The organism is Alteromonas sp. MMG017, from assembly GCF_018100795.1.
Classification (GTDB): Bacteria; Pseudomonadota; Gammaproteobacteria; order Enterobacterales; family Alteromonadaceae; genus Alteromonas.
In genome coordinates, this window is the sequence record NZ_JAGJDY010000005.1 from 57,672 (window position 1) to 115,342 (window position 57,671).

Consider the following 57,671-nt stretch of genomic DNA (forward strand, 5'->3'; position numbering starts at 1 on the left):
CGCTTTAGCACGGCCTTTAGCATCATCTATTTGCCCGTGAAGGGCCAAGCTTCTTAATGCATAGTCTAGTGCAAGCACTAAATTCCCTAGGTATCGCTCTGCTTCGGCCAGTGTATTGAGCGTACGCGCCATAGACTTTACTTCATTTAAATCAGTAAATACGGCTAAGGCTATTCCGTAATGTTCGGCGGTTTTTTCTCGGTTCTCTAATCGCTTGTAGGCCTCTGCAATTCTTACGTGGGTTCTTGCGTTTAGCTTTTGAATGTGACTTTCGTTGGCGGTCAGGTATTCAATGGCCATCAAGTATTGTACAACCGCAATAGAGTATTGAGTTTTTGCAAAATGGTAATCGCCCTTGGCCCTTAATGTGATGGCGATAGGAAAAGCTTCACCATATTGAAAAGCCAAAGGTACCAGCGTTGCAATAGCGTTTTCTGCTTTGGTTAACTGTTTATCTTTCACCAATACATCGATATAGCCCGCATACGACAATATGTAATTTTCCGTATCGTTGAGCTTTTCGAATATGGCTGAAGCTGCAAAAAAATGGTGCTGTGACGTTTTGTTTTGACCGGTTCGAATCGATAATTTTCCAAGTAGAAAATGCGCTTGTGCAGTAGTGCTGAAGTCGTCTATTTCTTGTGAAAGTTCCAAGGCTTGATTAGCCCATATAGTACTGCGTTTTGGTGAGGAATCTTGTGCTAATTGTGCTTTTGAAAGGAGTGCATCAGCGCGCTGAAATGAAGCTTTATCCGCAGAAGGCAAGGGGCTAGCCTGCTGCGCATGGGCAGAAGTAAGCACAATTAATAACAGAGTGAAAACGAAAAAGCGCATTTGCTATGGGTTCGGGTTAAAACAACTGAATGAACAGAGTATAAATGCTCAAGCTTTCTACTAACAGAGTGAATATAGTGCTATCAAAGGTCAAATAGTCTAAGTGGTTGTACAATAAATCATCTGTTACTGCTTTTATTGTTGTCTATTGCTTTGATTGCCCCCACTTAAACTACAAATGAAGCCACTTGGCCACTTAACTATAAGGATACTATTTCAATGAGCCGACACTTTGATAACGCTCAAGGGTTATGTGAAGACAAAGATAAAGCCACCGAAGGCTTTGTTTTCAACCAAACGATGTTGCGTATTGCCGACCCTGCACGCTCACTCGATTTTTACACGCGAGTAATGGGCATGACATTGTTGAAACGCCTTGATTTTGAAGAGATGAAATTTAGCCTTTATTTCTTAGCGGCGGGTGATGATTTTTCTGATATCAGCGAAGACGATAGTGAGCGCACCGCCCAAACTTTTGGAAGGCCTGCCATGCTAGAGCTCACTCACAATTGGGGGGATACCGCAGATAGTGTTGACTATCATAATGGCAATAGTGAACCAAAAGGCTTTGGTCATATTGGCTTTCACGTACCGAATCTAGATGCTGCATGTGAAAGATTTGAAGCGCTAGATGTCCCTTTTCAAAAACGCCCTAATGATGGTTCGATGAAAGGTATCGCATTTATTAGAGATCCAGATGATTACTGGATTGAAATTTTTGATGCTAAACAAACGGCTAAGGTATGCGCCCCACACCTGAGCAAGTAATGCAAGGCGCCACATTCTTGTAAACCAAACTTAGTCAGCGTAGCCCCATGGTGCTGCCGGTACGGGTATTGATTGGGTTAAATCAAAATCTACCCGGAACTCTCTGCCTTCTCTAATCAATCGGTAGGTAAAGGTTTCCGGGTAAATAAACATTTGCCAAATATTGGAGCTTGATTGGGGAATGCCACTTTTTGCAAACAAGGCTTTAGAGTAGGCGTCGGCGGGGAAAGATTGGACCTGGGGCCAACCAGCATCGAGGGTATGACCGCCGTACATGGTCGATTCCGAATAGCTACCATCTTCATGTCGATGATCATGCTTAAGCGATAATCCAGAGCCCGTTTTAGTGATTATCCACGTTCTAGACGCATTGTCGCCTATGTGGAAGGGAATATGTAACACGGTGTCTGTACAGCGGCGAACATGCATGACCAAAGGTTGATCTGCCATGCTGCTAGTAGGCTGGTTATCAACCGTTATTTTTCCAGCAAACGCTTTTCCGCATAGCGCGCGTATACTGTCAAAAAAGCTATCGTGGCTGGCAATCGACACTAACGGAGCTGGCTGAACAATAGGTTCAGCGTTAGAAGTCTGTGCGGCCATCAGCACTGGCACTGGTGTAGATACAAGCGCTAAGGTGCCTATAGCCACTAATCGGGGGGCTATTTGAAGCAGTGTTGAGCTAATCTTCATGCGTTATCTTCTTCTTATTATTATCATTATTGATTAGTTGTTCCAGTTTCTTGGTACCAATTGAACAGCACCTTCAACAACTTTCATGTCTAGCGGTACTTTACTCAATAGTGCCACTTTGGGGTTATTCATATCTAGTTTATAAACAGGGTTAGCAGCCAGAAAAGCGTTGAGTAAGTTCATCACTTCGTTGTTTAAAGGCTTTAAGTTCCCTTTGTAGCTACCCGCTTCTACACTTGAATCTAACAAATTAAGATTGCGCAGGAATACGGCTTTTTGCTCACTGTCATAGTAAGGGCTGCCTTCAATCTTAAAGGTTAAGCGAACAGGGTATTTGAACGCGAAAGCATTAATTTCTGCACCTGTGTCTAAACCAAGGGATATAACATCGCGATTATCAGGGCCGATATTCACATTTATATCGTTCACATTTAGCTGTACGGGCAAGCCCATAAGATTAACGTTTTCAGTCAAATTCGGCATTTGCTTATTAAGCAATGATTGGACTTCAGCATTTGTAAAAGAGAAAACGGCTATGCCATTCGTACTTGCACATCCGGTAAGAAAAAGGGTGATAGCAAAGAGTATAACTTTCATAAAAAACCTTCTGTTTAGAGTTCATAGCCTGCAATGAATACAAGAAAAATCTCATAACAAGCAAGCTAATTACTCCCATTATGCCATTTGCTTCATATAAATGACGTTTATTTTGCTGGAAAGGCTTCAAGTAAACTGACCACTAACTCGCTTAGTTTATTTTGGATAGTGACGGCATCGGTAGACTCTACCTCTACACTGCCCACTGCACTGTAAATAAACGTATCGCCACGTACCACATCAATTTGAAGGTTTTGATATTGGGTCACGCGCTCACCAATAGGTACACTGAAAATACTGCCAAGGGAAATACCGCCAGAACGGCCAAATACACCCGTGCCTAAGCCTAGGTTTAGTCGTGTGTCATTTTCTTCACTGGCAGTTGAAGGAAGGAAACCTACCAGTACATCTGCACCTTCTTCAGGCGAAGGCTTGAGCCCCTTGGCGATAAGTGCTCGGCTAATAGCCGATGTGAGTTGGCTTTCTATTTCGGGGTTCAAGCTATTAAGTGGCGGTCGAACAAAAAACGTATCTATTTCGGCAAAGTTCTGGCTTTCATCAATATTAATTTGCGGGCCCTTGTTGGCACAGCCTGCTAAGAAGCTTAATGCCACTAAGGCAAAAAGCATGTAAAAGGGTTTTCTTGCTCTATGTTTACTTCTATTTGTTGGTGTCATAAGTACGCCCAATAAAGAACTGCTGTAGTGGTTTAAAGATGAAAACCACCATTTAGGATCGATTTATTATCGTAAATAGCGCAAATTGAACGTCAAGCCTCATCAATTCACGTAAACCAGTGGTTTTAATTCGCGGTCTATTAGCCATTGCGATAAACTACGCCATAATAAATGAGCCACTTCTAGATTAAGACGAAAAACCATGATCCACAATGATGTTCTACGACGCCTACGCTTTGCTTTGGCAATTAACGATACCGCTGCTATTGGTATTTTCAAGTTAGTAGACTACGACATGGATGTAGATTACCTTCATTCAATTATGAAAAAAGAAGGTGAAGAGGGCTATTTGCCTTGCAGAGATAAAATCATCTCTTTGTTCTTAGATGGCTTAATCATTAAAAGACGTGGCAAGCAAGAAGGTGTTGAGCCTGTTATTTTAAAATCCGGTGAGCGTTTAAGTAACAATGAAGTGCTTCGAAAAATTCGTATTGCTATGAGCTACAAAGACGAAGATATGATTAACGCGCTTCAAATGGCTGATTTTAGATTAAGCAAAAACGAGCTTTCAGCTTTTTTCAGAAAACCAGATCACAGAAACTATAAAGTGGCTGGCGACCAAGTCGTGCGTAACTTATTACAGGGCATGGTGAAGAAGTATCGCCCTGATGCGAAAAAAACAGCGCATACAAAAGAGCAAGTACGCGAGAACGTAAAAGCGGATATTCAGGCCAAAAAAGCCAAAGAGAAAACTAATAAGCCAAGTTCTGTGTGGGGCAAAACCTCTTAACCGTGAACTCATAACTATTGGGCGTTACGCTTTGCACCGTGTTAAGTGTGCAAAAGCATGAAGATTTAAACTGTGCGTAACGCTATCTTCCTCGGCAAGACACCATATTAAACCTGTATGCTACATTCCTCGCCGCTTACCAAATATCAAGCACTAGTCGATTCGGGAAAGCTTCAAAAAGATCCCTCTCAACAACACGCCATTGCATTGCTACAGCAGCTGTACCTTTCATTACAGCAGGTTCACGAAAACGCTTCTCACAAAAGTACGCAACTACAGAGTAAAGGTATATATCTGTGGGGCAAAGTAGGGCGGGGCAAAACCTTTTTGATGGACTTGCTAGACGCGAGTTTGACAAGCTCCCTGTGCAAACGGCAACACTTCCATCATTTCATGCAGGATGTGCATAAGCGGCTCACCGAGCTGTCCGGTAAGTCAGAGCCTTTGCGCCATATTGCGAAGCAGCTAAGTAAGCAGTACAAGGTGTTGTGTTTCGATGAGTTCTTTGTGTCTGATATTGGCGATGCCATGTTACTTGGTAACTTACTGCAATATATGTTTGAACTTAACATGGTGGTGGTGTGTACCAGCAATTGTGCGCCAAACGAGCTTTATCGAAATGGTTTGCAGCGTGCACGCTTTTTGCCGGCTATTGCGGCAATCGAAGCTCATTTAAACATACTGCACTTAGATGGCAAACAAGACCATAGAAAGCGTGCGCTTACATACATTCAACGTTATTTCGAATTACCTAAGCCATTGCAAGCGCAGGCGGCATTGCATCAAACCCTACTTCGTCAGTTCGAATTAACATTTAATAGCACGCCTTCAAGTATAACCGTGTTAGGGCGAACTATTGATATCATCGCTCGAAGTGACGCGGATAAAAATAACTTAGGTATAAGTCATAAGGCAGTTTGTTTCAATTTTTCGGCATTGTGTGAAGGGCCGCGAAGCCACTTTGATTATGTAGAATTAGCCAAGTTGTACAAAACCATATTAGTGTTCAACGTGCCACCTATGAGTGGCCAGGCGTACGAGCGAATTAAAGCGCGGGGCACTGAAGATAACGGTTCGAATATTAACATCGCCTCTGCTGAAACCGGAGAGCGGGAAGTGGTTTTAGCACCTATGGATGATGCATTACGCCGGTTTATTGCATTGGTAGATGAATGTTACGACAGTAAAACTAACTTGGTAATAACGTCTTACGTTCCTCAAGATGAAATTTATACCAGTGGCTCGCTTATGTTTGAATTTAAGCGCACGAAAAGCCGATTGGTAGAAATGGCGTCAGAAGAATTTATGGCGAGTGTGAAGGAAAGATAGGCACGCTAACTTATCTTATGTATTAAAAATAAATCTATGAATGCCTACCTATTCCACCAATTTCCTACAGAACGCTTCACTTTACCTTTATCGATAAATTGAAAGCAGAAAAAGTTTTCAAACTAGCGTGAATTTATCTTAAGACCGATTATCTTAAGCGCATTTAGCTAGGAACGGGAGCGTTCTGCGCGATAAGGTTTTTAGACTTCAACTCACGCCAAAACTCAGTTGGAATTTTCACTTTCATCGCCTTAATGTTCGCGGTGACTTGCTCCATGGTGCGAGCACCAGGAATAATGGCAGAGACAGTATCTGGGGCTTCAGCAAACTGAAGTGCAGCTGTTTTCATATCAATACCGTGTTTTATGGCAACAGTGTTAATAGCAGCAAACTTCTGTGACATGGTATTCGGAATTTTGCTCGAATAGTTAAATCGGTTTCTACCAGCTAAGAAACCGCCATTTAATGGGGCGCCTACTACTACAGACATATCGCGCTTATCCAGCAACGGAAAGGTTTTCTTTAAGGCTTCATCATGATCCAATATGGAATACTGTAAGGCTAACAAAAATATATCGGGGTCTGATATTTCAAGGGCTTTGTATGCCGCATGGGGAGTATTAATGCCAAATCCCCATCCTTTAATAATACCCTCGTCGCGCATCTTCGCTAATTCAGGAATTGCCCCTTTAGCGGCTTGATCAAAGTAATGCACCCAATCTTCACCCATGTCACTGTTTTGAGGCGATAAGTCGTGAATGTATACTATATCAAGTGATGAAACGCCGATGCGCTGCAATGAATCTTCAATAGAGCGACGAGTGCCTGATGCTGTGTAATCATAGCGGTAATGAAACGGTGAGTGATCAGCCCAGTGCCAACTGTTTTCTAATGGCTTCGATGACGCGGTCAATAGCCTACCTACTTTCGACGAAAGCACGTATTCATCCCGCTCTTTATTGCGCAGTAAATCGCCGTAGCGCCTTTCACTTAAACTTAAGCCATAGAAAGGTGATGTATCGTAGTGCCTAATTCCCGAATCCCATGCCGTATTAAGCATTTGCAGAATTTCTTCATCGCTTGAAATGGTATTGAAGCCATTTCCCGCAGCAAGCCCACCTAATCCCATTCGGTATTTGGGGCGATAATGTTTACTGCTTGTCATCGAATTGATGGGTAAGCTCGCGCCTTTTTCGATTTCCCCAAGGGTGGGCATTAACGGCCCTGTAGAAGTCTTGAGCTTAAGTTCCTGTGCCGCAGCTGTTGAACTCATAATAGAACCAAGACCTAGCACCGCTCCTGCTCCAGCACCAGCTTTTATGAAATTCCTTCGTGTTAACATGTCATTAATCTCCGTAAGTGATTTTCAATGCGGTTAATTCCCCTTTAAAAATACTAATCAAATAACTAATGAGATCATGATTGATTGTTGTATAAAAATTTAAATTTTTACGCTTTACTATTCACCTTTAAATTATAATTAATTCTTATTTTAATAAGGGTTATTAATAGCCGAGATTTCTGATTAATTTAAGTTAGTTCAGTCGCCATATTTTTTTGATTTACTATTTTATGAAAATTTCTTAAAGATATAAGTGAAGGGGGTTTCATTATGGCTAATTTTTGGTCAAAAAAACTAATTTTAAGTCATTTGAATATCGAGCGCGAAGCAGTAGGAGTGTTGTTTGTTTGTTAAGTTTTTGATTTTATTTATTTTTGTTTTGTTGGCATTTAGGTTGCAAAATTAACTTCGACTTAACCTAAAGGATGACAATGATGAACACTTTCACTAAAACACTAGCTACAATTACACTTTCTTTATCTACTATTGGCATGGCAAGCGCAGCAGATTCATTATTTGCAGCAGACGATTCAGTGTCTTCTAAATTATGTGTTGTTGCAGCACAAGGCAGTAAAATTCAACTGCACAAATCAATTAAAGATTCTGGTTTGAGTAAAAGCTATATTGCTGAAAATATTACTTGTAATGATCAAAATATCTTAGCCTTTGTGCAAGATTATGCGGAAGACCCAGATAAAATGAACAACGTGCTAACTAACGGTAAATTTAATACCAACGTTGAAATTATCGATTTGGCTGCAGCAAATACAAAAAAGTAATAAGTTGGTAAATTGAAGCCTGAGCATGAAGTTTTCGTTTACATTGTTGTTGCTCAGCACATAATCTAAAAAAGGTGGCCATGGCCACCTTTTTGCTGTTTTACATTTAGCTTCCAATACCAAGTATCTTACTTACTAGACTGCAGGCCAAATTGGCTTACATACTTTTAAGTGCATCAATAATATCTTGCGGCTCTGAACGAGTTCTATAATCAACATCTACATAACGCCAGGTTACGTCGCCACTTTGATTGAGCACAAAGGTGGCTGGAATAGGCAGAATGTTACCATTACCGTTGTTGATGGTTTCTAGATCGAGTTGCCTATCGTTTTTCATGTGCTCAATGAGAAATTCAGGCACTTCCCATGCTACGCCGTACTTACCTGCAACTTTGGCACTTTGATCTGACAATACGATAAAATCCATCTTGCTAATTTCATCTTCACTAAGCGAATCATCTGGCACCTGCGGGCTTATAGCCACTAGGGTTGCCCCTAGCTGTTTTATATCGGCTAATCGAGACTGAAGAGCTCTAAGCTGTAAATTACAATAAGGGCACCAACTTCCGCGATAAAAAGTGACTACAACAGGCCCTTGGTTTAAAAGGGTGGAGAGTGAAACAGTATTCGCTTTTGCATCTGGTAGCGTGAATTCAGGTGCTTTAGCACCAATTGCTAACGCATCACTGCCTTGCTGAAATGACTTAGCTTTAGCTATTTCTGCGTCTACCCCTTTCATGAAATCTGGGTTGCCTTTACGGCCAGCTTCAACCTTCGCTTCAGTTTGTTCTTTTAACGTTGCCATATAAGCCTCATGGTGTGATACATCATAATGACGTATCGAAATAATGGGTATCGAAATGATATTAACGCAGTAACGTTAACGGCTTCTTTGTAGTAATGAAACTTATTTGCACTGCATTTACGACTACCTTCGCCATAAATGCGATATGACGCAAAATCCCGTCTACTCTCGTAATATATTGGATATTATTCTGGACACTCACACTTATTTAGTTATTAACTAGCAATGTATTTACCTAGCCCTACCACTTTCTAAAACTAAGGACTAACTATGAGCCTTCAGCGGGAAAACAGCCCTCAACAGGAAAACAAAACCATTCCACAAGAAGCTTTCGATTGGTACGACGCTTATGCTCACGGCGGCATGGACAGACGCACATTCATGACCAAGCTAACAGGACTAGTTGCCCTTGGTTATTCCATGTCTTTCCTAACCTCTGCATTATTGCCTAACTACGCGATGGCTGAACAAATATCTTTTAATGACCCTGATATTACCGCAACTTACGAAACCTTTGCTTCACCCAAAGGGCACGGAGAAGGTAAAGGGTATTTAGTGATACCAAACGCTTTAACACAAGATGAAACCACACAAAAGAAAGCACCGGTGGTATTGGTAATACACGAAAACCGAGGGCTAAATCCTTACGTTAAAGATGTGGCCAGAAGGCTGGCGAAGGCAGGTTTTATTGCGTTTGCTCCCGATGCCTTGTTTCCACTAGGAGGCTACCCTGGCAATGATGATGAAGGGCGTGCTATGCAGCGAACCCTCGAGCGTTCAAAAATAGAATATGATTTTGTAGCCGCCGCTGAATTTATCAAAGCGCATGAATTATCTAGCGGAAAACTAGGCGCCGTGGGCTTTTGTTTCGGTGGTTATATGGTGAACTATCTAGCTGCCGTCGATAGCAGTCTTATAGATGCAGGTGTACCTTTTTACGGTACCCCAGCAGCTAAGGAATTGCGTAAAAATATTGAGGCCCCTTTACTTATTCAACTCGGTGAATTAGACGAGCGAGTAAACGCCACCTGGCCAGAATACGAAGAAGATTTAAAAGCCAATGATGTTGCGTACGAAATGCATATGTATAAAAACGCGAACCATGGTTTTCATAATGATTCCACGGGGCGGTTTGATAAAGACAATGCTGAGTTAGCATGGTCTAGAACTATTGCATTTTTTAATGCTAAATTGGCTTAAGCTAGCTGCCTTTAAATAGGCTTTTTTAACGTTTCAACGCTTTATTGAAAAGCGTATTACTAATGCAAGGTCTTCAACATAAGCCCGCTTCATTTCAAGGGCTAAAGTGGGGGCCTTGCCTAAGCATTTACTTTCTCTGATTTCATGTTGTGCTTTTTCCTTGCAATAGTTTTCAAACTAAAACCAATACCGCTGCAGCGCACTATATCTTCGCCTTTAAAAAATTAAGAGTGCTTTAAGTTTTCAAGTCAAGAGATCACTGTTGTGGTGCACCTCTCATTGTCACTAGCGATCTCTTGGTGCATTGCCAAAGAGGAAATAACGCCATTGTGAAAAGATATTTTCAAAAACGATTAAGATGAAACTCATCAGATGAGTTTGTCAGGCCAGACAAATACTAGGCTGATTAAAATAACCCTTGAATTTATACTAAAGTCTAACGTTGTTGGTATGTTTATTGTGACGTGTTGATTGAACTCCCACTTGGTTTTCCTCCGAGTTGGTACGTAGTTGCAGTCACAGCAGGAAACACTCATGATAAAAACAAATACACCGTTCCGTCCCACACTATTAAGTGTATCTATTGCGGCAATGTTTGCCGTCAGCCCTGCGTATGCACAGGAAAGTGAAACCGCCAGTGCTGAAACTGAAGAAGAAAAGATTCAAGTAGTAGGTCGTCGTATCTCTACTACCGAGGTAGCAATTGGTACTGGTGAAGTAACCAATACGCTAGCCGTTACGCGAGAAGCGTTGTTGTCGGCCCCAGGTGGTATATCTGGGCTCAAAATGTTAGAAAGTTTACCTGGTTTTAATGTGCAAACGGACGGTGCATTAGGATTATATGAGTTTGGAAACTCTGTGAATGTGCGCGCATTCAACTTAAGCCAAATGGGCTTTGTATTGAACGGCGTACCCATGGGGCGTTCAGATGCTTTCGGCGGAAGCCCTATTTTCAGATACGTAGATAACGAGAACTTAGCGTCTGTTGTGGCATCTCCAGGTGCCGGTGATGTTTCCGCACCAAGTTATTCTACCTTAGGGCCTATAGCTTCTTACTATTCGGTTGACCCGTCTGACGAAGCTGGTGGCATGGTCTCTTACACCATTGGCGATGATGATTTAAATCGCTCTTTTGTTAAGCTGGAAACCGGCGACATAAATGGTTTCAAAGCCTATGTGAGTCGCTCGAAAACCGACAGTGATTTATGGCGCGGGCCCGGTACCATCGACAGAGAGCACATTGAAGGTAAAGCAATTTATGCCTTTAGTGACGAAACGAAATTTACCGTTAGTTATGTAGCAAACGACTTTTTTGATTACGATTCGCCATCAGGTACCGAAGCGACTTTTGATGATAACTATTATTACAGCTACCTAGATGCCATTCCTGAAGGCTGTATTGCCCCATTAACGGGTGTTTACGATTTCAACCAAGATGGGGTAGCGGATGAAAGCGATTTTACCCCTGTGTTTACCGGTAGTAATTGTACAAGTTACTACGAAGATCGCGTAAACGTTCGTGACGATAAACTCTATTCTGCCCAGCTTGAAACCTACCTGCTAGATAACTTGTTGTTTACCGGTACTTATTATTTTGAAGACAAAGATGGTTATGGTGTTTCTCCCGATTCTTATAGTAACACCTTAAGTATTTACGAAGATCAGGCAGCCGCAGGGCTAGATGTGGTGCACCCACGGGGTGTGCAATATGGTTTATCGTCAGTAGGGGGCGATAGAAAAGGCTTCGTTGCTGATTTCAGCTTAGAACTCGATGCCCACGATATTCAATTTGGTGGCTGGCAAGAAAAAGACACTTACCACCGTACGCAACAGCGGTTAAATAAAACCGGCGGTAGTGCTGATGGTGACGTGATTTGGGACGAGGTGGCATATTATCGCCGAGACTACACCTCGGTCCGTGAAACTACGCAGTTGTACGTGAAAGATACCATTAGCTTAATGGACGACAACTTGAAGCTTGAATTGGGTATTAAATCTTTAAGTGTTGATTATTCCCTAGATGGGTATCGTGATTATGACGACTACGAAATTGATGGTGAAGCAGGTTATGGCCCCCAGTCTGTGGGCGGCAAGTTTAGCAACCATTTCTTACCTTCAATAGGCGCGGTATATACCCTAAACGACACCGACCAAGTTTTTGCGTCTTACTCGAAAAACTACGCGCTACCTAATGGTACAGACGATATTTATGACAATGCGGTTAGCTTTGAACCCGATACTCCTGAAGGTGAAGAAGCCGATAACCTTGAATTAGGTTACCGTACCAACAAAGAAAACTTTAACGCGGCATTAGCGTTATTCTATACCCGCTTTGATAATCGTCTGTTTGCTAGTAACGTGTTAAACCCCGCGACTGGTCAGCCTGAGAGCTTTTATATTAATGGCGGCGCTTCAGAAGCCTACGGATTTGAATTGTCAGGTGTTTATCAGCCTGAAGTGTTCAAAAAACAGTTATATATGAACGCTAATATCTCGTACAAAAATGCCAGCTTAGTAGACGGTTTTGGCAGTAACCCCGAAGGCAGCGCCTTAGCTGATAGCCCAGATTGGGTGATGACAGGTGGCATTACCTATGAGCCAACAGAATGGATAGTAGCAAATGTGTCGGCGAAATATACCAGCAGTCGTTTTACCGACTATGCTGAGACCTACGAAATGGACAGCTACACCACAGTAAGTGCCTATGTGGATTTAGGTGGTGTGAACCCCTTCGGTATGCCTGAAAATGTGAGCTTACGGTTAAACGTAGATAACCTTTTCGACAAAGAAGTGTTGTCGTTTGCGTTTGTAGGATCGGCTTTCTATCGCCCTTTGAGCCCTCGTAACGTGCAGGCATCATTAACGGTGGCTTTCTAACATGACAACGAAAACAAAACTAAATCAGTTAAACAAAACAATGGTTGGGGTAGTGGTCGCCTTAGGGCTTGGAACCGCTATGACGAGTTCCATAACACAGGCAGCCGATGCTGTGACACTAGAAGAAGCTGAGGCTATTCAGCGAAAGCTAGTGACCTTGGACACCCACCTTGATACGCCTGCGCATTTGGTCAGGCCTGGGTTTGATATTATGGAAAGGCATACTTATGGCCACGACTTTTCGCAAGTTGATGTACCGCGTATGCAAGAAGGGGCTCTAGATGGCGGTTTTTGGGTACTTTACACACCGCAAGGACCGCTAACTACTGAAGGCTATCAGCAAAGCCGAGATACCGCTTTACTGCGTGCCCTTGCAGTACGCACTATGGTTACCAAGCACCCAGAAACGTTTGCGTTAGCCTTAGATCCGGAAGATGCGAGTGAAATAAAGAAAACCGGTAAACATATAGTTTATATGAGCATGGAAAATTCGTATCCCTTAGGCACAGATATGAGCCTCCTTGAAACTTTCTATAAGTTTGGGCTACGAATGGCAGGGCCGGTACATTTCAAAAACAATCAGCTTGGCGATAGTTCTACCGATCCCCAAGGGGGGAAGTGGGGTGGGCTTTCGCCGCTAGGTGAAACCTTTGTTAGCGAAGCCAATAGATTGGGTATTGTGCTAGACGGCTCACACGCTCATGATGAAACGGTTAAAGACATGATTAAGCTGTCTAAAACTCCCATCATTTTGTCCCACACTGGTGTGAAAGCCATTTACGATCACCCGCGAAACATTGACGACGACTTACTGAAGCAACTTGCGGAATCTGGCGGTGTCATTCAAATGAATGCTTACAGCGACTACCTTACTGCACTGCCTGAAAACCCCGAACGAAAAGAAGCTTACAAGGGGTTAATGGCCATGGTTAAACAAGGTGCTGATCACACGGATTTGTTAGAAAAGCGCAGGGAAATTGAGCATGAGCATCCCGCGGTTAAAGCGTCTTTTGATGTTTACATGAAACACTTTTTACATGCGTTAGCGGTGGTAGGGCCTAAGCATGTAGGAATTGGCGCTGACTGGGATGGTGGCGGCGGTGTAGACGATATGATGGATGTGGTTAATTTACCCATGATCACACAGCGATTGTTGGAAGAAGGCTATACCGAAGAAGACTTAGCAGACATATGGAGCGGCAATGCATTAAGGGTGCTTCAGCAGGCACAAGACTATGCAGCAAGTTTGAAAACAGCGAGTAAATAGATACACTGAATTGAAGAAGCGCCCTATTCATTTGGTGAGTAGGGCGCTTTTTTATCTTAAAATAAAAATGTGGAGTATGCATGAAATCATTACCTCTATTAGCCTCAACATTTGTTGTAGTATCTGCTTTATCGACGCCATTATCTGCCCATGCGGGTAGTGATGATTTTGCAGCAGGTCCTGTATTCAATAACTATGGCAAGCATGCACCTGTGCCAGGCGTGAGTGTGTCGCCTCAGCAACAATTTAAAGTCGCCTTCGATGTGGCTAAAGGGGCTGATGCAGGCAAGGTAAACCGCAAATTTGATTCACTAGCTCGTTTTATTAATATGCATGTCGCCAATGGCGCTAAGCTTGAAAATATTCAACTCGCGTTAGTGGTTCACGGCTCAGCAACGCTTGATGTGATTAATAACGCAGCCTATCAAAAGAAAAAAGGTGAAGATAACGGCAACTTAGGTTTATTGCGTGCACTTATGGGTAAAGGTGTGCGTGTAATCGTGTGCGGCCAATCATCTGCAGCGAATGATGTGCAAAGAGATATGTTAATAGAGGGCGTTGAGATGGACTTATCTGCAATGACAGCCCATGCCCGCTTAAGTGAACAGGGTTTCAGTACTAACCCGTTTTAATCTTTGCTACTGCTAAGCATTCCTTTTTTAATAATATCTAAAAAAGGTGTGTTAGCAGGCAGTGTTCCATACGCTAAGCCTTGCTGTTTGCCTAACCTTGCTTCGCAAAAAGTGTTCGCCATTACGCTATCGCTTCCATTTAGAAGCAAGGCACCTTGCATGGCAATAGCAGTATGCTCTGTAATTAAACGGCTGCGAATTTCTAGGGTGGCGGTATCTTCGAAAGCGTCTAATAGACTTTGCAGGTGGTTATCGTAGCAGGCATTTTTCCCTTTTGCGCTATGCAATAAATCAAAAAGCGCCGCTTTAGATTCTGGCTCTTTGTGCAATGCGCGAAGGACATCTAAGCATTGTACGTTACCACTGCCTTCCCAAATTGAATTAAGCGGAGCTTGGCGATAAAGCCTAGGCAAAATATTCTCTTCCACATAGCCAATGCCCCCCAAGCACTCCTGGGCTTCGTTAATAAATGCTGGGGTTCGCTTACATATCCAGTATTTACCAATCGCCGTTGCGATACGAGCCAGTGCAGCTTCTTTCGGATTGGTTTTACTGGCATCAACGGCGCGAGCGACCCGCATGGTCAGAGCCAGTGAGGCCGAACATTCAAGCGTAAGGTCGGCGATGACATTTTGCATTAAAGGCTGATTGATAAGCGTGTCACCGAAAGCCTCACGGTTGCTGACATGGTGAAGGGCTTGCACTAACGCTTGTCTCATAGAAGCCGACGAGCCAATCATACAATCAAGGCGAGTAAGAGACACCATGTCGATAATCACCCGTACGCCTCGACCTTCTTCACCTATTAAATACGCAGTAGCGCCTTGAAACTCCACTTCTGATGAGGCATTACTCCAGTCTCCCAATTTGTCTTTCAACCGTTGAATGCGTACTTCGTTTAAGGTGCCATCAGGCATAACTCTTGGTAATAAAAAGCACCCTAGGCCAGCGCCAGTTTGCGCAAGAATTAAGTGCCCGTCACACATGGGAGCAGAAAAGAAGAACTTGTGCCCTACAATACGGTAACTACCATCTTCTTGTTTTGTAGCAGTGGTTGTGTTGCGGCGAACGTCGGAGCCACCTTGTTTTTCGGTCATTCCCATACCAATGGACAGGCCATGCTTGTGTTCTGCTGGCAAGGTGCGGTCATCGTACTGCCCATGAACGACTTTATTCACCCAATAATCTGGTAAGCCTTTGGCTTGTCGTAGTGCCGGAATGGCGGCGTGGGTCATGGTAAGAGGGCAAGTTGTGCCCGCGTCAGCTTGATATTGCATGAAAATTAACGCGGCTCTTATGACATGCGCGCCTTGCTGACTTTCATGCTGCCAAGAATAATTGTGTACATTACCCTTCATGGCTGCACTCATCAGCGCGTGGTAGCTAGGATGAAACGCTACATCATCAATTCTGCGACCATACCGATCGAAAGGATGAAACTCTGGCTTGTTTTTATTGGCAAGTTCACCGTGTTCCATTAATTCAAAGCCAGCGACTTGCCCAAATACATCTAGCTGTAATGCTACGTCAGCGTGTGGCGACGTTACATTAGCCATTACAGCGCACTTAAGTAGTGGGTCGTCCTGCCACAAGTTATAAGCGGGTAAGGGAAGAGGCTGATTCTCAACAACATGGGTATCGAACAACGTAGGTGCAGACATAATAAACTCGCCTTGAAAATTTATTAAACATTACTAGTTGTGTCTTTTTGTGTCAAATGTTGTAATTTTTGGTTTTATGACTTTCCAATTTCGATAGCTGATTGAGTGTTTGTTTTTAAGAGCTTTTTTCAAGCGCTTATTATCAAGTGCTTATTTTCAAAAGCTTATGCCCAGTAAGAAAGCGGAAAAAGGATATACTTTGTAAATGCATGACATTTAGGTAAAGTGCTCACTCGATGTCGTTTTAATTACTAATAGATTGGTAAAGCAATATGTTACCCGAAAAACCTACCGGTAAACCCGTAGCCCGCCACTTGTTGATGAAGCTACTTGGTTCACGCCCCGGTATAAAAATGGATGCAGCTAGCGCGGTTAGGGTAGGCGCCTTGTTTGGCATGTCGGAAAATAACATTCGCGTTACCCTTACTCGCTTACAATCGGCAAAACTGCTTAAGCTGGTGGAACGTGGTTATTACCAATTAGGTAAAGAGGGCGAGCAATTTGCTGGCGAGATCAGTAGCTGGCATACCGCAGAATCTAGATTATGTGAATGGCGTGGTGATTGGCTTACCGTGCTAACCACCGCATTAGCAAAAAGTGATCGTAAGGCCACACGGGCACAAGACAGGGCGCTTAAATTAATGGGCTTAAAAAAGCTCTCTGCAGACTTTTATGTTAGGCCTAACAACCTTAATGATACGGTAGGAACAACGCGAGAGCGCTTGTTCCGACTGGGATTAGATAAGAGCGCTGTGGTGTTCAACGCATCTGACTTTGCTGACGCGACGGAAAAAAAGGCAGCAGGGTTGTGGCAGACCAAAAATCTTGAAGCTAGTTACGAAGAAGGGTTAATTGAACTCGCTCGGTCGCGCAAGCGTATAGAAGGCCTGTCATTAGATGATGCAGCAAAGGAATATTATATCGTCGGCGATAACGCCCTAAAACGATTAGTGTTCGACCCGCTGCTGCCAGCGCCTTTGGTTAATGTTGACCTTCGCAAAGCTTTTCGCACAAAAGTAGAAGAGTACGATAAGGCTGGCGCTGAAGTCTGGTATGAATTTTTAAATATAAATAAGTGAGGAAAGAGGTACGAGCACGGAGGTGCTTGCCTGATGCTATCTTTGTGGCACACTGTCATTTGAATTACCGATAAACGGTTGCATAGATACGCACAGATTTTCCAACTTAAATACGTGACATGGAATAAGTAGTATGACGTCAAACCGCCCCCTGTTTAAACACATTCGGAACCACACCGCGCTTTTCAGTGAATTGTCGCGTTATCGTAACATCGCGGTGCAGGGCCTAGGCCTTTCTCAGTACGAATTTCACAAGACCCCAAAGTTCGTTGCAGAGGATGGACGTCGGCTTACCATTGAGCCGGAGCGAAGTATTGTTTTGCCTAATGTAGAGCAACTCAAAGGCGTAAAGAGTAAGCTTGAAAAAGCCATACCTACACTCACAATGGTTGAGCACAGCGAGATTGGTTATCGCTATCCCACCGCCGCGCTGGCGGGGTTAGATGCCCCTTTTATCAAGCGAATGCGCTCTGAGTACTTTCATAAAGTTGATGAAGATCGCAGTATTTGCAGGCCTGTTAATTTGTCTTACGGCATTAAAAGCCGCGGAAAAGCAGATAATCGTCAAGAGTATGAAGTATGGATGCCTGACGAGGCACCAGAGCAAAACCCCTTGCCACTGTTAATCGATCTTTATGGCGAAGACCTACCTAACGATGTACGTCATTTTGTAGAGCAACCTTCGAAAGTGCACGGCTGGATGGGCGTTAAGCGAGCGGCATTTGAAGCTTTGTACCAAAACAAAGAAATATGTGGCGATTTGGTGATTTGTGTTGCCATGAGTGTAGATGCCTACAATATTGGCGCGCGGCCTGATTTGTCGTTCTCGCCAGAAGCTGAAAGCAGTATTGCGGCCAGCAATGCAGAGCTAGAGTGGGAAATAGAAGGCTATTACGCGCCACGTGACTGGGAGTTTGACCACGACATGGTGTGGTCGGCAATCAATCACACACTGGCAGCGATTAATGCGCCTTTAACTGATTTATACGGCAGTACCATTTTGCCAGTGGTAGAAAGCAAAACAGAACGTATTTTGTCAACGCTTAAAAGCTTAGGTGTTCAACAGGACGAAATTGATGATATGAACCTACAACCTTGGGAGTTTATGCTTAATGAAAGTTCCCATAGGGTTAAATCTCACGATCCATCCAGACCGGTTAACCTTTTAGGTAGGTTAAATCGTTTGTTCTACCAGCAAGACCGAAAACTTCCTTCATTAAACTGGATGCACGATTTAATCACGTAGTCGTGAAAGTGCAAAACCAGTTGCAGCTATTAACTTAATTAATGATGCCTGCCGCACTAAGTCGGTGGGCATTTTTGTATCTAGTGCCTCATTGCCTTTCTAATAACGTTTTATAAATACCTACCATCACTCTCGTACTATTTCGATTAGTTCGTAAAACAGTTTAAGCACGTCGGTTACTTCAAATAGGCACCTTCAGGCTACTGAATATAGCCGTATCCAATATTAGATAACAATAATATAGGTTACATATATTCGCATTTTGTAACAACGATTGTTAAAAAGGTTAAAATTTGTAAAAAAATTACAGGCTTGGTGTGAAAAGCACAGTTTTTGTCATTTTCTGTAATTTAATTACGAAATAAGCTTTCTTTTACGTAATTTTTGGTCATAATGTACTCGTTGCTTAAGAAAACTCTAATTTTGTTACACAATAGGAATTACATTATGAAACTGTCAACTTTAGCCATTGCTCTTATCTCTTCAGTAGCGTCTTTAAATGCTTTTGCTCAAGACGTTCGTTTAAACCCAGTTAATCAAAACATTGAAACGCAAGCTTGCTACACAGCCGCTACAGAAGGCTACAGAGCAGCAAAACGTTTAATTCGTGACAACGGATTAAATGTTGAGTCTTTCAGTGCATCATTGCTTTGTAACGATGTAAGCTTGAGAAAGTTTGCTGATTTATACAGCAAAAAAACGCCTAGTGAAGCTAAAGGCATCGCCCTTGTTGCTAAGAACGAAGATATCGCTTCAAAAGCATGTCTAGATGCAGTTTCAATTGGTGCAGAAGAAGCACTTGCTAAGCACGGCTTAGAAGGCGAAACCATTATTTGTAACCACAAAGAAATGTCAGTATTTGCCCGTGCATACAGCACAGAATCAGTTGTTGTACGTCCATTCTCTGAATAGTACAGTCTCACTGATTTAACGTTTGTTTACAGTTTCATGGCCCACTCGGCAACTGGGTGGGCCAGTAACTTATTTTAATCACCACGCTTGCTGGTGTTAGAAAATATCCCTCGAAAAAATTCCCTTGAAAAAACTCCCAGCGATAATCTTCACTCGAACAATATTCCCTCTTTTAAATATAAACAATCCAACCCATTATCTTAGCCTAAAAATAATTAATACCACTTACCCTTAACACCGCGTTATTCGTTTTGACACCTGTACTTTTGTATCCAGATACCTATCCGTCCTCCCATCAATAATCTCCACTGAATATGCACATTGTGCACGTAAGCACTGTGCTAATTTACTGACTATTCACGAGCCTTACGTTTGTTTGCACCGTGTATAAACCTATGAATATTGCTGCAGTAAATACCAATAGAGAGAATCACTATGTCGAAAAGTCACTACGCACTACGTGCATTATTTTGTGTAAGCCTTCTGTCGGTATTAGCAGCATGCGGCGGGGGCTCATCTACTGACGAAACCGTAAGCAGCGATACCAGTGTAGATACCGGTACCGGAGTAGATACAGGTAACGACAGTGATTCGAGTACCACAACGTGTGACTCACCTATGACCGAGCTTTCAAGTGCTTATCTTGAATTTGTTGCGGCACCTAATGTCACTATTGTGTTGTCTGAAGATGGATGCACAGTGTCACTAGAGTCCGCAGGCAAACCCGATCACACATCGTCATACTGGGATTCAGGCAATGCTAGCGGCTTATACGTTGAACCTGAAGATGAAACCTTATTTAACCAACAACGTTCCCCTGGCGACATTGAAGATTACATTAACGATTACGACTTAACTGTGCCTGTATCACCAGAAATAGCTGCCACTTCATCTGCTACGCCGTTAGGTGCGATAGGCATTGCCTTAAGCGGCGCGCCCATTTTCAACGACTCAGAAGGTACGGGAGATGTATCGTTAGGTGTAATACAAGGGTTTGATCGCAATGGTGCCCACACGGGGCCGCAAACTTATCACTACCATTTAGAGCCACAAGCTATCTCTTACGATGATGATTCGCTGGTTGGTATTATGGCAGATGGTTTTTTCATATTCGGAAGACGTTGCTATTCAACCGTAGGCTACCCGACTGATTTGGATGAGTCGAACGGGCATACATCAATAACTCTTTATACCGGTGGTTCAGAAGAAGATGCTGAATATCACTATCACATTTCTTCCGAACAATACCTAAATGGCGATTATTACCTTATTTTCCCAGGTAACTTTCAAGGTACGCCGAGTGACATTAACTAATCCATCAACCTACAAGGTATTGGTGTTCTGTGCGCTCTGGCTTACAGCAACCCATGCGTCGATAGCGTTTAACGATAGACCGCAAGTGGTGGTGTATGAAAGCGATATATCGCTAAATAAGCAAGGCGTTAGGATTTACAAAAAAAGGCCCTTTACTGGGAAAGTGGTGAGCTATCACTCAACCGGTGCGCTTGCTACAGAAGATGAATTTGTTGCCGGGCGCCGTGCAGGCATGGCTAGAAAGTGGTTTTCGAACGGTACCTTAGGTTACGAGGCTTACTATGTGTCAGGAGCACGAGAAGGCAGTGCAAAAACCTGGTGGGTTAACGGTAACCTTCGCTCGGCATTTGTGTATGAAAACGGCAAAGTCGAGGGTGAGGGCTGGCGTTGGTATAGAAGTGGTGCCAAGTTCAAGAAATTTAACTACCACGCAGGCCAGCCAACGGGCTTACAGCAAGCGTGGCGTAAAAACGGCACCTTATATTCAAATTTCGAATACAAAAATGGGCGGATTTATGGGCTTAGAAAAGCAAACAACTGTGTGGGGCTTGAAGATGAAGTTATCTCTGTTGATTACTACCAAAATCAAGCAAGTCTTAGTTTCTAGTGCACTGGTGTTGCTAGGCAGTACCAGTGTAATAACGGCAACTACAGCCTACGGCGCGGATGATTTACCCTACCAATTACCTTATTACAACAGTAAAGAATTTACCCCGCACTGGATTGAAAGCGGTAGTGAAGCGCTTGATGGTTTTCACCAAATACCCCCTTTTAGTTTTACCAATCAAGATGGTGAAGAGGTCAGCGAAAAAGACTTCGATAATAAAGTTTACGTGGCTGGCTTTTTCTTTAGCACGTGTCCGGGAATCTGCCCCATGATCCGCTCTAAGTTAGCAAAGGTGCAAGAAGCGTTTATTGACGACGATAACGTAAAAATTCTTCAGCACTCGATTAGGCCGCATACCGATACGGTTGAATTGCTAAAAGCCTATGCGGATAAAAACGGTATTGTGAGCGAAAAGTGGTATTTGGCGACAGGCGAGCGTGATGCTATTTATTCACTGGCAAAAAGCGCGTACTTCGCCAGCGACGACTTGGGTAACTTGCAAAATACAGAAGATTTTTTGCATACCGAAAGCCTATTGTTGATAGATCAGAATCGTCATATTCGAGGCATATACAATGGGCTCAATAGCGCTTCTGTCGATTATTTGATAGCGGATATTAAAGCGCTAGAAACGCAAGGAGCAGGCTCAACCTCTAAAGAGGTCTCAGAATAAGAAAAGTAAACAGGGTTACGTTGGATATTAGAGCGCAAACCGGCCTTTAAATAAGCTGGTTTGTCTTCGTGACACTTCCACTTTAGCGCCGCTTTCCATTGTTAACTCTAACGCACCAGAGCTACATGGTTGAACCGCAGTTATTTTATCTAACTGTACGACGAAGCTTCTACTTATGCGGAAAAAGTGGTTTTCGGGAAGGCGCTTTTCAATTTGGGCTAACGTTCTGTTAAGCATTGGGTGCTTATCTTCAAAGTGTACTTGAGTGTAATTGCCCATAGCTTCGAACCGCTCTACATTGGATAATGGAATTAGCCAACATTGAGTGCCGTCTTTAACAAAAAAACGCTCCTCCATTGTCATAGGTGAAGTAGCCGAGGTCTTAGTTTCTTCCAATGCTAAGCTTAGGGATAATTTTTCACATGCTTGCGCAAGTCTGGTTTGTGTAATTGGTTTTAGTAAATAATCTACTGCGTTATTTTCAAATGCATCTAAAGCGTATTGTTCAAAAGCAGTGGTGAAAATTACCTTTGGAGCGGGCAGCAATTCAGTCAGTAAATCAAACCCATTTCCGTCGGGTAAATTTATATCTAGAAAAATAACGTCTATTTGATGGTGGGCTAAAGCATCCCTAGCTTGGGCTAAATTTTCTGCTTCAGCCACCAGCGTAATATTGGGTATTTGCGTAAGTTGAGATTTTAGCTCGACACGACCCAATCGAGAATCTTCTACAATCATCGCACTATAACTTCTGGTTTGCGTTACTGATGTCATTGACCTTCCTTGATAACAATTTTTGCAGACACTTGATGTTGGTTTTCAGTTAGAGAGAAATGTGCGCTGTCGGCGTAAAGTAAATTCAAACGCTGCTTAATGTTAGTGATACCTAAGCTTGTAGAGCCTTTTGTAGGCGTTAAATTTCCTGGATTAACAACCTCAATTGATAAATTGTTATCGGCAATAATATTAATGCTAACTGTGCCCCCAGATACTAGTGCCCCAATGCCATGCTTTATGGCGTTTTCAACCAGCAATTGAAGTGCTAAACAAGGCACTTGCCACTTTTCAGTATTGCCAGACACGTTCCAAACTACCCGTAAACGATTTTCAAATTGAAGCTTATTTAATTGAATAAAGCTTATAGTAAGCTCAATCTCTTGGGGTAATGACCATACTTTGTCTTGCTTAGTTTGCAGTGTAGTTCTAAGTACTTCCGACAGTTGCGCTAAGCTGTCTCTGGCCTTATTAGTGTCTTCTAAAATAAGTGCTCGAATATTGTTAATGACGTTGAACATAAAGTGGGGATTAAGCTGATTAATCAACAAGTCCATCTGGCTTGACGCTAACGCTTGGCGTAATTCGGCTTCACGTCGATAGGCTAGTTTCAACGATTTTTGACGTTTTAGAAGTAAGTAAACAGCTGACCAACACAACAAAAAAATGAAGATGGTAGGGAAGGAAGCTACCAATTGGAGAAGCGGTAAGCTGCCCACTTCACCAAATAAATACTGTTTATTGGGAAGTAACACTAAGCCAACGATAAATATAGCGATACACGCCGCCGCAGCACTGCCTAATATTGCTTGCCCAACCCCTTTGGGTATGGAAGCTGAAACTTGATCTCGATAAAACGTTTTAAGAAAACCACTGGCTGCAAGAAGCGCAACAAATAAGCTCAGGGAGTTTACCAGCTCACCCAATTTGTAATGGGTAAAGTAACCACGTGCTAATAAGTTGAACAAGGTTAAGCTGCCCCAAATACTAATTTGGAACAGCCAAAAGGTTAAGTTTTGCTTCATTGTTGTGCTAGCCAAAGGCTTATATCCTCAACGACTTCGGGAGACAGAGTGGTGCTAATCCCTGCATACTCTTCTGGTAAGCCTTTGTCTGCGGGTTGTAATAGGTGGTTTAGGTTAGGGTAAATTTTATAAGTTAGCCATTGTTTATCAATAGATTGTATAAAGCCATCAAGGTTTTGACGAACAGGAACTTGTAAGTCTTTCGCACCATGCACTGCGAATACCGGAAGGGATAACTTTCTAAGGTAATCCTTAGGGTCGGTTTTAATGAAATATTGCATCCACTCAGATGTTAGCTGAGACAGTTGTGCTTCTTGCTGAGACGCGGGAACACCCGAAGCTGACATCAGTGCTCTAATATCTTCTTTTGAATCATCTTGTGATATCGCACTTATCAGCTTACGTTGCAGTTTATCGTCTTTTTCAAGTTCACTACTGGCCATTCCTCGCATCTTTTGGATTAAGTAAGATTGATCAATTAATATCTCCCCCCCTGTAGTGCTCGGTCCAGCAAGTGAGATGTAAAAGTCGGCAGAGGCGTTCTTGTTATTTGCCAATGCGATAGCGGCAATGAGGCTGCCTTCGCTATGGCCGATATAACCTACTTTACTTGAAGCTACCGAGTCATGATGCTTCAAAAAGCGTAACGCGGCATTGGCATCATTCGCAAAGTCTTTGCTGGTGGCGGTAGCATACTCCCCGCCTGATTCACCAACGCCTCTGTCGTCGAATCTTAGCACTGCAATACCTTTTTTAGTGAGTAAATCAGCTAGCACGGCGTATAGCTTGTGGCCAACAATATCACCGTCTTGTTGGGTTGGCCCTGAGCCCGACAAAATAATAGCGGTATGAGTAAAAGGCTGGTCGGGTACAAACAATGTGCCGGCCAAAGTATGGCCATCACTGTCATTTAAAAAGTTAACCTCTTCTACCGTATACTGAGGTGTTAGACTGGGATCTTGCGGTTTGGCTTGGCGAGTAACCTTGACTTGGGTTTTGACCAAGTCAACGGGTGCGTTAAAGCTACCTTGCTGGTAAACACCTTTTATTGTGTTTTTTTCCAATGTACCTTCGTAGCGTATACCTGCGGCATTTAATACTAACGTAATTCCATTTCCTATCTGCGAAACACTGTCAAATTGAAGGCCAAACTGGTTTTGAGCTGGAACATCTAAAGTGGCTACCAAGTCATTTTCTGATTTCTCGATGTTAAACACAAATTCAATGCTTTGGTTTTCGCTAACGCTCAGTTGCCCTTGCCAATGGCCTACAAATTTTTCGCGACTAATGCCTTCATTGTTTAGGGAAACGGTTGAAGAAGATGCGTCTGAATTAACGGCGCTACTCATGCTTTTTGGCTTAGCCTCATTATTAAGTGATTGATGATTAGCTGCATAGCAATTAAAGAAAAGGCTGCTGGCAAGCACGGTTGCGATGGTTACATGTAAATATGATTTCATTTTTATTTCCTCTTAAGTAAGTAGAGCCAGCTTACGTATAAGAAAATGGCGTATGAGCTTTTTTATATAAGCGGTAAATAAATCATGTGAGCGGTGCTAAAGTGAGGACGGAACAATCAAAACACTTTCGAAATTTTTTGGTTAGCAGTGTGCGCGCTTAAAATACATTAATAAGCGCGCGATAGTCTGTGTATTAAAGTTTTGAGGAAGAAATGAGATGGAGTACTTTTTGCCTGCCGTCGAGGTACTCTACTTTTTCACCATCGAAAAACGCATCTTCCTCTAACATAATGCGAATATCTTTACCCCATTCAGGAATGTGAGTGGCAGCATTGAGTTCAATGGAATATACGGTGTTTGGGTACATGGGGTAGTCGCCCTGTACAGGAACGCCTTCTTGGGCATCCCACATACCAATGGTTGGCCCAGCAGCGTGACCATGAAACCCAAGGGGGTGAGTATAAATAGCGGGTGTTAGACCTTCTTCTATGGCTTGTTCTCGAGACATTTTTAAAATCTCATTGCCGGTGCGTCCCACCTTAAAATTGTTGGTAAGGATATCTTGCAAACGGTTACCTGCCGCGAACGCTTTTACAATGCTCTCGGGCGGCGCGGTTTCACCAGGTTTTAACACGTATGCATGCTGTTGTTGGTCGGTGTTTAAGCGCAGGTAAGTAATGCCAAAATCAACATGGATAAGGTCTCCTGGCTGAATAGTATTTTCACCGGCGCGCTTACTAAACGCTTTTATTTGATCAAATTTTTCATTGTCGGCACGTTGAATAGACACTGAAGGATGAAACCAGTTTTCTAACCCTAATGCCTTGCTTTGATCACGCAGCCACCATATAACATCGTCAGTGGTGGTGATTCCTGGGGTTATAACTTCATTTGAAAAAGCCGTTGCAATAAGTTTGTGGCCAATTTGAGTCAGGGTAGGGTAGTGTTGCATTTCAAGCTTACTACGAGTTTCTAGCCAAGCAATGGCAAGTTTTTCACCTGATACCACACGGTCTTTGAAGGTAGGGGAAAGGGCGGCCATAAACTTGCGGTTTTCAGTGCTGCTCATGCCATCTGCCAGAGCGAACGCATCTGAAACATTTACTGCAATCTGTTTGGGGTTGCGCGCTTCGATAACTTCAGCAAGTGCTTTCCACTGATTTGGCTGGGCTTCTTTATCCCATGCTTTTTCAAATAAGTCGGCAACGGCATAGCGAGCTACCGCTAAACGCTCTAGAGGTTTTCCTTCCCCAGGGTTATAAATGACTAACATGGTATGCCTGCGGGCAGATAGCCACGTTGATGGCAGCATGGTCTTAATGACGGGGTCTTCATTGTATTCCCGCGACATGATCACCCACATTTCAATATTAGTACGCTGCATAAGACCGGGTAAAACCTGCTCGAAACGTTGCGTTAGTATTTCATCGACCAACTCGCTCCTTGCCTGCATATTCATGACATCCTTGGCCATACACTGCAAACTCACCAATACTAAAACAAGCGTACAAACTGCTCTCATTCCCTTTCCTTATTTGTTTGAATTATAAGCATGTAATGATTAAAACTAGCACAAGCTGTTTAGCTTAAGCAATGGTGACTACAATTAAGAAGAAGGGGAGTTGGTTTGTTTCATTCAAGCCAATACACGCTAAATGAAAGCCAGATAGATGCCAGATGAAAATGCGATATAGCCTGGCGTTATAATGAGTATAAGCCTTCATAGACGCGCATCGTCAATCGTATTGATGCGGATCAATACGCTAAACGAAAATTCCTTGTTTACTTAGCCTTAACGCGAAAGGCATGTTGTAGAATTTTTTTGAATTCAATGTCGGCAATTTTCCTTCAATAGATAAATTAAATTGTGATTGCAGTTTAATCATCATCGATTTAGGTATTACCCTAGCCGGAGCCAGTTATGAATGCAGAGATTGATTTACAGCAAATAATAGAAAGTACGATGGTGTTAGTGCTAGCGGGTGGGCAGGGCTCACGGTTAAAAGCACTGACTGAAACCCGGGCTAAACCTGTACTAGAGTTTGGCAGTCATTGTCGAATCATCGATTTTCCCCTTTCAAACTGTGTCAACTCCGGCCTTAACCGAATTGCAGTACTCACCCAATATAAGTCTCAGTGTTTAATTCGGCATTTAATGCAGCATTGGGGCACGTTGAATAACAGTTTTGGGGGGCGACTAGATATTCTTCCCGCTTCCCAGCAACAGTCAGAAAGCTGGTATCAAGGCACTGCCGACGCCTGCTTTCAGAATATTGAATACATTAAAGCCCGAGCGCCTAAATATGTGATGATCTTATCGGGTGATCACGTCTATCAAATGGATTACCGAAAACTGCTTGCTGAACATGTGAAAAACGGCGCTGAAATGACAGTATCTTGTATAGAAGTACCTACTAAGAATGCTGCAAACCAGTTAGGCGTATTAAGTGCTGATAGTAAAGGACAAGTAACCGCTTTCGATGAAAAACCAAGTAAACCACACCCATTATTAGATGCTCCAGAATATTGTTTAGCTTCAATGGGCAATTATGTAGTGAATGCTGAAGTGCTATATCGGCTACTTAAAGCAGACGCTAAAGCGTTAGAATCAGACCATGACTTTGGCAAAAACGTTATTCCCAACATTATTGAACAACACAAAGTGTTTGCACATCGCTTTAGAGGTGCTGATGGTTGCCAAATTCCTTATTGGCGCGATGTAGGCACTATCGATAGCTATTGGCGTGCTCATATGGATTTGCTAAACAACAGCGACATGTTGAATTTAGCCGATCCGGCTTGGCCTATCTGGGGAAGTGCCTTGTCTAGCGCGCCAACCCAAATACGGGGCGGAGCTCAAAAAGGCCAGTGCGATCTAAACCAGATACTCATTGGCACGGGTTGCCAATTGAACAATTGCCGAATACACCACACTGTTTTGTCATCCAATTGCACAGTTGGTGATGGCGCCTCACTTCAAGGCTGTGTATTGCTGCCTGATGTGACTATCGAATCTGGCGCTAAATTAAAAAATGTTATCGTAGATAAAGGCGTGACTATTCCCGCTAACTTAGCGATTGACGACGTTAATATTGCCAAACACTTCGGATTTTCAGTGAGCGAAAAAGGGGTGGTACTCATTACTCAGAAAGTTATCGATAGCTTTACTGACGTAGAGCTACATTTTGATGTACCTCATAAACCTTCGAGCGTAAGGTCAATTAGGCCTTTGCCCTCAGAGGTTACGGCTAGAAAAATTGCTCGCTCAATGGTACCAACGGCGTTGAACGAGCGTTAAGGTAAACCTAGTTAATGAGCAAAAAAATAGGCGCTAAATGCGCCTATTTTTATTTTTACAGTCTACTAACTATAGCGATTAAAGCGTTTACTATGCATAGCGTGGGCTACAAACAGAAACGATAAGATTAGTTAATGGTTAATCAATTAACGGCTCATCGTCATCTTCTTCTTCCTGCTTCTCGTATTTCTCTTCTTCTACAGGAATAACTTCCTCAGAAGAATAGTAAACACTGACAGGCGCAGAATAGTTAGGTACATCGTCGTAAGCAAAAACAGAGTAGTACTTTTCAACATTGGGGTTACCAAAGTTGTCGTAAGTATACTCATCAGAACCTGCATAAAGCTTCACGCCGTCAAGCGGCGAACGTGGCGAGTGGAAGCGGTTTCTAACCACAAACGCGCCAACTAAATCGGCATGTTTAGGGTTACTCCAACTCAGTTTCACCTGACGATTCTCTAAGGTTACGCTTAAGTTCGCTGGTGCCGGTAAAGGTTCTTTACGGCGCTCAATGTACTTAATAACCAACTTACACACTTGGTTACTGTGTAAGTCATGCCAGTTTACTAGCATGTTCTTTTCAGCACTTGAAGACGTAGAGCGAACCACGAAATGAAATGGCGCATGCTTCGCGTGCATGTCTTCCAACGCTTCACGGCAATAACTATCAAAAATAAAGTTGTGAGAGCTCTTGTCTTTGAGTTGAACGTTACTCACCTCGTAGCCAATAAACTCTTTCTTCTCTCTATTTTTAACGCTTTGATAGTCAAGATCTTCAAGACCCGCTAATTCAATGGTGAAACGAATATCTTGCGATGTAGGCAAGGCATTGTCGTTGCTCATGGTTAAGTAGGCTTCAGTGATCACCGTTTTCTTAGGATCAGGTAGATTTTCGGTTAAGAAGGTCATTTGACCGTAAACCACATCGCCGTTTGAATCGAAACCAGACTGCAGCTCGTTTTTATTCACTTCGGCTTTTGATACAGTACTAAGTGATGACGGGGTGAGCTCTACCTGTTTGCTTGGAAGCGTGTAAATAACTTCCAAGTTAGGGCGGTAATGAATACCTGAACCAAACTTTCCGTAACCAATATCAAATTGCATCATTTGCGAGTCTGCACCAAGAGGAAGTTTTCTTGGGCCTTCAACGCGAAGCAATAAGGTACCGTTCTTAATAGATTTACGAATAATGCGACGTTCAGCCACATTCAAATCCCAGTGGGACCAAATACCTTGAGTTAGCTTATCTGAGCGAATTTCATCACCTAGTGTTTGAATAGGCTTCGCTTGATGAATTTGGTTGAAGTCTGTGATGTCAGAAATTTCTGACGGATCGAGAATAGACACTGTCCATTCACCAAAATTTTCTACCTTCGCGTTAACACGGTTCATTGGGTACAAGGAGAAACTCGCATTCTTAATACGGGCTTCTTCAGGTAAGTTTTCCATGTTAAACGCTATTACGCCATAACAAATACCACGGCGTTTGTTCACACCTACAAACAGTGAGTTGTAACCGAAATGCTCGCGGTTTTTCTCAAGGGTATATTGGCCTACATAACCAATACCGCGCTTCGACGGGAACAAACCTCTGAAGTATTCATCTTCAGACAGCTGGGTCTTAAGCTTAATTTCAGGGCTGAAAGGCGACTTGGTGTCGGTAACTTTATTAACCGCACGTAAATTGTAGAAATATTTCTGGCCACTTTTAAGCTGCACATCTGTGAACGTGTGTTTGCCAATAATCGCAATAAGATTATCTTCACGACAAGGGCTTTTCACCGTTTCAGAGCGATACAATTCAAAATAGATATCATCAGATTCTGAGTAATCCCAGCATAGGGTCGCTTCGTAAACGCCCACTGATTCAATAGTGAAGTTATCTACCCGAGCAGGTGCTTCATCAGAGTAGTTTTTCGCTTCTGAAAGTGCGTAAAGTACCGCAGGTACATTTTCATCTACACTTTGCGACATATTCGCCATGTAATCAGGAATGTTGCGAGTGCCAACTTCTACCACCGCCGAAATAATACCTAGCGAATAATAATATTCACGGCCACTACCATTGATAAGGTTTGTAGGTGGCTTGCCACGGTGTATACCGTACTGGCGACCCGTTACTTTATGGATTTCACGGTTCATATTGGCGCACAATACGTTTAAGTCAGTGCCTTCAATTTCAGACTCGTGATTAAACTTATGCGCAGGGAAAAACACGTTACCTTGCGAGTGATAATCTAGCGCAATAGTAATGTTTTTATGCTCGAGTACGAAATCACGAATGGCCGCAGTTTCTGGCTCAGAAAACGCCGCTGGGCCTGAGTAGGTGTTTACCGTGGTATCAGCAGAACGCTTAAAGCGAACACCAAAGTTACGATTCAAGTCTACACCAAAGGTGCCATCGCCGTTGTCACGTCTATTTTTACGCCAAAAAGAGAAGTGGGTACGAGAATACTCAAACCCATCCGGGTTTAAACAAGGCACCATATATAAGGTATTACGGCTTAATGCTTGTTGTATAGATGGGTTGTGATCAATATTGGTTAGCACGTTATCAATAAACTTAATGGCTAACTCGTTGCCAATCCACTCGCGCGCGTGGATGGTTCCTGTAAAAAGCAGAGCGGGTTTACTATCCGCAGTTTCAATGTTAGCAGAAAGGGTAGCCATCATAATTGGCCTACCTTCCCACGTCGTTCCAATGCTATGCACGCGAATAAGCTCAGGGTATTTTTCCTGAGCTTGTTCTAAAAACGCCATTGTTTCTTGATACGAGGTATATTGTTTTTTCATTATTTCTTCTTTACTAAGAGAAATCAGTGGTTACCAGCGTAGTCTTGAAATTATCCCAATGCGCGATAATTGCATCGACTTTCTTCTGCTGAATGTTTTTAACCGTCAGAAACACGCTTGGATCAGCGTAAATCGCTTTTGACGTGCCCTCTTCACCAAGAGTACTGATTATCACCTCTGTAAGTTTAGGGCCTATACCTTTTACGCCAGCAAAAAAGCTTTCTAACTCTGACGTAGTTAAAATGAGTTCGCCCGCATCTATTTCGGTGTCGTCTTCAAACTCATCGTTGCTATCATTTAATACACGTTCTAGCCCATCACCGATGACATCTTCTATGCCATCATCTTCACTCACATCTTGGTTTTCTAAATGCAAGTCGGTCACTATTTTGGCTTTACTTTTGGGCGTGTAGTTATCTTGAAAATTCCAAGATTCACTTGGCCATTCTTCGTCGAGTTGTAGTTCAACGGGTAACAAAGGATAAAGTTCAGGATTAGTTACCGCTGCTGAGTCTGCACTATCACTGCTTGGTGTATATTCGCCAAAAGTAATATTTCTCATAGTGCGTAAAAGCGGCGTGCGAATCTTACCCAGTTCCTCCCAGTTATACAAAGGAATATGCGGCTTCTTAAAGCGCTCTGAACACAAGGTCCACATTATATACTGGCCAATCCAGTCACGAATATAAGGGAAGGCGGCAAATGCAGTGGCGCATTCTAGTATACGGAACTTACCATCCACACCTAACGCAATATCAGACGCCCAATATTCAGCTTTTGCGGCTTTAGACGCATTCACTGCTATTTGTAACGCTTCTTTGGGCACATCAGAATAATCCATCGAGCCACCCTGACTGGTGTTGGTTAGCCATTCACCTTCTGGTGGACGACGCCAAAACGCACAAACTGGCTTGTGGCCAATCAGCATCACGCGAATATCTGCCATCATAGGCACAAATTCTTGCACATAAACGGGGTGATATTTCTTTTTCTTAAGCAGTTCGGCCGCTTCTTTAAAGCTATCTACTTTATGTACGAAATAACCACCATAGTTAGATGGACCATAAGACTTTTTAATAATTTTTGGATAACTGGTTTTACGTAAAAACGCCATAGCTTCGTCTTTCTCGTAAAAAATATCCGTTTTGGGAATAGGCAAGTCGTGCTTTTCGCAAAAATGGGTCACATTTTCTTTCGACTTGTTGGCAAACTGCGTATCCATTGAAGGCAAAAAGCGCACATCTGGCAGTTCGCGAGCAATTTCACGGAACGTCTCATAAGCTGTAGCAGGAATATTACCAATAAGAATATCGATATTTTTGCTTTTCACTTCACGAACAAAGCGGGCTTTGTCGTTACCCCAGTGGTAACACACAGTTTCAATTTTATCTGGCCAGCCTTTAAAATTAGACTTGTCGAAGAAGCGCAGTACATGGTCTAAGTAGAGTAGGCCAATAGTAGGTAGTTTAGTCGTAGACATTTTACTTTCTCGTTTAAAGTTGAGAGGTTAGCGCGGCTTGAATACTGGCGCGCTTTTCAATTGCTTTTCGCTCAATCAAGTTAACGATCCGCTCGATTTTTCCATCATTGAACGTCAACCCTGCAGCTTCTTGCTCAGGCGTGGCGAATGCAGGAATACCGTTTACTTCTAGTACTACATATTCTTCATGTTCTTGGTCATAGATAACATCTACCCCAGCGATATCTAGCCCCGTTACCTTGGCGGCTTTGATTGCAAGTGCAACTAATTCATCATTAGGTTCACGGCGAATAACAGATCCACCACTCGTTACGTTAGTTTTCCAATCGTCTTTAGGTGCTTGGCGTCCGTAACAACCTACGAATTCACCATCAACAATGTCGATGCGATAGTCTGTCATGTCGTAATTGATAAAGCGTTCAACGTAGAAGTGGGGAATATTGGTTTGATCCAAAAAGGGAATAAGCATATCTAATGAACGCTCATCTTCCACTTTTACTATGCCCATTCCGCCCCAGCCATCGGTAGGCTTGTATACCAGGCGTCCGCCCCATTCGCGGATAGTATTTTTAAGCATCGGCTTATCTTTGGTATTACATAATCGGTAATCAGGTGTACGAATACCCGCGCGAGATAAACGATGTGAAGTGCGAAGTTTATCTTCAGATAACGAAAAAGATTCAAAACTGTTAAGGCACGGAATTGATTCGTTCAATACTTGATAAAGAAAAACTTGATAAGGTGTTTGTTGACCTGCATTGTATGAAAAGAACGCATCTAACTCTTCCATATTCACGTTATGACACGTAATGGTTCCGTTGTGTGCGTTTGCATGTCCTAAGTTAAGATCGGTAATTGCTTCGATATCGCGATCTCGTAATTGATTGACGATTTTAGCCTGTATGGCAGTACCGCCGCTGTTGCTGTACATCCACATCCCGACTGTATACTTTGGCACGACTTTTAACCCTATTTTTATGAATCGATGAATTGACATTCTGTTCGATTTACGTAAGAAGATTTCTCAAAATAAAAATTTGCACCAAAATGGGTGGTAAATATCTATTTTAGATGAGAAATATGACATATATTAGACTTTAGGGTACGTCTTGGTACGAGGAGTCCCTCCCAAAAGCGGCGCCATTAAACGGCTAAATTGCGTACTATTCAAGTTTAATTTTTGCTCAGTGGAAATTATTTTCAATATTTGTAATTTTAACGTTTAAAGCATGTGTGATTGCTGTTAATTGCCCAATTAAAACAAGGGCTTCAGCGTAGTTTGGTTTTAATTAATACTTGGAATAAATAGCATGAATAGTAGTCTGGACTTTACCGAACTTGCCACAATTATATCGCTCAATTCTTACACTAAAAATAAAGCGGGTGTAGATCACAATGCTGACATCTTTAATGCGTGGATGGAGCAACTTGGATTCTCTGTAGAAACGCATCGACGCGAAGCAATTGGTAACCATGTTCACTATCTGTCTAAAAAGAGTGAAGGCGCAAAATTACTGCTACTTGGTCACCTAGATACCGTGTTTCCGCCAGACACCTTTACCGAATTCCGAGAAGATGATGAATGGATTTACGGCCCAGGTGTGTGCGATATGAAAGGCGGTAATTATATTGCGCTAACAGCACTTCGAAATGTATTTGCCGAACAAGGCCACATCGCGAACATTGATATGCTATTGGTGAGCGATGAAGAAAGTGGCAGTGACGACAGTAAGCTGCTTACCAGTGAATTAGCCAAAGCCTACGATGCCTGTATGGTTTTTGAAGCGGCGGGCCCCGATCATGATGTGGTTATCTCTCGAAAAGGGATTGCGACTTTTCAAATCGAATTCGAAGGCAAAGGCGCTCACGCGGGTAATCATTATACCGACGGTATTAATGCGAACTTGGCTGCGGCTCATATGTTAATTGCCCTGACCAATCTAACAGACCTTGAAAAAGGCACCACGGTTAACGCCGGCAAAATGAAAGGTGGATTAGGCGCAAACACTATTTCGCCTAGTGCTAGCTTGACGGTAGAAGCGCGGTTCACTCAATCAGAAGAGCGGGACAGAGTGTTAGCTGCGTTTGAAGAAGTCACCCAAAATCCTGCTGTTGAAGGGGTAAAAGTAGTGGTAACTGGTGGTTTGCAGCGAGATGTCATGCAGCCTACAGAAGCACAGGCACAGTTTATTGCCGAACTAGAGTCTGTATTGGGGGCGCCACTTAAATTAGAAAAACGTGGTGGGGTGAGTGATGCGAATGTAGTGTCGGCTGCAGGGGTGCCAACCCTTGATGGCTTTGGCCCTTACGGCGATGGCGATCACACCATTCATGAACGTGCGAGCAAATCGAGCTTTGAACGGCGTATAGGCGAGGTGAGTAAAATTTTAGCGCACTTTAATAGCGCTAATTAAATGCTCGTTTATGTTACTGGAGGCCTTTACTTTATACCTTAAGTAATCTTAACGCATGAGTAGGTAGCAGTGTTCCAGAGATAGCGCCACAACAATGAAAAGCCTGACCCTGTTCAGGCTTTTTTGTGGGTAACCGTTTGCTCATCATATTCCAATGCATCTTATCGCTTTATTCATTCATTCAACGCAGATGAATAAAGTCTTAACCCCTCCTTAACCTACTACAATCTAAGATTAGCTATATCTAATAAATAGTTGTTTCTTGCAGAGTTAACTGCTTAATCCTATTTTTATTGTGAAGTTAATAAGGAAACTTTATGAAGAAGAATTTAACATTAATGCTAGGCCTCTTAGTGTTTGGGGCGCTGCTTAGCGGCTGCGGACAACAGAGCGATACTCCTCCAGATGGCTTTGGCACACCTAGAGAAATCGAAGTTTCGTACATAACTGTCACACCCAGCAGTCATAAAATAGATACTCAATTACAAGGAAGGATTACGGCATCGAAAGAAGCGGAAGTTCGTCCCCAAGTAAGTGGCATCATTCAACAGCGCTTGTTCACCGAAGGTCAATTTGTCGAGAAAGGACAGACACTTTACCAAATTGACCCTGAAACCTATCAAGCAGCTTACAACGAGGCGGCCGCAACATTAAATAACGCAAAGGCTGCGGAGGAAACGGCGAAGCTTAAAGATGAGCGCTACGCTAATTTATTGAAAGTTGAAGGAATATCTCAACAAGATGCGGATGACGCTCACGCGGAATATTTAGAAGCGAAAGCCAATATTGATATGTATGAAGCTGCTTTAGATACCGCAAAAATTAATCTTGAATACACAAAAGTGCTGGCGCCAATTTCTGGTCGAATCGGAATATCCTCTATCACTCAAGGTGCGCTTGTTACTGCACAACAAGACACTTCACTGGCAACAATTCGCGCGTTAGATCCTATTTACGTGGATATGATAAAAAGCAGTAAAGCACTTTTGAGACTAAGAAGGTTAATAAGTAAAAGCGACATACATGAAGGTACTGCTGAGGTTACGCTTTCTTTAGAAGATGGAAGTGATTATGACTTAACAGGTGAACTAAAAATGCAGGAAGTGGCAGTAGATGCCTCTACGGGAGCGGTTACATTACGCGCTGAATTCCCGAACCCAGATGGTCTTCTATTACCTGGAATGTTTGTTCGAGCTACGGTCAGTGATGCGGTAGATGATCAGGCTATTTTAGTTCCGCAACAGGGCATTTATCATAGCGCGACTGATGAGGCATACGCTTATGTCATCAACGAATCAAACCAAATAGAAAAACGTAGTGTAGAGACCGCGGTTGCTATAGGCAATCAATGGGTAATTATTAGCGGATTAGAAGCTAATGAGAAGTTACTCGTTGAAGGCGCAGGAAAAGTAAAAGAGGGCAGTCAAGTAATACCTGTAGAGGTAAAAATAGATAGCGGTGGCGCTGTTATTGATAGCAATAACAATGGCGATTCTGTTAACGCACGCACAGGGAGTAAATAATTCATGTTTGCGCGTTTTTTTATCGACCGCCCCGTTTTTGCGTGGGTTATATCTATCATCATTATGCTAACGGGTTTGGCATCAATAATGTCACTACCCATCGCGCAATACCCTAGTGTTGCTCCTCCTGTTATTAGTGTTAGCACTACCTATACAGGCGCAGATGCCCAAACCGTAGAAAACAGTGTTACGCAGATTTTGGAACAACAACTAACCGGGCTTGATGGTTTATTGTATTTTTCATCGTCAAGTACGTCAGATGGCTCTGCATCAGTAGATATCACTTTTGAACAAAACACCGATGCTGATTATGCGCAGGTGCAGGTGCAAAATAAAGTGGAGCAAGTAAGCTCTCGTTTCCCTGAAGCAGTGCAATCTGAAGGGGTGACAGTTACCAAATCAAATACCGACTTCTTACTTGTTGTGTCGGTCTATGATGCAAATGATCAAGTTACAGCTGCCGATATTTCAGATTATATTTCTTCTAACATGGAAGATTCCTTAGCACGTGTTGAAGGGGTGGGCGATACCCGAGTATTTGGATCAGAATACGCGATGCGTATTTGGTTGGACCCAACAAAACTGGCTGCCTATGACCTCATGCCCTCAGATGTCACTAGCGCATTAACGGCGCAAAACGTACAAGTGCCCGCGGGTAGCCTTGGTGCTAGCCCCACACTACCAAACCAAGAATTAAATGCGACGGTCACGGCGCAATCGATGATGTCAACCGCCGATGAGTTCCGCAATATTATTCTTAAATACAGTTCAACAGGTGCAAATGTTTTATTGAGTGATGTCGCTAGAGTAGAAAAAGGAAGTGAAAGCTATGGCGTTATTTCTCGCTTAAATAGTCACCCCGCTTCTGGTATAGCAATAATGCTGTCGCCGGGTGCAAATGCGCTAGATACGGCAACAGCAGTTAAAAATAAAGTGGCAGAATTGGCCGCTAATATGCCAGCGGGTTATGAAATTGCTTTCCCCAAAGACAGTACTGAATTTATTAAAATTTCTATCACTGAAGTGGTGCACACCTTGGCTGAGGCGGTTGTACTCGTTGTGTTAGTTATGTGGTTGTTCTTGCAGAACTGGCGTGCCACGCTTATTCCCGCTATTGCGGTTCCTGTGGTTTTACTTGGCACTTTTGGGGTGCTATCAGCCTTTGGCTTTTCTATTAATACGTTGACCATGTTCGGTATTGTGTTGTCTATCGGTCTTCTGGTTGACGATGCCATAGTTGTAGTAGAAAACGTTGAACGACTAATGGAAGATGAGAACCTTTCGCCGCGAGATGCCACAATAAAATCCATGTCAGAAATTACAGGAGCCTTAATTGGTATTGCTGTTGTGCTCTCTGCTGTATTTCTTCCAATGGCGTTCTTTGGGGGCTCTACAGGCGTAATTTATAAGCAATTCTCAGTGGCTATCGTATCTTCGATGATATTGTCGGTTATTGTTGCATTAACGCTAAGCCCAACACTGTGTGCCACCCTTCTTAAGCATAAATCGCCTAAAGATAGCACTGATAAAAATCAGCGTAAGACTAAGCGCACGAGCTTTTTCGCTAAATTTAATGCGATGTTTGATAAGTTAACAACATCATATTCGAGCCGTGTGGGTAAGATTGTTAACCAAAAAGTTCGTTGGTTAGTGGTGTATGCAATTATCATCGGCGGACTGAGTATCTTGATCATTCGTATGCCAACAGGCTTCCTACCTAATGAAGATCAGGGAAGCATTATGTTTCAAGTCAATCTAGCAGAAGGTGCTTCTATTAAACGCACTAGCGCAGCCGTATCGCAAGTGGAAGATTACCTATTAAATGAAGAATCTGACGTTGTTGATAGAGCTTTTTCTATTTCTGGCTTTAACTTTTCAGGAACCGGGCAAAATGCGGGAATGGGCTTTATTTCACTCTACCCGTGGGATGATCGTACCGAAGACGATGAAAGTGCTGATGCGCTCATTAATCGTATTAACAAAAATTTATCGGGGATACGCGATGCAAGTGTGTTTGCTTTAAATCAAGCGGTTATTCAAGGTTTAGGACAAAGCAACGGTTTTACGTTTGAGCTACAGGCTGCAGCAGGGACCAGCCGTGATGAGTTAACTGCGTTAAAAAACGAGTTGATGAGCCGTGCACAACAAAGCGAACTCATCACTAGCGTTCGTGAAGGGGCATTAAGTAATACGCCTCAACTAAACATTGATATTGATAATAGTAAGGCAAATGCCCTGGGTCTAGCGATGTCGGATATTTCAAATACGCTAACTGCGGCTTGGGCTGGAAGTTATGTCAATGACTTTATCGATGATGGTAGAGTGAAAAAAGTGTACGTCGAGAGTGATGCACAATACCGCTCCAAACCTCGAGATTTAAACGATTGGTATGTTCGTGGTAGCAATGCCGATGGCGAGATCACAATGACCTCGTTTGAAACGTTTAGCACGTATTCTTGGTCAAGTGCGCCTCAAAGCTTATCTCGCTTCAACGGCATCGCGTCTTATCAAATTCAAGGTTCTGCTGCCACCGGTGTTAGTTCAGGCGAAGCAATGGCTGAAATGGAGCGTTTAGTTGAAGAGGTAGGCCAAGGTAAATTGGCTTACTCTTGGAGCGGGCTGTCTTACCAAGAAAAAATTGCAAGTGGTCAGTCGACCATATTGTACGCCATATCTATCTTAGTGGTGTTCCTTGCATTAGCTGCCTTGTATGAAAGCTGGTCTGTGCCGTTTTCGGTCATTATGGTTATTCCTTTAGGTGTAGTGGGGGCCGCATTAGCCTCTACATTAAGAGGACTAGAAAATGATATCTATTTTCAGGTCGCACTTTTGACGACGATTGGTCTTGCAGCCAAGAACGCCATATTAATTGTTGAGTTTGCAGAAGAGTCTTACCAAAAAGGAATGTCGTTGATTGACGCTGCGGTAAACGCTGCTCGTCTAAGATTGCGCCCAATTATTATGACATCGTTGGCCTTCATGTTCGGTATTTTACCCTTGGCTACCTCGACGGGGGCTGGGGCAAATAGTCGTATATCAATAGGTACAGGTATTATTGGCGGGACATTAACGGCAACCTTATTGGGTATATTTTTGGTTCCTATGTTTTTTGTATTAGTACGCGGCTTATTCCCAGCTCGTCGCCCAGTTTACAGCGATACAATCAATAAACATACAGAACAAGTCTCATCTCAAAAGCAGTTGGAGAATGGCCATGACTAATTATTTAAAAACACAGCATTCTCAACTCTCTACTGTAAGAATGCGTGCTAAAAAATACCTTGTTAAATCAATAGGCAGCGCTAAGTTACTGCCTATTGCTGCTGCGATAGTGTTAGCAGGGTGTAGTTCTATGGCACCAGATTATGAGCGTTCAGACTCATCGGTCGCCAATGAATGGCAGCTTAAACAGGTAGAAGAAACGCAAGGATTGTCTTCACAGCAAGCTTTAGATATTCCATGGAAAGACTTTATTAAAGATGAACGCTTAGTAAGCCTAATCGATATAGGGTTAAACAGCAGTAGAACCCTTCAAGAAGCATTAGCTGATGTAGAGTCAGCTAGAGCCACATATCGAATTCAACGATCAGATTTATTCCCTGATGTAGATGCAAGTTTAAGTGGGAATCGGTCAAAGGCTTCAACGGGAGACGTCAGTACTACCTATGAAGCAGAAGCCGGGTTCAGCAGTTATGAGATAGATTTATTCGGTAAAAATCGCAGTTTAACTACAGCAGAAATGGAAACATATCTTGCTACCGCCGAAACGGCAAAGGCGGCCAAAATAACGCTGATTGGTGAGATTGCCAATGCGTGGTTGACGTTGGCGGCTGATAGTAATTTGCTTACACTTGCCGAGCAAACAGCGACCAACGCTCAACAAGCGATGGAGATCACCAATAAACGGTTATCTTACGGAGTAGATTCACGTATAGATGTGGCTAGTGCTGAAACTATTTATTATTCTGCTCGTTCTGATATCGCCAGTTATCGAACTCAGGTAGAACAAGATATCAACGCGCTTCGCTTATTAGTCGGTGAAGACTTCGACGATAGCTTGCTGGCTTATTCATTGCCAGATAGTAATCAATTAGTCACAGACGTGCCGGCGGATGTGTCATCAGAAGTACTACTTAACCGCCCTGATGTATTGTCGGCTGAGTATAATTTGAAAGCCGCGAATGCAAATATTGGGGCCGCTCGCGCTGCGTTCTTTCCCACAATATCGCTTACCGCAACTGGCGGGTTGGCTAGCTCAGTTTTATCGAATATTTTCAGTGGCGGGGCCAGTTCTATATGGAGTATAGCGCCTAGTATTAGTTTGCCAATATTCGATGGTGGCGAGAACGAAGCAAATTTAGCTTACAGTGAGGCTCAGCAGCAGAAATACTTAGCGGCTTATGAATATGCTATTCAAAGTGCATTTACCGAAGTTGCTGATGCACTAGCTAGGCGCGCTACAATTCAAGACCAACTTGATGCGGAAGACGCTTTGGTTGAGGCTTCAACGCGAAGCTATGAGTTGTCCGTTGCGCGTTATGAAAATGGCGTAGATAGTTTTCAAACTGCATTGGAATCGCAACGTACTATGTACAGTGCCAGTCAGTCGCTTATTACCACTCGTCAGGAAGACCTATCAAATCGCATCACGCTTTATAAAGTGCTAGGCGGCGGTTTAGCGCCTAATGAGGGTGAGGTAGAATAAGAAAAGGAGGTCAGAGTACATTTAAATCAACTCTGACCCCATTATTTTTAGCTAGTATAAGACACCACTTCAGCCTCAAGTCCTTCTCCAATCATGAAATAAAAGCGTCTTCCTGGCTCGTAATCGCCATGGTTATAGGTATCAAACCCTAACACGAATACCTTTTTTTCTACCTCGTCTAAATTGTCAACCACAATGCCTAAATGATTAACGTGGGCTACGGTAGTGTGATCGAAGGGGGGGGCAGCGTGAGCATCATCAAGTACTCCACTTAAGCTACCTTGGTTCGAGCCAAGCTGCTTTGGCTTATATAACGCCAAGTAAGCGATATCCGAACCCACATGTACCGTATAGCCATCGTCCTTAGCTGGACCGCTCCAGCGTATATGCCAGTTGAACAATTGGCATAAGGCATCAGCTATGGCATCAGGGTTAGTTACCGTAATATTGGCGTGTTCTAGTGAGGCTGCTTGCATCGTATTTCCTTATTTACTGTTGTGTGTTTTTACGCGCTAACGTTTGTGGATAAAAGCGCAGTGGATTAATAGACAACAACAGCTTAATATCTTAAGTTAACTTTAGATCAAGTATTAAATGCGAATTTTTTTAAAATGGCACCTGAACCCCTAGTAAGTATTGGCTTTGTCGCAAAGCGAACCGGTAACGCAGTATCGCTTATTCGCTATTACGCCAATGAATCCCTTATTCCTTCTGTGCGAACCCAAGGAGGAAATAGAATGTTTCCTCGTTCAGTCATTCGAAGGGTATCGTTTATTTTGATTGCACAAAACATGGGGTATGCACTTGATGATATTCGACAACTACTGCAAACCCTGCCAGACAATCGTACGCCGAATAAGGAAGATTGGGCTACGCTTAGTGAAGTATTTAACGCACACATTACGACGCGCATCGCTGAACTTACGGCGTTAAAATCCTCGCTAGAGGGCTGTATTGGTTGTGGGTGTTTGTCTTTAGATAAGTGCAAGCTGTACAATAAGCACGATCGCATTGCCGAGAAAGGGGCGGGCGCTCGGTTCTTACTCGGGGATAGCCCTAGCGATACTGTTATAAAATAGCCTTTTCTCATCTATTTAGTTATTTCTGATGTGGTGCTTGTAGCCTCGAGGCCGACTAAACATTTATTTAGAAATTCACTTAGCCAAATACCTAAAAATAGGATAGTCGCCTTGGTAGACTCCACACCTGATAGCAACTCAAGCTCAACCAGTAAAACCAGAGCCAAAGCAAAAAGTTCGCCTAAGCCTTCGTCAAAATCTTCACCTAAGGCTGGCAATACAATGCATGTTCGTAATGTGCATAAAGATGGTTACCCAATGGCAGCGCTTTGCCAAGCACACCCTGCATTGTCGGGCTATGTGATTAACGCAAAAAGCGGTAAAAAGAGTATCGATTTTGCCAACCAAGATGCGGTTAAAGCCCTCAATGCAGCATTGCTAATTCATTACTACGGGTTGAAAACGTGGGACATACCCAATGGATATTTATGCCCTCCTGTTCCTGGCCGTGCCGATTATATTCACGGCATTGCTGATATACTGGCGTCTACCAATAAAGGCGTAATACCGAAAGGGAATAGCGTAAAAGGACTGGATGTAGGTATAGGCGCTAATGCTATTTACCCCATTATTGGCAGTCAAAGCTATGGTTGGCAGTTTGTGGGAAGCGACATTGATGCGGTTTCGGTAAAATCAGCCAAATCAATCGCTAACAAAAACCCAAAGCTTACCCCTTTATTGTCGGTTCGAAAGCAGCCGAATAAAGCGAAAATCTTTGAAGGTATTATTCAGCCTAACGAGCACTTCACTTTTACTATGTGTAACCCGCCGTTTCATAAATCTGCCGAAGCGGCAGCATTGGGAAGCGAGCGTAAAGCCATTGGCCTTAAGGGAAATAAGCACAAGCGAAGTGGTAAAAAGCCTCGTATTGATATTAACGCTCATGCCAATGCTAGTACAAACGCGAAGACCTTTGCTAAAACGAAGCCCGATATCAGTAACATAAAGCTAAATTTTGCAGGAACCGGCAACGAACTGTGGTGCGAAGGGGGCGAACTTGCCTTCATTCAGCGCATGATTATTGAAAGTGTAAAGTACAAATCACAAGTAGATTGGTTTACCTGCTTAGTGTCTAAAAGCGAACACCTAAAACCCATCGAGACCAGTATAAATTACTACGGTGCAACGAAATTTTTAAAAATAGATATGGGGCAAGGCCAAAAACAAAGCCGCTTTGTGGCGTGGACGTTTACTGAATAAATGTTAAATAATGGGGCTCAGAGTCTGAGGTATCCCCACAAATAATATAGCGATATCAGTGAGATAAAAAAGATAGGAACATTCATGATGTTTGGTGATCAGGTCAATCGCCAAAAATCACCGAGACCAAACAACCATGAATGCCTTATCTATTGTGAACAAAGTCGTTTCGCTTGTCAGCTACAACGTGCATAAAGCTCGACTAGATGCGGTAACAGCGTGCGTCAGAAGCTTGCTTAACGGAAGCGCGGCTACTGTAACGAGTATAGGTCGAGGGATTAATACTAAAGCCTTTGAAAAGCACCGGATTAAACGTGCAGACCGTTTGCTTTCAAACCCACATTTGTTAAACGAAACACCGCTTATCTACGCATCTATCTGCCAACTATTTTGTGGCAGCACTTCACGCCCTGTTATCTCAATCGACTGGTCAGATCTAGATGACCGTAAAGCACATTTTCTTTTACGCGCGGCAATATCTTTAAAAGGTAGACCCATCACACTTTATCAAGAAGTGCACTGCAACAAGACTAAAGAAAAGCCAGCTACGCACAAGGCATTCTTAAAGACGCTGCATGCCATATTACCATCCCACTGTCGGCCCATTATCGTCACCGACGCAGGGTATAAATCGCCCTGGTTTAGAGAAGTCTTAGCGCTGGGATGGGACGTTGTCGGACGCGTTCGCAAACCTCACTATTACTCGCTCAACAGCGGTAATAGTTGGCAGTGTATACGCCACCTCTACGCCCAAGCGACCTGTCGACCGAAGCGTTTTGGTAACAGCCAAATAGTAAGAAGCAACCCCTTTGCCTGTACGCTTATTCTCTTTAAACAGAAAACGAAAGGACGCCACGCTTCAAATCCAGATGGTACACGCAAGGCATCAAAGCGTTCGAAAGTTCACGCACAAGGAGCAAAAGACCCGTGGCTGTTAGCGACATCACTGGCACCTCACCGAAGCTTATCGAAACAAGTTGTGGCTATTTATCGCCAGCGCATGCAGATTGAAGAGGGCTTCAGAGACATGAAAAGCACCAAGTTCGGACTTGGTTATGAACAAAGTAAAACTGTGAAAAAGAGCCGCCTTAGCATATTGATATTGCTTGCGACGTTAGCGTCACTCGTGGCTATATTACTGGGAATGGTGCTCGTCTCTTCGAATAAGCATCGGCGCTTCCAAGTCAATACCGAAACAAGAAGCGTACTCTCATTCCACTACCTTGGACTCAGGGCTATAGCTTGCCGAATACGGTTCTCTATGCGACAGTGGAAAGCTGCACTCAAATGGTACAGCTCCATCATCGACGGGGCTTGGGCTGGGAACTCATGACATTAAATTCGTGGGGATCCCTCAGACTCTGACCCCTTTTAGTTTTCAAAAGTGTGATTAAGGATGTCATGAAAGTATTAAGGAAATTACTACTCACCGTTGCGGTAATGGTTTGCGGGGCGCAAATATCACTAGCACAACAATTTGTTGTAGAAGAGCAAGTGCTGAACTCAAGCGCTCTCGATGAGGAACAGAAGTTTACTGTATACCTACCTGAAAACTATGATAGTGACGGGGATCATAGGTACCCTGTTTTATATGCATTGGACGGCAAGTATTATAAGAATATGGTTAGTGCCGTTATTGCTCAATTTTATGCTGATGGGCTAATACCTGAAACCATTGTTGTCACAATCGACAATGAGGATCGCATTAGAGATTACACTCCAAGCCCTCACGCTACCGTTGACGTTGAAAGCGGTAAAGCTGATAACTTTCTAGATTATATAGAAAAAGAGCTTATTCCCTTTGTTGATTCAAACTATAAAACTTCCGATTTTAAAATACTTCAAGGGCACTCATTAGGCGGATTATTCTCTTTATATGCTGTTCAAGCTAGGCCAGAACTATTTACTGCTCATTATGCTTTTAGTCCATCTCTCCATTGGGGAGATAACGCGACAGTTAAAAAACTAAAAGAGTATATTTCATCACGCAGAACCTTAAACCAGTTCATTTATATGAATTTAGGTGATGAAGTTGTTGTAAGTGAATACACAACACGAAACACAATGAGGGATTCTTTTTTAGAGTTAAGCGCTTTTTTTGAGGAAAAATCTATTCCAGGGCTAAGAGTGAAAAGTGAGGTTTTTCCTACATTGCCTCATGTAGCAACCAATATAACTGGGCTTGTGAACGCAACGAATGCGCTATATCGAAACTGGGTATTGTCCTTCCCTGTAATGGAAAATGGCCCCGAGGAAATATCGGCACACTATAAAAAGTTATCTTCCGACCTATATTATGAGGTCAAGCCCGGTATAGGTTCTCTGAACTTCGCCGCTGACTACATGACGAACGGAGTGAAGCAGCCTGAAAAAGGCATGGCAATCCTTAACTACAATGCCTCGCTTTATCCTGATTCAGCACAGGTAAAGTTTAACCTTGCCAAAGCTTATAAATGCCGTGGAGATAAAGTTCGCGCTAGAAGGTTGAGTGAAGAAGCATTAGTGTTGATTAAAGACGATGCAGCGCTAAAAGCTTCAATTACCGAATTTTTAGACACATTATAAGGCGCTCAAAATATGATGGGGCAGAGTATTTTAATCAAGCGTACTCTGCCCCCCTTTTCATTTATTTAGGAGAACTCAATTGTTGCTCAAACTGGTTCGAAATCTCGTACTTCTTAGCTCAACATCGCTCTTTTGTTCTGTTTCTACTGCTGATACCAAAATAGAGAGGAAAATGTATAACCCGTGGGAGCAAGACATTGGTTACTCCCAAGTGGTTATTGCAGGTAACAACGTTTACTTATCTGGTATCGCAAGTGATAAAGCTACACTGGAAGAGCAAGTAAGGGAAATCTATACCCTTATACAAAATACCTTGAAAGATAATAACCTAGGCATGGAAAGTATCGTAAAGCAGGTAATTTATACCACTGATATTGAAGCGTTTAAAAAGCTGGGTAAGGTGCGAAAAGAAAAGTTTAAAGGGGGCCAATACCCTAGCTCTACGCTAGTAGAAGTACAAAGGCTCTATAGCCCCAACCACCTGGTTGAGATAGAAGTGGTTGCTTTTAAAGAGTAGACGTATCAGAGAATTAATTTAGCTATCGCTCGAGTTATGAGAATGTAATAAAAAGATTGGAATGGCTCGCCAAAGCCACTTGCCCCCTAAAATGGAGTAGCGCTATGAAATGGATATTCATTGTTCTGATATTGATGTTTACTCAGCACGCCAGTGCCGATGCTGTCAGAGAAATAGAAGAAAGAAAAATTGTCTCTACAGCGTTAAATGAGCAGCTCTCGCTGTTTATTCAGCTTCCCCTTTATTACCATGAGAATGCTGACTATGCCTATCCAGTGTTGTATTTATTAGATGCGCCTGTAGGTATCACATTGAATTCCGGTATTCTCGACCCCTTAGTTGGTTACAACAACGCGCCTCAAATGATTATTGTTGGGGTGTCTACAAATGATAGAGATCGGGATTTCACCCCCACCAATGACCCCAAATATGCAGAAAATAGTGGTGGCGCAGATACATATCTGAAATTTATTGAAACGGAAGTTATTCCCTACGTAGATGCTAATTTTAGAACCGAAGAATACAGAATATTTTCTGGTCACTCTTTCGGCGGCCTGCTAGTGGCCCACGCATTTTATTCAGCTCCAGACCTATTTGATGCCTACTTTGCGTTTAGCCCTAGTTTGTTTTGGGATGAGAAGTTAGTGGCTAAATCCCTTGTATCATTTACGGGCCAACAACAAAGTAATCACAGTGTGCTTTACCTGAATATTGGAAATGAAGGGAATGCGGAAGTTAAATCTCAAGAGGGTAAAGCAATGCTAGAAGGCATTAAGTTTATTGATACTGCCTTAAATCAACACACACCTAAAGGTCTTCGCTATAAAATTGATTACTTTTCACAAGAGCCCCACCAAGTAACCCAAATTATTGGTACCTATCACGCTTTTAGGCACCTCTACCCGTCGTGGGATGTGCCTTATGAAGCTTATTTATCTGGATACGATGCAGTTGCTGCTCACTTTGCATCATTAAGCGACATGTATGGTTACCATATAGTAGCTAAAGACTGGCAACTCTCTGATGCCGCGCTATATGAACTGCATGAGCGTAACAACCCCAATGAAGCCATCAAATATTTACACGCGGTGCTAAAGCAAAGACCTGAAAATCTTGAATATATGTCAACGCTTGCGTTGGCCTATGAAAAGAGTGGCTCGCTGTCAGAAGCTTTGAATACACTTAATGAAATAAATAGGCAGATAGGTGAAGAAGATGAAATGTACACCGACATCGCTGCAAGAATTAGCAAAATTTCTAAGTTGCTGAGTGCAAATTAAACAAATAGGTGCCGCGAAATAACATTTATGTACTCTGCTCCCTGTTTTTGAGTCACTTTGTAGTATGAATGTTTAATAGTTAGACGTTTGCTGAATAGGGGATGTCTTCAATTGAGTGGTCTAACGCGGATTTGCAGCTATTTCGAAGTTCACTTTCCTAATGGAATAATAGGACAACTCTAAGGAGCCCTGATGATATGGCGTAAAAGCATCAGCATCTTACACATAGATGGTAGTGCTGGTTTAGCTGTGGGCTTGGCTTTATTTGCTTTCGCGGGATGGATTAGTGAGCTTTATCGCTTACCTCATAACACTATTCTTTTCCTAGCAAGTGCAAACACTATATATGGTTGTTATGCATTAGCGCTGGCATTGTCACACAAGAAAAGCTTGATGAGCATTAAGGCTCTTGCCATCGCAAATAGCGTTTGGGTTGTCATATGTGCTGCTATCGTCGTTTTGTATGCCCACATAGCAAGCCCAATTGGTGTGTTTTTTATCTGTGGGGAAGCATTATTTGTCGGCATGTTGGCAGTTTACGAATGGAAGAATAGGTTCCTACTTTCGGAAGAAGATCGCTAAATAGTAGGGCCAGAGTATATTAGTAACCAGTAAAGTACTCTGACCCCATTTCGATTTACTCGCCGACTATGTCAGTGGTTTCAAGCGCTACATCGATACTATTCGCTACCCCAGGGTAAGCTGAAGATGAAGTGCTTCCATCGTCATTGGTTAAGTCACGGATATTTTTCTGAACGGTAATGATAGAAAATAAGCTGAGTATAAATGCCATGCCGTAAAATCCTTTTTCACTTAGAAACATGTCGGCGTTAAAAAGGCCTATACCCAGCAGGGCAACAGCACTAAAAAAAGCTGCCCAGCACATGCCAACGAAAACAGTGGTGGTTGGTAAGCCTTCTTGTTTATCTCTTACCGTCTTTTGTAAGGTTACAGCTGAAAACATAGCTAGAATGAATATTGCTAAATAATAGCCTTTTTCATTGAGTAGAATGTTGGCGTTCCATAATCCAACAAGGTAGCCAATAACCCCAATCGCAAGAGAAGCCCATGTTGCGAAGATATATGCTTGTGTTGGTTTATATACTCGATGTGACGTTGTTTGCATTTTTATAAATTCCTTTTGAGTTATCTTTAACCCTACACGAGTTCCTTTGAAAACATATCTAACCGCGGTTAGATATATACTTTTAATTATCAGCATCCTAGTTTATACAAACCTCCTTGTTAACCGTGTCAGCCACACAGCGTAAACACTTCTAATTTCTTCAATTACACCCTTGTCGTAATAATTACCAAGCTTATAGATGGTCTTCCGACAAAACGCTTACCGATGAAATACTGATTTTACAAGCAATTACATGGATAGTTAGTTTTTAGAAAATACTGATGCAAATATACGAACATTAATTGTATTAGTAAATACGAACGCTTGAATCTGCTAGATAGCGTTTGATCTAGCACCTAACGGATAGTTTCTAGTTGGTATTAAATACAAACTAAAAATTAGAGGCTAATAAACTTTGCTATTTCGCTATAACTCTTTCATTACTAAGTGTAAATCTTTGGTAAATGCAATTCGCTTATCATGCATAGCCCATACGTTCAATGGCGCCTTGAACATGGTTAATGCTCCGGCCACAAAGCAAATGAATAACAGTAAGCCTGAAATAATGCCGGTCCAAATGTGTACTTGCTGATAGCTTTTATAATTCTGTAATTTCATTGGTGTTACCCCAGAACCTGTAAAACGGAAAATTCAAACAGTGTAATAAGCGAAAGCAGAGCCAGTAGTGGCCAAGGTTTTCTAGTAAAAAAGATAAGGCTTAACCATAAAGGGGCTATTAGCCACATCAAAAATTGGCTCTTCACATCAAGAGGCGTGTGAGAAAGAAAAGAAAACTAATCAAACTGCTAGTGAATAGCGCAAAGGGAAAACTAATTAATGTTGCACCAATAATTTTTAGCCACCAGTGCGCCTTAAAGGTGGTGTAACTCTCATCTCTGGTGAGCCCTGTACCGCGAGAGCGCACAGATTTAAGTGGCGCGGTGTAACGGGTAAAGAACGGAATGGTCCCCAACAGCAGCATACACAGCGTGATAACGGTATAGATGGCGGCAGGTAATGAAAACGATAAGGTGAATATTGTCGTGCTTAAGATCAATATCGCCAAGGCAATTAACAGTGCAGTTTTAAATGGTAGCGGCCTTTTCTTAAACCATTGTTGGTTCGGACAGCCTGCGTAAAACACTAGATTAGCCAGTAAGCAGACGAGTGCGCCTATCAATATTGCCGAGTTCACCTTTACTGCTCCTTGCAACTAGGGTTGTGACAAGTGCGCATTTTTTGCGCAAAATACTTTAAAGTGGCAGTAGACTAAAGTTTAACTTTTCCAATGCAAATCAAAATCAATCCTTCTGCCTTTGGCGTGGGTATGAATATGTAGGTAGGTTTGTGCGCTCGGTTAATGCAGCATTGATTAACACAGTATTTGAACCCGTATCTACTCAGTATTTGACCCAGTATTTGAAAAATTTAAACAGTAGGTGGCATATGGAAAATGTAAAAGTAGCCTTAGTAACAGGCGGCGCGAAAGGCATTGGCGCAAGCATCGTTGAAAAGTTAGCGTCAAATAATTTTGCCGTGGTGATTAATTATGCCAGTAGTGCTGATGCAGCAAACGAACTCGTTGAACAGATTAAAAGCAAAGGCGGGCAAGCGATTGCGGTGCAAGCTGATGTGTCGAAATCCACTCAGGCAGAAAGCTTGTTTAAAGCATCGTTACAGGAATTCGGTAAAGTAGATGTACTGGTGAATAATGCGGGCATTATGGCGCTTTCACCGCTGAGTGAAACGAGCGATGAAGATTTTAATAAACAGTTCGACGTTAATATGAAAGGGGTATTTAACATGCTTCGCTTAGCATCGACTCACCTTAGTGAGGGCGGTAGCATTATTAATTTATCCACCAGTGTCGTAGGCCTTAAATTAGAGCGTTATGGCGTTTATGCTGCTACAAAATCTGCGGTTGAAACCATGTCGGCTATTTTATCAAAAGAGCTTAGAGGTAAGGATATCGCGGTAAATTGTGTCGCGCCCGGGCCTACTGAAACTGATTTGTTTACTAAAGGTAAATCACAAGAGTTCATCGATAAACTTGCCAATATGAGTCCTATGGAAAGGCTAGGGCAGCCAGAAGACATTGCCAATGTAGTTAACTTTTTAGCCAGTGACCAAGGGCATTGGGTTAATGGGCAAGTGTTACGAGCTAATGGTGGAATTGTTTAACATATCGCGATAAATAATTTAATAAAAGTAAAGTTCTTAAAACTCAATTGAAAATGATTCTCATTTGGTTTAAAGTGCGCGCCAAATTTTATCCCTTTATACTTTAGTGGAATATGAAAATGTCGCGCAGCGCTACCTCTCTTGGAATTTTTCTTTCTGGCTTATCTGGGTTCGTTTCTCTTGGGCTTAGCTCTACAGTTGTTTACGCTCAGGCTGTTGTTCCCGCTAAAGCTGCAGTTCACGCTGAATCTGAGGGACAGGCTCAATCGGGTGAACCTGACACGGTAGAACGAGTAGAAGTAAAGGGCAGAGCACAACAATTCTATTTAGATACCAAAACCAAAATTGGTACTAAAACTGATGCCGATCTCATAGATATTCCTATGTCTGCACAAGTACTTAGTGCGCAGCTTATTGCTGACCAGGCTGCACGTGATATCACCGACTTGTATCGCTCTATCGCTGGCGTCAGCGAGTACAGTTATTCCGGCGTGACATTTCGCGGTTTTCGAGACGAAGACAACGTATTTTATGATGGTGTAAGGGGCGACCCTTACTCAGGTTTCAGTGTGCCTGACTTATTCAATGTAGCCAGAGTAGAAGTGCTGAAAGGTCCTGCGGCAGCGTTATACGGCGGTGGGGAACCTGGTGGCATGATTAACTACGTCACTAAAAAACCTACCTTTACCGAAAATAAAGAAATAACCCTAACGGGTGGGAACTACGACCTTCGCGGTATTTCAGGTGAAGCGACAGGTGGGCTAACCGAAGATGTAGCCTATCGAATTGGTGGCTTTTATGAAGCGCAAGATAGCTTTAGAAATAACGCAGATATGGAAAATATCGAACTAGCGGGCGGCTTACTTTACGATGTTAGCGACAATACTCGATTAACCACCACCTTCGATTACATAGTACAAAACCTAGGAGGTCACCGACTTCGCGGCGTACCGGTAGATGATGAAGGTGACTTCCTTGTGGATTTAACCTATAACGCGAATGAAGAAAGTGACTTTCAAGATATGGAAGCATTTGTTTTTCAAACCCAGTTGGCACATACCTTTAGCGACGCATTAAAGGTTAATTCTACCCTTCGCTATTTAACGAACGAGCGAGATCAGGCTTATCACGAGTCTCGTAGTTGGGTTGATGTTAACGGTGACGGCGAAGCTAATATTGATGACGAGACTATTCAACGTGAATATCGAGACCAATATCGCGCTAACGATGAAGTCAGCTTAACTACCGACTTTGTTTACGATTTCAACGCAGCGGGTATGGAGCATCAGTTCCTGTTTGGTGGCGATTGGCACTATATGGACACAGAATACGATTACTTGCGTGCTCGATATGAGGCTGACGGCGTGGCCAACCTAAATATCTTCACCTTAAATTATGGCGAAACCGATCCTAGTACTTATAACCTGACCGACTTAGAAAGAGACGGCATACGTCGTAATCGTCAGGGGCTGTACGTTCAGGATATGGTGCACCTAACAAATAATATTATTGTGATGGCTGGCGCACGCTTCGATAGGTTTGACGAGCGAGACAAAGAAACTGGCACCGAATACGACGATTCAGACGTCACTTATCGTGCCGGTATTACGTATAAGCCTTTTGACACCATGTCGATGTACGCCAACTATTCAGAAAGTTTTAACCCTGTTGATGCTACTGACCAAGCTGATGCCAATGTTACTGCACTAGAGCCGGTTAGCGGTGATGCCATTGAGTTCGGTGTGAAAAACGAATGGTTGAACCGCAGCATTATGACCACATTCGCTGTGTACCACATAAGTAAAGAAAACTTAGTGTATAGCAACCCTGACTATATTGAAGGCGTGAATGACGATACCGAGTCAGCACTTATCAATTTTGGTGTCGTAGAAAGTGACGGTGCTGAATTTACCTTGGTAGGCGATATAAGCAATACCCTCAGCGTAACTGCGAATTACGCGTATAACGATACTATCGTGGTTGACGGTAGCTCAAGTAACACTTTTGGTGCGGGTGATAGGTTTGTAAATGCACCTCGTCATCAAGCAGGTTTGTGGACAAGATATGCCATCGACAGTATCAACTCATCGATTGCTTTTGGGGTGAATTATGTGAGCGAGCAAATAAGCGCAGATGCACAAAAGGTGAAGCCTTTCACTGTATTTGATGCAAGCTGGACAACCCGATGGGACGCGGTTTTACTTAGTGTAAACGTGAACAACCTGTTTGATAAAGAATATGCAGTAAGTGGATTTAGCGAAAGAAATGGCCACTTCCCAGGGCAACCTCGCGAAATTATCGCGCAGCTTCAATATAACTTTTAATAAGTGCTAAGCAAGTCTGCATGGTTTTCTATTCACAGTTGGGTGGGCGTTAAGCTTTCCATCCTGCTGTGTTTCATTGTAGCTACCGGCACACTTTCTGTGGTGTCACACGAAATTGATTGGTTAGCTAACCCAGCAAAACGGGTTGCCCCATCAACCGTAAGTGAAATGAATTGGCAGGCGGTTTATGTACAAGCTATTAGTGAAACCGCGCAATTAAACACCCCTGTACGAAAAATAGAATCTATCCATGCGCCTCTTCACCCTTGGTTCAGTGCAGAAGTTATTTATCGAGATAAGGATAACTTGCGGCATCGCTTGTTTTTTCATCCCACAACCGGTGAGTATTTAGGTGACGGACGCTGGTTAAATTGGCAGCGTTTTTTTCGTGTAACCCACCGGCATCTAATGTTGCCGCTAACCCTTGGTATTACCATTGTTAGTGCCTTTTCTATTGCTATCTTAGCGCTACTTATCTCTAGCCTGTATATATACAGGCGTTGGTGGAAGGGTTTCTTTCGCAAGCCTCGTTGGCAACACAGACAAACCCGTTGGGGCGACTTACATCGAATCGTGGGTGTTTGGAGCTTGTGGTTTTTGCTTGTGATAGGGCTTACCGGCAGCTGGTATTTAGCTGAGCGTTGGGGCGCTGCCGCACCGAGTACAGACAAAGGTTACGCAGTAACCGATGCCGCGTTAAATGAACCTGTAATGCCAACGCAAGACTCGCTTAACACTATGCTGCATATTGCCCGCGTGCAATTCCCAGCGCTTAGCATCCAAGAAGTGCGCTTTCCTAACAAAGCGGGTGGGGTAGTAGCGTTTCAAGGGCAAGCTAGTGCAATACTGGTACGAAACCGAGCGAACACTATTCAATTTGACCCCGTTTCTGCTGAAGCCGTTTTCAAGCAAGATGGCAGTGATTTGTCATTACATACTCGTATTTCAGAAGCAGCAGACCCGTTACATTTTGGTGTGTGGGGGGAAGTGCAAGGGAGTACGGCTAAGTTAGTCAGTAAGCTTCTGTATTTTATATTTGGTGCTTTTCTTACAGGTCTTTGTATAACGGGCACTTACATGTACGGATTACGAATAGGGCGAGTAGTGCGAAAAGGGAAAAGTATTCCTTCAAAAAGCACACCGATGAAAAATGCCCGGCTAACACTTAGATCACTACCCAATACACCGTTTCAGGTCTGGCAAGTCGCTTTACAAAAGATGGGGTGGGTAGCGTGGTTTTTCACATCTGCTGTTGTTGCTTGCTTGGGATATGGAACCTATATCTATCTACCTTTTGGCGGTTAATAAAGATTTTCTTCTCTACAATTTATCAATACAGCTATTTTTTTCTTAAAAATAACTCCTGAATGTGAATGTTTATCATTTGTGTTTGTGGTAGCATCGCGTTTTTTGAAAGCTATTGTCAGTATTTTGTATAGGAAAATCTTCATGCAACGCAGTCGTACGTCAGTAAAAGTTCGTTTAGGCCTAAAGTTAGGCAAAAGTTTGGGTCTAGGCTTGGGTCTGAGCGTCGGGGGCATTGCATTATCGAATGCGGCTTACGCAGAAGAAACAATGACGAGCGAAAGCGAAGTAGAAGTGATTAATGTAAAAGGTACATACTTTAACGACTACAAAGTAGGCGATGCTTCTGGTGCCATGCGTGCAAATATTTCATTGCTTGAAACTTCTCAAGCAGTAACGGTAATTCCAGAAACTATTATCGATGAGCAGCTTGCCACCACGTTAGGGGAAGTACTCAATAACGATGCAAGTTTGTCACCGGGTTCAAAACAACGCAACCGTGAAGTATTTAGCTCTCGAGGCTTTGAATTAAGTTCATCTACTGGCTATTTACGTGACGGACACCAGCACTGGTCTCACTATCAACAGCCTATCGAAACGCTTTCAAGAGTAGAGGTTATTAAAGGGCCTTCAAGTATCCTATACGGTCAGTCTGCGCCAGGTGGCCTAATAAACATGGTAACCAAGCAACCAACTGCATCTCGTTTATTGGAAGTTAGCGCAGATACCGACCAGTATGGCTCTACCCGATTTATGCTGGATGCTGGTGGCGAGATTATCGAAGATACAGGCTATCGAGCGGTATTGGTAAAGCAGGATGTTAATTTTGATCGCGAATATCAAAATGGCGAAACAAGAGAGCGTGATCGTTTCCTAGGTTCATTGGTACTTGAACATAAAATTAACGACAGCTTAATAGTGAATGCTTATTACGATCGCACTAACGATAAAGCGGGTTTAGATACCGGCGCATGGTTAGATGAAGATGCTAACGTAATAAGTAATAGAAATACCATTAACGACTTCTCGTGGGCGTTCACTGATATCCATGTTGAAAACAAAGGGGTTAAGTTAACCTATTTCATGAACCCAGAGTGGCAAGTGAAGGTGGGTTACAACGAGCAATCGTTTGAAAGACAACGTTTCGAATCATCGCCTCGACTTCCTTCAGATTACGAAATTGGTAACAGCTATACCTCTAACCCTTACGATCGTTCAGACGATTGGCAATTTAAAACCGCGTTTATCGATTTTAACGGTGAAGTTTCGTTTGGTGGTATCGAGCACAATATCCTTATTGGCGGAAACGCACTGGATTATTATTATGGCCAGCTTATCGAAAGAGGGGATTCAATCACCTACACCGTAGGGCAACCAGAGCCTGCCAAGCCAGACTTAAATTTCAATAATGATGAAACCTTAAGTACCACTGAATACGATTATTACGGCGTGTATTTTCAAGATTTGATGACGTTTAACGATCAATGGCAAGTTGCTATTGGTGGGCGCTTCGATAAGCAAAGCCGTGAAGGCGCTGACAACGAATCTTTATTGCCAAAAGTTGGTGTGTTGTATCACCCAGCAGAGAACAGCACAATATATGTGAACTACTCAGAAGGGTTTGAGCCTCAATCAAGTGAAACCATTGAAAACGAACTTGATCAAAACTTTGGTATGGAATTAGACGCAACTACTTCGAAGCAAGTAGAGTTGGGCGCGAAGTGGGAAGTGTCGGAACGTCTATTATTAAATGGTGCGCTATTTAACATAGAAAAAACGGGAACCCTTATTTCAGAGCAGCTATTAAATGACCCACTTTACACCACGGTTACCACTCAATCCGGTAAGCAAACTCACAGAGGCCTAGAACTTGCTGCACAGGGTGCGATTAGTGATAAATGGTTTGTGATGACATCAATGATGTACTTAGATGCTGAGTATGAAAAAGATGAGAACTTTGAAGGTAACACGCCGGTTGATGCACCTAAGTGGTCTGCATCGGTATGGAGTCGCTACGAAGTTACTGAGAAATTAGCATTGAATGCGGGCATCTTTTACCAAGGTGAGCGCTATGCTGACAACGCCAATACAGTATTGAAAGATGCTTATAGCCGTGTTGATATAGGTGCTACATACCGTACTGATATCATGGGTAAGCAAGTTGATGTAAGGTTAAATGTAGAAAACGTATTTGATACCAATTACCTTGTTGGTGGCGGTATTAACAACGTGACTATTGGTGACGGTGCGACTGCTCGCATAGAACTTAAAACGTCTTTGTAATAGCGTTTTATACGGTAAAAAAGCACTGTAGAAAAGCAGCGTAATACTTAACACCGCCTCAGCTTATTCAAGCTAAGGCGGTGTTTTATTTACCCACTATATATCGCATTAATTAAGCAACTAACCACACTAAAAGTCTTCTTAAATCCTTTCGCCTTAAATCGCGCCAAAGTTTTTTTATAAAACAGCTTTTTTATAATACCTTCTCTGTAAATAACTGCCGCTTCAAAACACCTTCGCATTAGCATCTTGATTTA

General features: G+C 42.8%; 48 protein-coding genes (1 of these 48 only partly in view). 30 read left to right on the forward strand and 18 right to left on the reverse strand.

Annotated features, from left to right (window positions below; genetic code table 11):
• Positions 1-834, reverse strand: partial view of a tetratricopeptide repeat-containing diguanylate cyclase gene (locus J8L84_RS09150; protein WP_211070433.1) — the 5' portion only. The gene continues 1,494 nt to the left of window position 1, outside the view; 834 of the gene's 2,328 nt are visible here — the first part of the coding sequence; its start codon is at positions 832-834; its stop codon lies off the left edge, out of view.
• 219 nt (positions 835-1,053) lie between these two features.
• Here J8L84_RS09150 and gloA point away from each other — a divergent pair, with 219 nt between their 5' ends.
• A complete protein-coding gene (gloA, locus tag J8L84_RS09155; protein ID WP_211070434.1) occupies positions 1,054-1,602 on the forward strand; it encodes a lactoylglutathione lyase in 549 nt (182 codons plus the stop codon).
• 30 nt (positions 1,603-1,632) lie between these two features.
• Here the strand turns inward: gloA and J8L84_RS09160 are convergent, their stop codons facing one another.
• The 3 genes from J8L84_RS09160 to J8L84_RS09170 form a co-directional block, all read right to left on the reverse strand.
• Positions 1,633-2,205 carry a hypothetical protein gene (locus J8L84_RS09160; protein WP_211070645.1) on the reverse strand — a complete coding sequence of 191 codons (573 nt, stop codon included), beginning with the start codon at positions 2,203-2,205 and terminating at the stop codon, positions 1,633-1,635.
• 123 nt (positions 2,206-2,328) lie between these two features.
• Positions 2,329-2,892, reverse strand: coding sequence for a DUF1439 domain-containing protein (locus J8L84_RS09165; RefSeq protein WP_211070435.1), 564 nt, complete (start codon positions 2,890-2,892; stop codon positions 2,329-2,331).
• 107 nt (positions 2,893-2,999) lie between these two features.
• Positions 3,000-3,569 (reverse strand): DUF4136 domain-containing protein, encoded by a 570-nt coding sequence (locus J8L84_RS09170; RefSeq protein WP_211070436.1) that lies wholly within the window; start codon positions 3,567-3,569, stop codon positions 3,000-3,002.
• A 202-nt stretch (positions 3,570-3,771) separates the two neighbouring features.
• Between J8L84_RS09170 and J8L84_RS09175 the strand changes: the two genes are divergently transcribed.
• Positions 3,772-4,359, forward strand: a complete 588-nt coding sequence (locus J8L84_RS09175) for a DUF1456 family protein (RefSeq protein WP_211070437.1) — start codon at positions 3,772-3,774, stop codon at positions 4,357-4,359.
• A 117-nt stretch (positions 4,360-4,476) separates the two neighbouring features.
• The gene (gene zapE, locus J8L84_RS09180; protein ID WP_211070438.1) at positions 4,477-5,688 is read left to right on the forward strand and encodes a cell division protein ZapE; all 1,212 of its coding nucleotides are present in this window, start codon (positions 4,477-4,479) and stop codon (positions 5,686-5,688) included.
• Positions 5,689-5,851: 163 nt separating this feature from the next.
• Here the strand turns inward: zapE and J8L84_RS09185 are convergent, their stop codons facing one another.
• Complete coding sequence (locus J8L84_RS09185) at positions 5,852-7,030, reverse strand: aldo/keto reductase (protein WP_211070439.1); 1,179 nt, start codon at positions 7,028-7,030, stop codon at positions 5,852-5,854.
• Between the two features lie 431 nt (positions 7,031-7,461).
• Here J8L84_RS09185 and J8L84_RS09190 point away from each other — a divergent pair, with 431 nt between their 5' ends.
• On the forward strand, positions 7,462-7,809 hold the full coding sequence (locus J8L84_RS09190; protein WP_247670675.1) for a DUF3718 domain-containing protein: 348 nt from the start codon (positions 7,462-7,464) through the stop codon (positions 7,807-7,809).
• Between the two features lie 157 nt (positions 7,810-7,966).
• Here J8L84_RS09190 and J8L84_RS09195 read toward each other — a convergent pair whose 3' ends face one another.
• A complete protein-coding gene (locus J8L84_RS09195) occupies positions 7,967-8,614 on the reverse strand; it encodes a peroxiredoxin-like family protein (protein ID WP_211070440.1) in 648 nt (215 codons plus the stop codon).
• A gap of 270 nt (positions 8,615-8,884) precedes the next feature.
• On the opposite strand from J8L84_RS09195, the gene J8L84_RS09200 reads away from it, so the two are divergent.
• The 4 genes from J8L84_RS09200 (at position 8,885) to J8L84_RS09215 (ending at position 14,590) form a co-directional block, all read left to right on the forward strand.
• Positions 8,885-9,814 (forward strand): dienelactone hydrolase family protein, encoded by a 930-nt coding sequence (locus J8L84_RS09200; protein ID WP_211070441.1) that lies wholly within the window; start codon positions 8,885-8,887, stop codon positions 9,812-9,814.
• A 534-nt stretch (positions 9,815-10,348) separates the two neighbouring features.
• Entirely contained in the window at positions 10,349-12,691 is a 2,343-nt protein-coding gene (locus J8L84_RS09205; protein ID WP_211070442.1) for a TonB-dependent receptor, read from the forward strand.
• Positions 12,692-12,770: 79 nt separating this feature from the next.
• The gene (locus tag J8L84_RS09210) at positions 12,771-13,958 is read left to right on the forward strand and encodes a dipeptidase (RefSeq protein WP_247670689.1); all 1,188 of its coding nucleotides are present in this window, start codon (positions 12,771-12,773) and stop codon (positions 13,956-13,958) included.
• A gap of 80 nt (positions 13,959-14,038) precedes the next feature.
• Positions 14,039-14,590, forward strand: coding sequence for a DsrE family protein (locus tag J8L84_RS09215; protein WP_247670676.1), 552 nt, complete (start codon positions 14,039-14,041; stop codon positions 14,588-14,590).
• Here J8L84_RS09215 and J8L84_RS09220 read toward each other — a convergent pair.
• Positions 14,587-16,251, reverse strand: coding sequence for an isovaleryl-CoA dehydrogenase (locus tag J8L84_RS09220; RefSeq protein WP_211070443.1), 1,665 nt, complete (start codon positions 16,249-16,251; stop codon positions 14,587-14,589). The two genes, J8L84_RS09215 and J8L84_RS09220, sit on opposite strands and share 4 nt — an antisense overlap.
• 272 nt (positions 16,252-16,523) lie before the next feature.
• Here J8L84_RS09220 and J8L84_RS09225 point away from each other — a divergent pair, with 272 nt between their 5' ends.
• The 6 genes from J8L84_RS09225 (at position 16,524) to J8L84_RS09250 (ending at position 22,082) form a co-directional block, all read left to right on the forward strand.
• Entirely contained in the window at positions 16,524-17,330 is an 807-nt protein-coding gene (locus J8L84_RS09225; RefSeq protein ID WP_211070444.1) for a PaaX family transcriptional regulator, read from the forward strand.
• Positions 17,331-17,463: 133 nt separating this feature from the next.
• A complete protein-coding gene (locus J8L84_RS09230; protein WP_211070445.1) occupies positions 17,464-18,576 on the forward strand; it encodes a hypothetical protein in 1,113 nt (370 codons plus the stop codon).
• 447 nt (positions 18,577-19,023) lie between these two features.
• A complete protein-coding gene (locus tag J8L84_RS09235) occupies positions 19,024-19,488 on the forward strand; it encodes a DUF3718 domain-containing protein (RefSeq protein ID WP_211070446.1) in 465 nt (154 codons plus the stop codon).
• Positions 19,489-19,923: 435 nt separating this feature from the next.
• On the forward strand, positions 19,924-20,802 hold the full coding sequence (locus tag J8L84_RS09240; protein WP_211070447.1) for a YHYH protein: 879 nt from the start codon (positions 19,924-19,926) through the stop codon (positions 20,800-20,802).
• Entirely contained in the window at positions 20,789-21,409 is a 621-nt protein-coding gene (locus J8L84_RS09245; RefSeq protein WP_211070448.1) for a toxin-antitoxin system YwqK family antitoxin, read from the forward strand. Before J8L84_RS09240 ends, J8L84_RS09245 begins: the two co-directional genes overlap by 14 nt.
• A complete protein-coding gene (locus tag J8L84_RS09250) occupies positions 21,357-22,082 on the forward strand; it encodes an SCO family protein (protein ID WP_211070449.1) in 726 nt (241 codons plus the stop codon). The genes J8L84_RS09245 and J8L84_RS09250 overlap by 53 nt, the downstream gene beginning before the upstream one ends.
• 27 nt (positions 22,083-22,109) lie before the next feature.
• Here J8L84_RS09250 and J8L84_RS09255 read toward each other — a convergent pair whose 3' ends face one another.
• From J8L84_RS09255 to J8L84_RS09270, 4 genes are all read right to left on the reverse strand, one after another.
• Complete coding sequence (locus J8L84_RS09255) at positions 22,110-22,856, reverse strand: LytTR family DNA-binding domain-containing protein (protein WP_211070450.1); 747 nt, start codon at positions 22,854-22,856, stop codon at positions 22,110-22,112.
• Positions 22,853-23,881, reverse strand: coding sequence for a histidine kinase (locus J8L84_RS09260; RefSeq protein ID WP_211070451.1), 1,029 nt, complete (start codon positions 23,879-23,881; stop codon positions 22,853-22,855). The genes J8L84_RS09255 and J8L84_RS09260 overlap by 4 nt, the downstream gene beginning before the upstream one ends.
• Positions 23,878-25,341: an alpha/beta fold hydrolase gene (locus J8L84_RS09265; RefSeq protein WP_211070452.1), complete on the reverse strand. Its 1,464-nt coding sequence runs from the start codon at positions 25,339-25,341 to the stop codon at positions 23,878-23,880. The genes J8L84_RS09260 and J8L84_RS09265 overlap by 4 nt, the downstream gene beginning before the upstream one ends.
• A 193-nt stretch (positions 25,342-25,534) precedes the next feature.
• Complete coding sequence (locus J8L84_RS09270; RefSeq protein WP_211070453.1) at positions 25,535-26,863, reverse strand: M24 family metallopeptidase; 1,329 nt, start codon at positions 26,861-26,863, stop codon at positions 25,535-25,537.
• A gap of 399 nt (positions 26,864-27,262) precedes the next feature.
• Here J8L84_RS09270 and glgC point away from each other — a divergent pair, with 399 nt between their 5' ends.
• Positions 27,263-28,639, forward strand: a complete 1,377-nt coding sequence (gene glgC, locus J8L84_RS09275; RefSeq protein WP_211070454.1) for a glucose-1-phosphate adenylyltransferase — start codon at positions 27,263-27,265, stop codon at positions 28,637-28,639.
• Positions 28,640-28,777: 138 nt separating this feature from the next.
• On the opposite strand, the gene J8L84_RS09280 is transcribed toward glgC, so the two are convergent.
• The 3 genes from J8L84_RS09280 to J8L84_RS09290 are packed head-to-tail and all read right to left on the reverse strand — an operon-like array spanning position 28,778 to position 33,870.
• Positions 28,778-31,432: a M14 family metallopeptidase gene (locus J8L84_RS09280; protein WP_211070455.1), complete on the reverse strand. Its 2,655-nt coding sequence runs from the start codon at positions 31,430-31,432 to the stop codon at positions 28,778-28,780.
• A 13-nt stretch (positions 31,433-31,445) separates the two neighbouring features.
• Positions 31,446-32,912: a hypothetical protein gene (locus J8L84_RS09285; RefSeq protein ID WP_211070456.1), complete on the reverse strand. Its 1,467-nt coding sequence runs from the start codon at positions 32,910-32,912 to the stop codon at positions 31,446-31,448.
• A gap of 13 nt (positions 32,913-32,925) precedes the next feature.
• A complete protein-coding gene (locus J8L84_RS09290; protein WP_348771828.1) occupies positions 32,926-33,870 on the reverse strand; it encodes an ATP-grasp domain-containing protein in 945 nt (314 codons plus the stop codon).
• Between the two features lie 352 nt (positions 33,871-34,222).
• Between J8L84_RS09290 and J8L84_RS09295 the strand changes: the two genes are divergently transcribed.
• The 4 genes from J8L84_RS09295 (at position 34,223) to J8L84_RS09310 (ending at position 41,554) form a co-directional block, all read left to right on the forward strand.
• A complete protein-coding gene (locus J8L84_RS09295) occupies positions 34,223-35,326 on the forward strand; it encodes a M20 family metallopeptidase (protein ID WP_211070457.1) in 1,104 nt (367 codons plus the stop codon).
• 317 nt (positions 35,327-35,643) lie between these two features.
• On the forward strand, positions 35,644-36,849 hold the full coding sequence (locus tag J8L84_RS09300) for an efflux RND transporter periplasmic adaptor subunit (protein WP_211070458.1): 1,206 nt from the start codon (positions 35,644-35,646) through the stop codon (positions 36,847-36,849).
• A gap of 3 nt (positions 36,850-36,852) precedes the next feature.
• Positions 36,853-40,071, forward strand: coding sequence for an efflux RND transporter permease subunit (locus J8L84_RS09305; RefSeq protein ID WP_211070459.1), 3,219 nt, complete (start codon positions 36,853-36,855; stop codon positions 40,069-40,071).
• Positions 40,072-40,111: 40 nt separating this feature from the next.
• Positions 40,112-41,554 carry an efflux transporter outer membrane subunit gene (locus tag J8L84_RS09310; RefSeq protein WP_211070650.1) on the forward strand — a complete coding sequence of 481 codons (1,443 nt, stop codon included), beginning with the start codon at positions 40,112-40,114 and terminating at the stop codon, positions 41,552-41,554.
• A gap of 47 nt (positions 41,555-41,601) precedes the next feature.
• Here J8L84_RS09310 and J8L84_RS09315 read toward each other — a convergent pair whose 3' ends face one another.
• Positions 41,602-42,030 carry a VOC family protein gene (locus J8L84_RS09315; RefSeq protein ID WP_211070460.1) on the reverse strand — a complete coding sequence of 143 codons (429 nt, stop codon included), beginning with the start codon at positions 42,028-42,030 and terminating at the stop codon, positions 41,602-41,604.
• A 135-nt stretch (positions 42,031-42,165) separates the two neighbouring features.
• Between J8L84_RS09315 and soxR the strand changes: the two genes are divergently transcribed.
• The 7 genes from soxR to J8L84_RS09350 all read left to right on the forward strand — a co-directional run bounded on the left by soxR (position 42,166) and on the right by J8L84_RS09350 (position 48,777).
• The gene (gene soxR, locus J8L84_RS09320) at positions 42,166-42,633 is read left to right on the forward strand and encodes a redox-sensitive transcriptional activator SoxR (RefSeq protein WP_211070461.1); all 468 of its coding nucleotides are present in this window, start codon (positions 42,166-42,168) and stop codon (positions 42,631-42,633) included.
• Positions 42,634-42,855: 222 nt separating this feature from the next.
• Positions 42,856-43,833: a 23S rRNA (adenine(1618)-N(6))-methyltransferase RlmF gene (gene rlmF / locus J8L84_RS09325; RefSeq protein WP_211070651.1), complete on the forward strand. Its 978-nt coding sequence runs from the start codon at positions 42,856-42,858 to the stop codon at positions 43,831-43,833.
• Between the two features lie 136 nt (positions 43,834-43,969).
• A complete protein-coding gene (locus J8L84_RS09330; RefSeq protein ID WP_211070462.1) occupies positions 43,970-45,166 on the forward strand; it encodes an IS4 family transposase in 1,197 nt (398 codons plus the stop codon).
• 68 nt (positions 45,167-45,234) lie between these two features.
• Positions 45,235-46,398, forward strand: a complete 1,164-nt coding sequence (locus J8L84_RS09335) for an alpha/beta hydrolase-fold protein (RefSeq protein ID WP_211070463.1) — start codon at positions 45,235-45,237, stop codon at positions 46,396-46,398.
• Positions 46,399-46,570: 172 nt separating this feature from the next.
• Positions 46,571-46,915: a RidA family protein gene (locus J8L84_RS09340; protein WP_211070464.1), complete on the forward strand. Its 345-nt coding sequence runs from the start codon at positions 46,571-46,573 to the stop codon at positions 46,913-46,915.
• A gap of 104 nt (positions 46,916-47,019) precedes the next feature.
• A complete protein-coding gene (locus J8L84_RS09345; protein WP_211070465.1) occupies positions 47,020-48,195 on the forward strand; it encodes an alpha/beta hydrolase-fold protein in 1,176 nt (391 codons plus the stop codon).
• A 192-nt stretch (positions 48,196-48,387) separates the two neighbouring features.
• Positions 48,388-48,777 (forward strand): hypothetical protein, encoded by a 390-nt coding sequence (locus tag J8L84_RS09350; RefSeq protein ID WP_247670679.1) that lies wholly within the window; start codon positions 48,388-48,390, stop codon positions 48,775-48,777.
• Positions 48,778-48,832: 55 nt separating this feature from the next.
• Here the strand turns inward: J8L84_RS09350 and yiaA are convergent, their stop codons facing one another.
• From yiaA to J8L84_RS09365, 3 genes are all read right to left on the reverse strand, one after another.
• Positions 48,833-49,321: an inner membrane protein YiaA gene (gene yiaA, locus J8L84_RS09355; RefSeq protein ID WP_211070466.1), complete on the reverse strand. Its 489-nt coding sequence runs from the start codon at positions 49,319-49,321 to the stop codon at positions 48,833-48,835.
• 426 nt (positions 49,322-49,747) lie between these two features.
• On the reverse strand, positions 49,748-49,939 hold the full coding sequence (locus J8L84_RS20580; RefSeq protein ID WP_211070467.1) for a PepSY-associated TM helix domain-containing protein: 192 nt from the start codon (positions 49,937-49,939) through the stop codon (positions 49,748-49,750).
• Positions 49,940-50,081: 142 nt separating this feature from the next.
• Complete coding sequence (locus J8L84_RS09365; protein WP_211070468.1) at positions 50,082-50,516, reverse strand: hypothetical protein; 435 nt, start codon at positions 50,514-50,516, stop codon at positions 50,082-50,084.
• 251 nt (positions 50,517-50,767) lie between these two features.
• On the opposite strand from J8L84_RS09365, the gene J8L84_RS09370 reads away from it, so the two are divergent.
• From J8L84_RS09370 to J8L84_RS09385, 4 genes are all read left to right on the forward strand, one after another.
• The gene (locus tag J8L84_RS09370; protein ID WP_211070469.1) at positions 50,768-51,502 is read left to right on the forward strand and encodes an SDR family oxidoreductase; all 735 of its coding nucleotides are present in this window, start codon (positions 50,768-50,770) and stop codon (positions 51,500-51,502) included.
• Between the two features lie 119 nt (positions 51,503-51,621).
• Positions 51,622-53,826, forward strand: a complete 2,205-nt coding sequence (locus J8L84_RS09375) for a TonB-dependent siderophore receptor (protein WP_211070470.1) — start codon at positions 51,622-51,624, stop codon at positions 53,824-53,826.
• 3 nt (positions 53,827-53,829) lie between these two features.
• Positions 53,830-55,131: a PepSY-associated TM helix domain-containing protein gene (locus J8L84_RS09380; RefSeq protein WP_211070471.1), complete on the forward strand. Its 1,302-nt coding sequence runs from the start codon at positions 53,830-53,832 to the stop codon at positions 55,129-55,131.
• A 270-nt stretch (positions 55,132-55,401) separates the two neighbouring features.
• Positions 55,402-57,414 carry a TonB-dependent receptor gene (locus J8L84_RS09385; protein ID WP_211070653.1) on the forward strand — a complete coding sequence of 671 codons (2,013 nt, stop codon included), beginning with the start codon at positions 55,402-55,404 and terminating at the stop codon, positions 57,412-57,414.
• Positions 57,415-57,671: the final 257 nt, after the last annotated feature.

What these genes read in the sequence shown, in the direction of transcription:
- gloA (WP_211070434.1), top strand. Translation starts at nt 1,054, where the DNA reads ATGAGCCGACACTTTGATAACGCTCAAGGGTTATGTGAAGACAAAGAT.
- J8L84_RS09160 (WP_211070645.1), bottom strand. Translation starts at nt 2,205, where the DNA reads ATGGCCGCACAGACTTCTAACGCTGAACCTATTGTTCAGCCAGCTCCG.
- J8L84_RS09165 (WP_211070435.1), bottom strand. Translation starts at nt 2,892, where the DNA reads ATGAAAGTTATACTCTTTGCTATCACCCTTTTTCTTACCGGATGTGCA.
- J8L84_RS09170 (WP_211070436.1), bottom strand. Translation starts at nt 3,569, where the DNA reads ATGACACCAACAAATAGAAGTAAACATAGAGCAAGAAAACCCTTTTAC.
- J8L84_RS09175 (WP_211070437.1), top strand. Translation starts at nt 3,772, where the DNA reads ATGATCCACAATGATGTTCTACGACGCCTACGCTTTGCTTTGGCAATT.
- zapE (WP_211070438.1), top strand. Translation starts at nt 4,477, where the DNA reads ATGCTACATTCCTCGCCGCTTACCAAATATCAAGCACTAGTCGATTCG.
- J8L84_RS09185 (WP_211070439.1), bottom strand. Translation starts at nt 7,030, where the DNA reads ATGTTAACACGAAGGAATTTCATAAAAGCTGGTGCTGGAGCAGGAGCG.
- J8L84_RS09190 (WP_247670675.1), top strand. Translation starts at nt 7,462, where the DNA reads ATGATGAACACTTTCACTAAAACACTAGCTACAATTACACTTTCTTTA.
- J8L84_RS09195 (WP_211070440.1), bottom strand. Translation starts at nt 8,614, where the DNA reads ATGGCAACGTTAAAAGAACAAACTGAAGCGAAGGTTGAAGCTGGCCGT.
- J8L84_RS09200 (WP_211070441.1), top strand. Translation starts at nt 8,885, where the DNA reads ATGAGCCTTCAGCGGGAAAACAGCCCTCAACAGGAAAACAAAACCATT.
- J8L84_RS09205 (WP_211070442.1), top strand. Translation starts at nt 10,349, where the DNA reads ATGATAAAAACAAATACACCGTTCCGTCCCACACTATTAAGTGTATCT.
- J8L84_RS09210 (WP_247670689.1), top strand. Translation starts at nt 12,771, where the DNA reads ATGACGAGTTCCATAACACAGGCAGCCGATGCTGTGACACTAGAAGAA.
- J8L84_RS09215 (WP_247670676.1), top strand. Translation starts at nt 14,039, where the DNA reads ATGAAATCATTACCTCTATTAGCCTCAACATTTGTTGTAGTATCTGCT.
- J8L84_RS09220 (WP_211070443.1), bottom strand. Translation starts at nt 16,251, where the DNA reads ATGTCTGCACCTACGTTGTTCGATACCCATGTTGTTGAGAATCAGCCT.
- J8L84_RS09225 (WP_211070444.1), top strand. Translation starts at nt 16,524, where the DNA reads ATGTTACCCGAAAAACCTACCGGTAAACCCGTAGCCCGCCACTTGTTG.
- J8L84_RS09230 (WP_211070445.1), top strand. Translation starts at nt 17,464, where the DNA reads ATGACGTCAAACCGCCCCCTGTTTAAACACATTCGGAACCACACCGCG.
- J8L84_RS09235 (WP_211070446.1), top strand. Translation starts at nt 19,024, where the DNA reads ATGAAACTGTCAACTTTAGCCATTGCTCTTATCTCTTCAGTAGCGTCT.
- J8L84_RS09240 (WP_211070447.1), top strand. Translation starts at nt 19,924, where the DNA reads ATGTCGAAAAGTCACTACGCACTACGTGCATTATTTTGTGTAAGCCTT.
- J8L84_RS09250 (WP_211070449.1), top strand. Translation starts at nt 21,357, where the DNA reads ATGAAGTTATCTCTGTTGATTACTACCAAAATCAAGCAAGTCTTAGTT.
- J8L84_RS09255 (WP_211070450.1), bottom strand. Translation starts at nt 22,856, where the DNA reads ATGACATCAGTAACGCAAACCAGAAGTTATAGTGCGATGATTGTAGAA.
- J8L84_RS09260 (WP_211070451.1), bottom strand. Translation starts at nt 23,881, where the DNA reads ATGAAGCAAAACTTAACCTTTTGGCTGTTCCAAATTAGTATTTGGGGC.
- J8L84_RS09265 (WP_211070452.1), bottom strand. Translation starts at nt 25,341, where the DNA reads ATGAAATCATATTTACATGTAACCATCGCAACCGTGCTTGCCAGCAGC.
- J8L84_RS09270 (WP_211070453.1), bottom strand. Translation starts at nt 26,863, where the DNA reads ATGAGAGCAGTTTGTACGCTTGTTTTAGTATTGGTGAGTTTGCAGTGT.
- glgC (WP_211070454.1), top strand. Translation starts at nt 27,263, where the DNA reads ATGAATGCAGAGATTGATTTACAGCAAATAATAGAAAGTACGATGGTG.
- J8L84_RS09280 (WP_211070455.1), bottom strand. Translation starts at nt 31,432, where the DNA reads ATGAAAAAACAATATACCTCGTATCAAGAAACAATGGCGTTTTTAGAA.
- J8L84_RS09285 (WP_211070456.1), bottom strand. Translation starts at nt 32,912, where the DNA reads ATGTCTACGACTAAACTACCTACTATTGGCCTACTCTACTTAGACCAT.
- J8L84_RS09295 (WP_211070457.1), top strand. Translation starts at nt 34,223, where the DNA reads ATGAATAGTAGTCTGGACTTTACCGAACTTGCCACAATTATATCGCTC.
- J8L84_RS09300 (WP_211070458.1), top strand. Translation starts at nt 35,644, where the DNA reads ATGAAGAAGAATTTAACATTAATGCTAGGCCTCTTAGTGTTTGGGGCG.
- J8L84_RS09305 (WP_211070459.1), top strand. Translation starts at nt 36,853, where the DNA reads ATGTTTGCGCGTTTTTTTATCGACCGCCCCGTTTTTGCGTGGGTTATA.
- J8L84_RS09310 (WP_211070650.1), top strand. Translation starts at nt 40,112, where the DNA reads ATGCGTGCTAAAAAATACCTTGTTAAATCAATAGGCAGCGCTAAGTTA.
- J8L84_RS09315 (WP_211070460.1), bottom strand. Translation starts at nt 42,030, where the DNA reads ATGCAAGCAGCCTCACTAGAACACGCCAATATTACGGTAACTAACCCT.
- soxR (WP_211070461.1), top strand. Translation starts at nt 42,166, where the DNA reads ATGGCACCTGAACCCCTAGTAAGTATTGGCTTTGTCGCAAAGCGAACC.
- rlmF (WP_211070651.1), top strand. Translation starts at nt 42,856, where the DNA reads ATGCATGTTCGTAATGTGCATAAAGATGGTTACCCAATGGCAGCGCTT.
- J8L84_RS09330 (WP_211070462.1), top strand. Translation starts at nt 43,970, where the DNA reads ATGAATGCCTTATCTATTGTGAACAAAGTCGTTTCGCTTGTCAGCTAC.
- J8L84_RS09335 (WP_211070463.1), top strand. Translation starts at nt 45,235, where the DNA reads ATGAAAGTATTAAGGAAATTACTACTCACCGTTGCGGTAATGGTTTGC.
- J8L84_RS09340 (WP_211070464.1), top strand. Translation starts at nt 46,571, where the DNA reads ATGTATAACCCGTGGGAGCAAGACATTGGTTACTCCCAAGTGGTTATT.
- J8L84_RS09345 (WP_211070465.1), top strand. Translation starts at nt 47,020, where the DNA reads ATGAAATGGATATTCATTGTTCTGATATTGATGTTTACTCAGCACGCC.
- J8L84_RS09350 (WP_247670679.1), top strand. Translation starts at nt 48,388, where the DNA reads ATGATATGGCGTAAAAGCATCAGCATCTTACACATAGATGGTAGTGCT.
- yiaA (WP_211070466.1), bottom strand. Translation starts at nt 49,321, where the DNA reads ATGCAAACAACGTCACATCGAGTATATAAACCAACACAAGCATATATC.
- J8L84_RS20580 (WP_211070467.1), bottom strand. Translation starts at nt 49,939, where the DNA reads ATGAAATTACAGAATTATAAAAGCTATCAGCAAGTACACATTTGGACC.
- J8L84_RS09370 (WP_211070469.1), top strand. Translation starts at nt 50,768, where the DNA reads ATGGAAAATGTAAAAGTAGCCTTAGTAACAGGCGGCGCGAAAGGCATT.
- J8L84_RS09375 (WP_211070470.1), top strand. Translation starts at nt 51,622, where the DNA reads ATGTCGCGCAGCGCTACCTCTCTTGGAATTTTTCTTTCTGGCTTATCT.
- J8L84_RS09385 (WP_211070653.1), top strand. Translation starts at nt 55,402, where the DNA reads ATGACGAGCGAAAGCGAAGTAGAAGTGATTAATGTAAAAGGTACATAC.